The organism is Pseudomonas sp. BT76 TE3572 (assembly GCF_050435365.1).
Lineage (GTDB): Bacteria > Pseudomonadota > Gammaproteobacteria > Pseudomonadales > Pseudomonadaceae > Aquipseudomonas > Aquipseudomonas fluorescens_W.
Genome location: NZ_JBNDKE010000001.1, coordinates 4217293 through 4273587 on the forward strand (window position 1 = coordinate 4217293; position 56295 = coordinate 4273587).

Annotated in this window: 55 protein-coding genes, 1 tRNA gene and 2 pseudogenes (2 of these 58 cut by a window edge); 21 read left to right on the plus strand and 37 right to left on the minus strand. The window is 58.7% G+C overall.

The genetic code is table 11. The features are described 5' to 3' along the window. A protein-coding gene (gene tauD / locus ABH912_RS19105) for a taurine dioxygenase (RefSeq protein WP_429511383.1) crosses the window boundary here: on the plus strand, positions 1-74 show its final stretch. 769 nt of this gene lie to the left of the window's left edge; the window shows 74 of its 843 coding nt (coding positions 770-843); its start codon lies off the left edge, out of view; the stop codon is at positions 72-74. A 228-nt stretch (positions 75-302) separates the two neighbouring features. Here tauD and mgrA read toward each other — a convergent pair whose 3' ends face one another. The 4 genes from mgrA to ABH912_RS19125 all read right to left on the minus strand — a co-directional run bounded on the left by mgrA (position 303) and on the right by ABH912_RS19125 (position 3185). Then, on the minus strand, positions 303-1340 hold the full coding sequence (mgrA, locus tag ABH912_RS19110; RefSeq protein ID WP_033058461.1) for an L-glyceraldehyde 3-phosphate reductase: 1038 nt from the start codon (positions 1338-1340) through the stop codon (positions 303-305). 179 nt (positions 1341-1519) lie between these two features. Beyond that, positions 1520-1984, minus strand: coding sequence for a type II toxin-antitoxin system HicB family antitoxin (locus tag ABH912_RS19115; RefSeq protein WP_192409809.1), 465 nt, complete (start codon positions 1982-1984; stop codon positions 1520-1522). Beyond that, a complete protein-coding gene (locus tag ABH912_RS19120; protein ID WP_033058467.1) occupies positions 1981-2163 on the minus strand; it encodes a type II toxin-antitoxin system HicA family toxin in 183 nt (60 codons plus the stop codon). Before ABH912_RS19120 ends, ABH912_RS19115 begins: the two co-directional genes overlap by 4 nt. Positions 2164-2294: 131 nt before the next feature. Next, entirely contained in the window at positions 2295-3185 is an 891-nt protein-coding gene (locus ABH912_RS19125) for a LysR family transcriptional regulator (RefSeq protein WP_033058470.1), read from the minus strand. Between the two features lie 129 nt (positions 3186-3314). Here ABH912_RS19125 and ABH912_RS19130 point away from each other — a divergent pair, with 129 nt between their 5' ends. Together ABH912_RS19130 and ABH912_RS19135 are read left to right on the plus strand one after the other, a co-directional pair. Then, complete coding sequence (locus tag ABH912_RS19130) at positions 3315-4055, plus strand: SDR family oxidoreductase (protein ID WP_429511384.1); 741 nt, start codon at positions 3315-3317, stop codon at positions 4053-4055. A 166-nt stretch (positions 4056-4221) separates the two neighbouring features. Next, positions 4222-4482: a hypothetical protein gene (locus ABH912_RS19135; RefSeq protein WP_033058475.1), complete on the plus strand. Its 261-nt coding sequence runs from the start codon at positions 4222-4224 to the stop codon at positions 4480-4482. A 27-nt stretch (positions 4483-4509) separates the two neighbouring features. Here the strand turns inward: ABH912_RS19135 and betT are convergent, their stop codons facing one another. Both betT and epsC read right to left on the minus strand, forming a co-directional pair. Next, entirely contained in the window at positions 4510-6465 is a 1956-nt protein-coding gene (betT, locus tag ABH912_RS19140; RefSeq protein ID WP_429513130.1) for a choline transporter BetT, read from the minus strand. Positions 6466-6966: 501 nt separating this feature from the next. After that, complete coding sequence (gene epsC / locus ABH912_RS19145; protein ID WP_033058482.1) at positions 6967-7893, minus strand: serine O-acetyltransferase EpsC; 927 nt, start codon at positions 7891-7893, stop codon at positions 6967-6969. A 193-nt stretch (positions 7894-8086) separates the two neighbouring features. Between epsC and ABH912_RS19150 the strand changes: the two genes are divergently transcribed. From ABH912_RS19150 to ABH912_RS19205, 12 genes and pseudogenes are all read left to right on the plus strand, one after another. Beyond that, positions 8087-9079, plus strand: coding sequence for a D-cysteine desulfhydrase (locus ABH912_RS19150; RefSeq protein ID WP_429511385.1), 993 nt, complete (start codon positions 8087-8089; stop codon positions 9077-9079). Positions 9080-9396: 317 nt separating this feature from the next. Beyond that, a complete protein-coding gene (gene tcyJ, locus ABH912_RS19155; protein WP_429511386.1) occupies positions 9397-10191 on the plus strand; it encodes a cystine ABC transporter substrate-binding protein in 795 nt (264 codons plus the stop codon). Beyond that, complete coding sequence (tcyL, locus tag ABH912_RS19160; protein ID WP_033058489.1) at positions 10191-10856, plus strand: cystine ABC transporter permease; 666 nt, start codon at positions 10191-10193, stop codon at positions 10854-10856. Before tcyJ ends, tcyL begins: the two co-directional genes overlap by 1 nt. Before the next feature lie 4 nt (positions 10857-10860). Beyond that, the gene (gene tcyN / locus ABH912_RS19165; protein WP_033058492.1) at positions 10861-11616 is read left to right on the plus strand and encodes an L-cystine ABC transporter ATP-binding protein TcyN; all 756 of its coding nucleotides are present in this window, start codon (positions 10861-10863) and stop codon (positions 11614-11616) included. 500 nt (positions 11617-12116) lie between these two features. Continuing rightward, on the plus strand, positions 12117-12881 hold the full coding sequence (locus tag ABH912_RS19170) for a hypothetical protein (protein WP_033058495.1): 765 nt from the start codon (positions 12117-12119) through the stop codon (positions 12879-12881). 359 nt (positions 12882-13240) lie between these two features. Beyond that, positions 13241-14483, plus strand: a pseudogene (locus tag ABH912_RS19175) (SfnB family sulfur acquisition oxidoreductase). Positions 14484-14521: 38 nt separating this feature from the next. Then, a complete protein-coding gene (locus ABH912_RS19180; RefSeq protein WP_429511387.1) occupies positions 14522-15727 on the plus strand; it encodes an SfnB family sulfur acquisition oxidoreductase in 1206 nt (401 codons plus the stop codon). After that, a complete protein-coding gene (locus ABH912_RS19185; RefSeq protein WP_429511388.1) occupies positions 15727-17085 on the plus strand; it encodes an LLM class flavin-dependent oxidoreductase in 1359 nt (452 codons plus the stop codon). Before ABH912_RS19180 ends, ABH912_RS19185 begins: the two co-directional genes overlap by 1 nt. Positions 17086-17160: 75 nt before the next feature. After that, complete coding sequence (locus tag ABH912_RS19190; protein ID WP_415766139.1) at positions 17161-17970, plus strand: MetQ/NlpA family ABC transporter substrate-binding protein; 810 nt, start codon at positions 17161-17163, stop codon at positions 17968-17970. A gap of 2 nt (positions 17971-17972) precedes the next feature. After that, positions 17973-19094, plus strand: a complete 1122-nt coding sequence (locus ABH912_RS19195) for a methionine ABC transporter ATP-binding protein (RefSeq protein ID WP_429511389.1) — start codon at positions 17973-17975, stop codon at positions 19092-19094. Next, on the plus strand, positions 19084-19728 hold the full coding sequence (locus ABH912_RS19200; protein WP_429511391.1) for a methionine ABC transporter permease: 645 nt from the start codon (positions 19084-19086) through the stop codon (positions 19726-19728). Before ABH912_RS19195 ends, ABH912_RS19200 begins: the two co-directional genes overlap by 11 nt. A gap of 88 nt (positions 19729-19816) precedes the next feature. Beyond that, positions 19817-20443: a class I SAM-dependent methyltransferase gene (locus tag ABH912_RS19205; protein ID WP_429511392.1), complete on the plus strand. Its 627-nt coding sequence runs from the start codon at positions 19817-19819 to the stop codon at positions 20441-20443. Positions 20444-20632: 189 nt separating this feature from the next. Here ABH912_RS19205 and ABH912_RS19210 read toward each other — a convergent pair whose 3' ends face one another. From ABH912_RS19210 to ABH912_RS19220, 3 genes are read right to left on the minus strand one after another with little or no spacing between them, the layout of a single operon-like run. After that, positions 20633-23707: an efflux RND transporter permease subunit gene (locus ABH912_RS19210; protein WP_429511393.1), complete on the minus strand. Its 3075-nt coding sequence runs from the start codon at positions 23705-23707 to the stop codon at positions 20633-20635. After that, complete coding sequence (locus tag ABH912_RS19215) at positions 23704-24771, minus strand: efflux RND transporter periplasmic adaptor subunit (RefSeq protein ID WP_033058522.1); 1068 nt, start codon at positions 24769-24771, stop codon at positions 23704-23706. Before ABH912_RS19215 ends, ABH912_RS19210 begins: the two co-directional genes overlap by 4 nt. Then, positions 24768-25871, minus strand: a complete 1104-nt coding sequence (locus tag ABH912_RS19220; RefSeq protein ID WP_033058525.1) for an efflux RND transporter periplasmic adaptor subunit — start codon at positions 25869-25871, stop codon at positions 24768-24770. The genes ABH912_RS19215 and ABH912_RS19220 overlap by 4 nt, the downstream gene beginning before the upstream one ends. Positions 25872-26353: 482 nt before the next feature. Between ABH912_RS19220 and ABH912_RS19225 the strand changes: the two are divergent. Further along, positions 26354-27315: pseudogene (locus ABH912_RS19225) on the plus strand (IS110 family transposase). Between the two features lie 110 nt (positions 27316-27425). On the opposite strand, the gene ABH912_RS19230 reads toward ABH912_RS19225, so the two are convergent. The 8 genes from ABH912_RS19230 to ABH912_RS19265 form a co-directional block, all read right to left on the minus strand. Then, positions 27426-28292 (minus strand): transporter substrate-binding domain-containing protein, encoded by an 867-nt coding sequence (locus ABH912_RS19230; RefSeq protein ID WP_429511394.1) that lies wholly within the window; start codon positions 28290-28292, stop codon positions 27426-27428. Continuing rightward, positions 28289-29071 (minus strand): amino acid ABC transporter ATP-binding protein, encoded by a 783-nt coding sequence (locus tag ABH912_RS19235; RefSeq protein ID WP_429511395.1) that lies wholly within the window; start codon positions 29069-29071, stop codon positions 28289-28291. Before ABH912_RS19235 ends, ABH912_RS19230 begins: the two co-directional genes overlap by 4 nt. Then, positions 29068-29727 (minus strand): amino acid ABC transporter permease, encoded by a 660-nt coding sequence (locus ABH912_RS19240; RefSeq protein WP_033058534.1) that lies wholly within the window; start codon positions 29725-29727, stop codon positions 29068-29070. The genes ABH912_RS19235 and ABH912_RS19240 overlap by 4 nt, the downstream gene beginning before the upstream one ends. Beyond that, positions 29708-30373, minus strand: a complete 666-nt coding sequence (locus ABH912_RS19245) for an amino acid ABC transporter permease (protein WP_429511396.1) — start codon at positions 30371-30373, stop codon at positions 29708-29710. The genes ABH912_RS19240 and ABH912_RS19245 overlap by 20 nt, the downstream gene beginning before the upstream one ends. Positions 30374-31011: 638 nt before the next feature. After that, the gene (locus ABH912_RS19250; RefSeq protein WP_010464830.1) at positions 31012-31794 is read right to left on the minus strand and encodes a MetQ/NlpA family ABC transporter substrate-binding protein; all 783 of its coding nucleotides are present in this window, start codon (positions 31792-31794) and stop codon (positions 31012-31014) included. A 176-nt stretch (positions 31795-31970) separates the two neighbouring features. Then, a complete protein-coding gene (locus tag ABH912_RS19255) occupies positions 31971-32903 on the minus strand; it encodes a sigma 54-interacting transcriptional regulator (protein ID WP_429511397.1) in 933 nt (310 codons plus the stop codon). 58 nt (positions 32904-32961) lie between these two features. Further along, on the minus strand, positions 32962-33543 hold the full coding sequence (locus ABH912_RS19260; protein ID WP_033058541.1) for an alpha/beta hydrolase: 582 nt from the start codon (positions 33541-33543) through the stop codon (positions 32962-32964). A gap of 350 nt (positions 33544-33893) precedes the next feature. Then, positions 33894-34967: a fatty acid desaturase gene (locus ABH912_RS19265; RefSeq protein WP_429511398.1), complete on the minus strand. Its 1074-nt coding sequence runs from the start codon at positions 34965-34967 to the stop codon at positions 33894-33896. 100 nt (positions 34968-35067) lie between these two features. Between ABH912_RS19265 and ABH912_RS19270 the strand changes: the two genes are divergently transcribed. Further along, on the plus strand, positions 35068-36072 hold the full coding sequence (locus tag ABH912_RS19270) for an AraC family transcriptional regulator (RefSeq protein WP_033058545.1): 1005 nt from the start codon (positions 35068-35070) through the stop codon (positions 36070-36072). On the opposite strand, the gene ABH912_RS19275 is transcribed toward ABH912_RS19270, so the two are convergent. From ABH912_RS19275 to ABH912_RS19290, 4 genes are all read right to left on the minus strand, one after another. Continuing rightward, positions 36073-37305 (minus strand): type II toxin-antitoxin system HipA family toxin, encoded by a 1233-nt coding sequence (locus ABH912_RS19275; protein ID WP_033058547.1) that lies wholly within the window; start codon positions 37303-37305, stop codon positions 36073-36075. It abuts the gene before it with no gap. Beyond that, a complete protein-coding gene (locus ABH912_RS19280) occupies positions 37298-37546 on the minus strand; it encodes a helix-turn-helix domain-containing protein (protein ID WP_056745799.1) in 249 nt (82 codons plus the stop codon). Before ABH912_RS19280 ends, ABH912_RS19275 begins: the two co-directional genes overlap by 8 nt. Before the next feature lie 110 nt (positions 37547-37656). Continuing rightward, the gene (locus ABH912_RS19285) at positions 37657-38022 is read right to left on the minus strand and encodes a response regulator (protein WP_008148221.1); all 366 of its coding nucleotides are present in this window, start codon (positions 38020-38022) and stop codon (positions 37657-37659) included. A 70-nt stretch (positions 38023-38092) separates the two neighbouring features. Further along, a complete protein-coding gene (locus ABH912_RS19290) occupies positions 38093-38779 on the minus strand; it encodes a Crp/Fnr family transcriptional regulator (protein ID WP_429511399.1) in 687 nt (228 codons plus the stop codon). Between the two features lie 84 nt (positions 38780-38863). Here ABH912_RS19290 and ABH912_RS19295 point away from each other — a divergent pair, with 84 nt between their 5' ends. Next, complete coding sequence (locus tag ABH912_RS19295) at positions 38864-39382, plus strand: DUF962 domain-containing protein (protein WP_033058551.1); 519 nt, start codon at positions 38864-38866, stop codon at positions 39380-39382. A gap of 104 nt (positions 39383-39486) precedes the next feature. Here the strand turns inward: ABH912_RS19295 and ABH912_RS19300 are convergent, their stop codons facing one another. The 6 genes from ABH912_RS19300 to dibA all read right to left on the minus strand — a co-directional run bounded on the left by ABH912_RS19300 (position 39487) and on the right by dibA (position 45638). Next, complete coding sequence (locus ABH912_RS19300; protein WP_046047288.1) at positions 39487-40476, minus strand: sulfate/molybdate ABC transporter ATP-binding protein; 990 nt, start codon at positions 40474-40476, stop codon at positions 39487-39489. A 3-nt stretch (positions 40477-40479) separates the two neighbouring features. Further along, on the minus strand, positions 40480-41352 hold the full coding sequence (gene cysW / locus ABH912_RS19305; RefSeq protein ID WP_429511400.1) for a sulfate ABC transporter permease subunit CysW: 873 nt from the start codon (positions 41350-41352) through the stop codon (positions 40480-40482). A gap of 12 nt (positions 41353-41364) precedes the next feature. Continuing rightward, positions 41365-42183, minus strand: coding sequence for a sulfate ABC transporter permease subunit CysT (gene cysT, locus ABH912_RS19310; protein ID WP_033058556.1), 819 nt, complete (start codon positions 42181-42183; stop codon positions 41365-41367). 70 nt (positions 42184-42253) lie between these two features. Then, positions 42254-43267, minus strand: a complete 1014-nt coding sequence (locus ABH912_RS19315) for a sulfate ABC transporter substrate-binding protein (RefSeq protein WP_033058558.1) — start codon at positions 43265-43267, stop codon at positions 42254-42256. 70 nt (positions 43268-43337) lie between these two features. Continuing rightward, complete coding sequence (oscA, locus tag ABH912_RS19320; protein WP_007945260.1) at positions 43338-43520, minus strand: sulfur starvation response protein OscA; 183 nt, start codon at positions 43518-43520, stop codon at positions 43338-43340. 192 nt (positions 43521-43712) lie between these two features. Next, positions 43713-45638 carry a phosphodiesterase DibA gene (dibA, locus tag ABH912_RS19325; protein WP_429511401.1) on the minus strand — a complete coding sequence of 642 codons (1926 nt, stop codon included), beginning with the start codon at positions 45636-45638 and terminating at the stop codon, positions 43713-43715. A gap of 147 nt (positions 45639-45785) precedes the next feature. Here dibA and desA point away from each other — a divergent pair, with 147 nt between their 5' ends. Together desA and ABH912_RS19335 are read left to right on the plus strand one after the other, a co-directional pair. Then, positions 45786-46970: a delta-9 fatty acid desaturase DesA gene (gene desA / locus ABH912_RS19330; protein ID WP_056745676.1), complete on the plus strand. Its 1185-nt coding sequence runs from the start codon at positions 45786-45788 to the stop codon at positions 46968-46970. Positions 46971-47121: 151 nt separating this feature from the next. Continuing rightward, entirely contained in the window at positions 47122-48111 is a 990-nt protein-coding gene (locus ABH912_RS19335; RefSeq protein ID WP_429511402.1) for a GGDEF domain-containing protein, read from the plus strand. Between the two features lie 36 nt (positions 48112-48147). On the opposite strand, the gene ABH912_RS19340 is transcribed toward ABH912_RS19335, so the two are convergent. The 3 genes from ABH912_RS19340 to gabD all read right to left on the minus strand — a co-directional run bounded on the left by ABH912_RS19340 (position 48148) and on the right by gabD (position 52430). Further along, entirely contained in the window at positions 48148-49362 is a 1215-nt protein-coding gene (locus ABH912_RS19340; protein WP_033058566.1) for an HDOD domain-containing protein, read from the minus strand. A gap of 150 nt (positions 49363-49512) precedes the next feature. Then, on the minus strand, positions 49513-50790 hold the full coding sequence (gene gabT / locus ABH912_RS19345; protein ID WP_033058568.1) for a 4-aminobutyrate--2-oxoglutarate transaminase: 1278 nt from the start codon (positions 50788-50790) through the stop codon (positions 49513-49515). Positions 50791-50987: 197 nt separating this feature from the next. Beyond that, entirely contained in the window at positions 50988-52430 is a 1443-nt protein-coding gene (gene gabD, locus ABH912_RS19350; protein WP_033058570.1) for an NADP-dependent succinate-semialdehyde dehydrogenase, read from the minus strand. A gap of 350 nt (positions 52431-52780) precedes the next feature. Here gabD and ABH912_RS19355 point away from each other — a divergent pair. Beyond that, positions 52781-52857, plus strand: a tRNA-Arg gene (locus tag ABH912_RS19355). Positions 52858-52975: 118 nt separating this feature from the next. Here the strand turns inward: ABH912_RS19355 and ABH912_RS19360 are convergent. The 7 genes from ABH912_RS19360 to ABH912_RS19390 form a co-directional block, all read right to left on the minus strand. Then, on the minus strand, positions 52976-53308 hold the full coding sequence (locus ABH912_RS19360; protein WP_033058605.1) for a type II toxin-antitoxin system HicB family antitoxin: 333 nt from the start codon (positions 53306-53308) through the stop codon (positions 52976-52978). Then, positions 53305-53559 carry a type II toxin-antitoxin system HicA family toxin gene (locus ABH912_RS19365; protein WP_046047280.1) on the minus strand — a complete coding sequence of 85 codons (255 nt, stop codon included), beginning with the start codon at positions 53557-53559 and terminating at the stop codon, positions 53305-53307. Before ABH912_RS19365 ends, ABH912_RS19360 begins: the two co-directional genes overlap by 4 nt. Before the next feature lie 231 nt (positions 53560-53790). Beyond that, positions 53791-53973, minus strand: coding sequence for a hypothetical protein (locus ABH912_RS19370; RefSeq protein ID WP_050482829.1), 183 nt, complete (start codon positions 53971-53973; stop codon positions 53791-53793). After that, positions 53970-54236, minus strand: coding sequence for a hypothetical protein (locus ABH912_RS19375; RefSeq protein WP_231670549.1), 267 nt, complete (start codon positions 54234-54236; stop codon positions 53970-53972). The genes ABH912_RS19370 and ABH912_RS19375 overlap by 4 nt, the downstream gene beginning before the upstream one ends. A gap of 20 nt (positions 54237-54256) precedes the next feature. Beyond that, entirely contained in the window at positions 54257-54880 is a 624-nt protein-coding gene (locus tag ABH912_RS19380; protein WP_429511403.1) for a hypothetical protein, read from the minus strand. Beyond that, on the minus strand, positions 54877-55443 hold the full coding sequence (locus ABH912_RS19385; RefSeq protein ID WP_429511404.1) for an RNA polymerase sigma factor: 567 nt from the start codon (positions 55441-55443) through the stop codon (positions 54877-54879). The genes ABH912_RS19380 and ABH912_RS19385 overlap by 4 nt, the downstream gene beginning before the upstream one ends. A gap of 1 nt (position 55444) precedes the next feature. Further along, on the minus strand, positions 55445-56295 hold the end of the coding sequence (locus tag ABH912_RS19390) for a vWA domain-containing protein (protein ID WP_429511405.1). The gene runs 862 nt beyond the window's last position; 851 of the gene's 1713 nt are visible here — the last part of the coding sequence; its start codon lies off the right edge, out of view — the gene reads right to left on this strand; its stop codon occupies positions 55445-55447.

Here is a 56295-nt window from a genome sequence, read left to right on the forward strand (position 1 = left end):
TGGATGATTACCGGCCGGCTCGGCGCGTGATGCAGCGGGCGACGGTGTTGGGGGATGTGCCGTTTTTCAGGTGAGGCTTTTGTTCGTCTTGCCACCCACCCCTCACCCTAACCCTCCCGAAACGTCGGACCGCCCCAAGGGGTAGAGGGGACTGACCGCGGTATTCTTTCGAGCTACATCGACCTGAATGATCGAGTCGAACTCAGGTTTGAAAAGCATAAAGATCAGCCCCCTTTCCCCCTCTCCCCTCTGGGGAGAGGGCTGGGGTGAGGGGTGGATCTTGACCCACCCCTCGCCTGAGATCACTCCGCCGTCGAAGGCTTCTCCCAAAGATTAACCCCGCCCTCCTGGGCAAACCGGTCGATCTCCGCCAGCTCTTCAGCGCTAAAACTCAAATTCTTCAACGCCCCGACGTTCTCGATAATCTGCTCCGGCCGGCTCGCACCGATCAGCGCCGACGTCACGCGCGGATCGCGTAGCGTCCACGCCAAAGCCAACTGCGCCAGGCTCTGACCGCGACGCTTGGCGATCTCATTCAGCGCACGCACATGAGCGATGTTGGCTTCGGACAGGTGCGAGGACTGCAACGAACCACCGCCCGGACGATTAACCCGCGCATCCTTCGGAATGCCGTTGAGGTATTTGTCAGTCAACAGGCCCTGCGCCAGCGGCGTGAAAGCAATCACCCCAGTGCCGAGCTCGTCGGTGACATCCAGCAGGTCTTTTTCCACCCAACGATTGAGCAGGTTGTAAGCCGGTTGGTGAATCAGCAACGGGACTTTCCACTCTTTCAACAGCGCGGCCATTTCACGGGTTTTAACCCCCGAGTACGAGGAGATACCGATGTACAACGCCTTGCCCTGTTGCACCGCGGTGGCCAGTGCACTGGCGGTTTCTTCCAGCGGCGTGTCCGGGTCGAAGCGGTGGGAGTAGAAGATGTCCACGTAATCCAGGCCAAGGCGCTGCAGGCTCTGATCAAGGCTGGCCAGCACGTATTTGCGCGAACCGCCGCCCTGACCATAAGGTCCGGCCCACATGTCCCAACCGGCCTTACTGGAGATAATCAGCTCGTCGCGATACTGCTTGAAGTCTTCACGCAGCAAACGACCGAAATTGATCTCGGCGCTGCCATAAGGGGGGCCGTAGTTGTTGGCCAGGTCGAAATGATTGATGCCAAGATCAAACGCGGTACGCAGCAACGAACGCTGAGTGTCGATCGGCGTGCTGTCGCCGAAGTTGTGCCACAGGCCCAGAGACAGTGCCGGCAGCACCAACCCGCTGCGCCCAACGCGGCGGTAAGGGATAGAGTCGTAGCGGTTTTCGGCAGCGGTGTAGGTCATCGAATCCTCTCTTGTCTGTCTTGAAGTTGGTATCGACTGCTTCGCAAGTTGCCCAGCATACGCCCAGACAAACGCCGATAAACCTCGGACTCGAGGAAATGCTGAAACGTTTCACATATTTCATCTTTGCCGCCAGTTGATCGTTCCCACGCTCGACTCTGCGTAGGAGCGATCAACATTTACGCCGACAACTCACGCAGGGCAGCGGCAGCCAAAAAGCCAGACCTTGAGCTGTACCGCTGATCCCGCCTGACTGTTTGATCGATACGCTCAAGCAACTGCTCAGGCAGTGTGGCATTGAAGCGCACCGACTTGCCGAAGTAAGGCGTGATATCAAATTCGACCACCCCCCACACGCCGCCCGCGTAATCAGGGTTATCAAGATGAGCGTCGATCTCATGCACCTGCGGCAGTGGATCGCCATCGGCCACCAAGCCTTCGTAGTGCAACGACAGCGCTTCCTTCACGTTTTCAAATGCCTGCGCCACAGTACCGCCCGCGGAGAAACAACCCGGCACGTCCGGGATAATTACTCCGTATTCTGAGTCGGCATCCTTGTGCAGAACGACCGGGAATTTCATTTCGGTAAGTCCTTCCTGTGATGTGGCCCGCTCGGGGCTTTCATATCCGGTGTCGGGTCTCATTTCAGACCCGCCTGTTTCAATATGCTGTTGATCGTTCCTTTTGGAAGATCCGAGTCCGGGTGCTTTATCGTCACCCTCCCTAGTTTGCATGGATGTTTGTACTGATGATGGCTGCCTTTCACGGCCACCAGATACCAACCATCCTCCTCGATCATCCTGATCATTTCCCGACTTCGCATCACCTTCGTCCTTGTGGGCAGCATCTGCTGTGCACACTACGCGACGAAGCTTCACACCAATACACACCATACACACTCTGATAAATATTAGCCTATCGTGCAGAGGCCTGATTTGCCCTATGGACCAGCGGCTACCGCGCCCCCGCAAACACTTCCCCCAGCCAATCCACAAACACCCGAACCCGTGGCGACATGTGTCGGTTGTGCGGATACAACACCGAAACCGGCATCGGCGGTGGTGGCGTATCGATCAGGACTTCCTGCACCAAACCCTGGGAAATCTGCGTTTCCATTCGGTAATGCGGGCACTGGATCAGGCCCAACCCGGCAATCGCCGACGCCGCATAAATTTCTGCGCCGAACACTGAGAGCGCGCCATCGATAGCCACTTCCTTCAGCTCGCCATCAACCATGAATTCGAAGGGAAATAACTTGGCAGTCGTGCGCGAGACGTAGTTAACGGCACGATGATGTTTCAGGTCGTCGAGGCTTTTCGGTTCGCCATATTTGCGCAAGTACGCGGGGCTGGCGCAGGTGATTTGGCGCAGGTTGGCGACGCGGCGGCCGATCAGCGCGGAGTCGCCCAAGGTGCCTGCGCGCAGCACGCAGTCGACGCCTTCCGCGATCAGGTCGACAAAGCGGTCGGCCTCGCTGATGGACAGTTCGATGTCCGGGTAGCGCGCCATGAACTGCGGCAACGCCGGGATGACGAAGTGCTTGGCCAGCGTGCCGTGCAGATCCACGCGCAGCCGGCCCTTCGGCGCCACCCCGCGAAACGCCAGTTCAGCTTCTTCCAACTCTGCCAGCAACTGCACACAACGCAGGTAATACGCCTCGCCGTCCAGCGTAGGACGGACCTTACGAGTGCTTCGCTCCAGTAAACGCGTACCGAGCCAGGCTTCGAATTGATTCAGCGTGTGGGTCAGCGTCGCCCGCGGCAGGTTCAGGTCGTCGGCAGCCAGCGTGAAGCTGCTGCGCTCGTAGATCCGCACGAAAACCTTCATCGCTTTGACTTGATCCACGCGGGTCTCCTGGCGGTTGATTGTTGGCGATTATTGAACAGTCAAGGCAACTCTCGTGCATTTATCCGCCTGAGTAAACATGTGAATCTGGCTTCACCCCAAGCCATCCACTTCAAAGGAATCATCGCCATGACTAACCAAACTTCGAAAGTTGCCATCGTGACCGGCGCCTCCCGCGGCATCGGCGCGGTGATCGCCAAACAACTGGCCAACCAGGGTTTCTCCGTCGCCATCAACTACGCCAGCAGTGCCACCGAAGCTTCAAAACGGGTGGTCGAATTGCGTCAGGCCGGCCACCAGGCCATAGCGATCAAGGCGGATGTAGCGAACGCCGACGACGTACGCCGGATGTTCGACGAAACCGAAACGCAACTGGGCAAGGTCGATGTGCTGGTGAACAACGCCGGCATTCTCAACGTGATGCCGCTGGCGCAGCACACGGATGAGCTGTTCGACCAGACCTTCAACATCCACGCTCGCGGCACGTTCAACACCCTGCGTGAAGCCGCCACCCGCCTGAACACTGGCGGGCGGATCATCAACTTCTCCAGCAGCACTGTCGGCATGAACCTGCCGGGCTACGCGGTGTACATCGCCAGCAAAGCGGCGGTGGAATCCCTGACCCAGGTGTTCGCCAAGGAAATGCGCGGGCGCAACATCACCGTCAACGCCGTGGCCCCCGGCCCGGTGGCTACCGACCTGTTCCTGCACGGCAAAAGTGAAGAGCAGATTCAGACCTTCGCCAAGATGGCACCGCTGGAGCGTTTAGGTCAGCCGGAGGATATTGCCCGCGTGGTGTCGTTTCTGGTGGGACCGGATTCGGCTTGGGTCAACGGACAGATTCTGCGGGTCAATGGTGGGCTGGTTTAACTATGCTCAAACTGATACCGCAGTGACCCCAATCGCGAGCAAGCTCGCTCCCACAGGGGATCTCCTTTGAACAAATATTTTGTGAACAACCGAGAACCCTGTGGGAGCGGGCTTGCTCGCGAAGGCGGCTTTACAGGCAGCACACATCTAAAGGGCGGAACGCACCATGCACACCACCATCATCATCACCTTCGGCCTGATCCTGCTGGCGTTGATGTTGTTCATCGGCGACAAAATCGGCTTTAGCCAACAGACGCTGACCTACAGCTTCGTGGTCCTGTGGCTGGCGCTGACGTTGATCAACGGTGCAGTTGGCATGGTCACTGCCGGTCAGTCACTGAGTTCGGAATTGATGATCGGCACGGTGGTGTTCAGTGTGCCGGTGGCGGCGCTGGTGCTGTACATGGTGTTGAGCGCCGAGACCTGAAAAAGGCCCGGCGCCACCGGTTCTCGATCAGCGCACCAAATGCAAAAACTGCAGGTGCCGTTCGTACTGATCAAGGATGTCGTTGATGATCTGGTCCTTGGTGTAACCCACCAGATCGTAATCCTGACTGCCCTCGCTCAAATGCACTTCGGCCCGGTAATAACGACGGTTATTGAGTTCCTTGGAACCCATGCCGCCACGGGCGAAGGACGGCGTGAAGTAGCCGCGCATCTGCACCTGATAAATGAACGGAGACTCCTCGCCATGACCGATTTCCAGGCTGACGTTGTCGTTGGCCGGGTCCGGCTGAGTGACCACGTTCAAGCCCTTCTCGACGAACACCGCCGAGACTTCTTCAATCGCCGGGCGCACCGTCGTATCGAGGAAGCGATAGACCTCATCCCGTGACGGGAAATGCACGGCCTGACTCAGGCGTTGACGCCAGCCGCCACGCCGCGATCCGGACACCGGCGCCAGGGAATGCAGTTGCGCGATCTGCTTCTGCGACTCCAGGTAGAACGCCTTGTGCAGCCCCCACATCATCAGCAGCAAGATCATCGAGAACGGCAACGAGGTCAGCACCACCGCGGACTTCAGCGCATCGATACTGCCGGAGAACAGCAGCGCACTGGTCACCAAAGCAGTCATTGCGCCCCAGAACACTCGCAGCCATTTCGGCCCGTCTTCATCGGGATTGCCGCCCTTGGCGGACAGTGTCGACAGCACCACCGTGCCGGAGTCGGCAGACGTCACGAAGAACACGAAGCTGATGAACACCGTAACCGCGATGACGGTTTTGCTCCACGGGTAGGTTTCCAGCAGCAAGTAGAGGGTCATCGACGGGTTGTCGATGGCCGACATGCCGAGCGCGCTCATGCCGTGATTGAGGACTTGATCGATGGCGCTGTTGCCGAAGATCGACATCCACGCCAGGGTGAAGCCGAGCGGAATCAACAGCACGCCGAAGACGAATTCGCGGATGGTCCGGCCACGGGAGATCCGTGCGATGAACAGGCCCACGAACGGCGACCATGCGATCCACCAGGCCCAGTAGAACACCGTCCAGCCGCCCAGCCAGTCGCTCGGTTTGTCGTAGGCGTACAGGTCGAAACTCTTCATCGGCAAGGCGCCGAGGTAGTCGCCGATGTTCTGGATCAGGGTGTTGAGCAAGTGCTGAGTCGGGCCGGCGAACAGCACGAACAGCAACAACGCACAGGCCAGCAGCATGTTGATGTCGGACATCACGCGCACGCCTTTATCGACGCCAGACACCGCGACGATGATCGCCGCGCCCATCATCAACGTGATCAGGCCGACCTGAATCCACTGGGTGTGGGCGATGCCGAACAGGTAGTCCAGACCCGAGTTGAGGTGCAACACGCCAAAGCCCATGTCGGCACCGAGGCCAAACACCGTGGCGATGATGCCGAAGCCGTCCACCGCGTAACCGATGGGGCCGTTGATGCGCTTGCCGATCAGCGGATAGAGCGCCGAACGCAGGGCCAATGGCAGGTTATGTCGATAAGCGAAGTAAGCCAGCGCCATGCCGACAAAGGCGAACACGCCCCAGCCGTGCAGGCCCCAGTGCAGAAACAGAATCTGCATCGCCTGACGCGCGGCATCCGCCGTACCGGCCTCGCCTTGCGGCGGTTGCGCCAAATGGGTCAGCGGTTCGGACACGCAAAAGAAGAACAGCGTGATGCTGATCCCGGCGGCGAATAGCATGCCGGCCCAGGACAGGTAACTGAATTCGGGTTCGTCGTGGTCGGCACCGAGCTTGATCTTGCCGTAGCCGGACAAGGCGGTGACCACCACGAAGACCAGATACAGGGTCATCGCGAGCATGTAGTACCAGCCGACCGTGTTGGCCGCCCAGTTTTGCGCTTGCAGAAGCCAGGCGCCGGCCTTTTCAGGCATGGCGATGACGATGATGCCGAACAGCAAAATGAACGTCGCCGAGAAGTAAAACACCGGCGGATTCATGCGGACCTGACCGCTGGCGGGGGTGGGCGATGCACTCATGAAAGGTGCACCTCGAGGGGGTAAAACAGGGCAATCAATAACGGACTCGGCAAAGGCAAGCCTCCTGTTGTGAGCGGGCAGCAAACCGACGGTTTAACTTGAATGAGCGTTCAAGTTAAACATGAATAGGGTGCTAAGGACTAATCGCAAGGCTCGGCGGTACTGTTCGTACGCTAGCTCAAGGATGGGTATGACGCGGGGTTGGGGGAATTCGTTCAGTGAAAATTGGCGGAATGCCATTATCTCCGTACAGATCTGAGATCCACCCCTCACCCTAACCCTCTCCCCAAAGGGGCGAGGGGACTGACCGAGGTGTTTGGTAGACATTCTGCGACCTGAAATCCCGAGTCGAACTCAGGATTAGAAAAGCATGGAGATCGACCCCCTTTCCCCCTCTCCCCTATGGGGAGAGGGCTGGGGTGAGGGGTGACTCTTAGATCAGACAAAAATCCATCGACCGCCCTACTTCTGCGTCCCATCATCATGCTGCAGATTCGCCTGAGTCAGGTTGCTCCCCGCCGGCACGCTGCGGGTCAGCCAGACATTACCGCCAATGGTCGAGCCCTTGCCGATGGTGATCCGCCCCAGAATCGTCGCACCGGCATAGATCACCACGTCATCCTCGACAATCGGATGTCGCGGTTGCCCCTTCTGCAACTGACCGTCTTCATCCGCCGGGAAGCGCTTGGCGCCCAACGTCACGGCCTGATAAATCCGCACACGCTCGCCGATGATGGCGGTCTCGCCGATCACCACACCCGTCCCGTGATCGATGAAGAAGCTGCGGCCAATCTGCGCGCCAGGGTGAATGTCGATGCCGGTAGCCGAGTGAGCGATTTCCGCGCTGATCCGTGCCAGCAGCGGCAAGCCGGCCCTGTACAAATGATGGGCCAGGCGATGGTGAATCACCGCCAGAATCCCCGGATAGCACAGCAACACTTCATCGACACTGCGAGCCGCCGGATCGCCGTGATAGGCCGCCAGCACGTCGGTGTCGAGCAGACTGCGCAGCCCCGGCAATGCGAGGGCGAAGTCCTGAATGATCTGAATCGTCTTGGCTTCGACTTCAGTGTCGGCCTGGGCACTGTGGCGAGCGGCGTAGCGCAATTCGAGTCGCGCCTGTGCCAGCAACGCGTTCAACGCAACGTCCAGCGTGTGGCCGACGTAGAAGTCTTCACTCTCCTCGCGCAAATCCACCGGACCGAGGCGCATCGGGAACAACGCACCACAGAGGGCTTCGAGAATCTCTGCCATGGCCGCTCGGGAAGGCAACTCGCGACCGCCCTGTTCGGTGCTGGCGCGGCCATTTTGTAGCCGCCACTGATCACGCGCCGTGCGCAGTTGGCTGACGATGGTCTGCAGTTGCCAATGACTGGAACGCTCGCTCACGGTAAAAACTCCTCACGGGCGGCCGGACTGTCTGGCCGCGTTAACCGCGATTACTTTACGGCATGGTCTGGAAGCCGAATTAAGAACCGATTGTGCTGTGCTCAGCACTTTTTGGCATAAGGCCGATTGGCAGTTGCCCCGCTAAATGGGCGTGCCTATAGTCCTGTCATCTCCCTCCGCCAGTACGGACCCCATGATCAAACAACAGCTTGCCCGCTTTAACCGCCTCGACCTGCTCGGTCATCCTACCGCCCTGGAAAAACTCGAACGCCTGTCGACCTGGTTGGGCCGCGATGTGTACGTCAAGCGTGATGACCTGACGCCGCTGGCGATGGGCGGCAACAAGCTGCGCAAACTCGAATACCTGGCGGCCGATGCGCTGGCACAAGGCGCCGACACCTTGATTACCGCTGGCGCGCTTCAGTCCAACCACGTGCGCCAGACTGCCGCCATTGCGGCCAGGCTTGGCCTGGGCTGCGTAGCCCTGCTGGAAAATCCCCTGGGCACCGACGACGCCAACTATGTCGGTAACGGCAATCGACTGTTGCTGGACCTGTTCGACGCCAAGGTCGAGTTGGTGGAGAACCTCGACAATGCCGACGAGCAATTGCAGGCGCTGGCCGACCGTCTACGTAACAACGGCAAGAAGCCATATCTGGTGCCGATTGGGGGCTCCAATGCGTTGGGCGCTTTGGGTTATGTGCGTGCCGGGCTGGAATTGGCCGAGCAGATCAAGGACACCGGGCTGACATTCGCGGCCGTGGTTCTGGCTTCGGGCAGTGCCGGGACCCATAGCGGTCTGGCGTTGGCGTTGAGTGAAGCACTGCCGGATTTGCCAGTGATTGGTGTCACGGTTTCTCGCAGCGATGAAGACCAACGCCCGAAAGTCCAAGGCCTGGCTGAGCGCACTGCCGAGCTGCTGGGCGTGAGCCTGCCAGCGAGTTTCAAGGTCGAGTTGTGGGACGAGTATTTCGGCCCGCGCTACGGTGAACCGAATGCCGGGACGTTGGCCGCCGTGAAGCTGGTGGCGAGTCAGGAAGGTTTGTTGCTGGACCCGGTCTACACTGGCAAGGCCATGGCCGGGTTGCTCGATGGCATCGGTCGTCAGCGTTTCAACGACGGCCCGATCATCTTCCTGCATACCGGCGGGGCGCCGGCGTTGTTTGCCTATACAAGTTTTTTGTAAGGATCGAAGATCAAAAGATCGCAGCCTGCGGCAGCTCCTACATTGATCGGCGTTAACCCGGAATTTGCGCCGGGCATGATCCATGTAGGAGCTGCCGCAGGCTGCGATCTTTTCGAAGGCAACTTATATTCTAAAAAAGAATAACAAAGTTTATATTTATTATTTTCCAATCTAAAAGCGCCATCATATAGTCACGCCGCAGGCGAATTTGCAGCGAGACGCATACGATGCTTTAGGGCAGGATATTGCAGTCGTTCAAATCCCGAATTTGCCAACATTCCTAAAAGCGTCTTCATAAGAAAACACAGGGGCTTGTCATGAATTTTTCCGCACTACGACGAAATCTGCTGGTAGGTTCGCTGGGCCTGGCGCTGAGCGCCGGCCTGTTGGGGCAAGCGGTTGCCGGTGAGCAGCTGCAAAAAATCAAAGACGCTGGCGTGATCAACGTTGGCCTGGAAGGTACTTACCCACCGTTCAGTTTCGTCGACGCCGACGGCAAACTGGCCGGCTTCGAAGTCGAGTTCTCCGAAGCCCTGGCCAAAGAGCTGGGCGTGAAGGTCAAACTGCAACCGACCAAATGGGACGGCATCCTCGCGGCGCTGGAATCCAAACGTCTGGACGCCGTGATCAACCAGGTGACCATCTCCGACGAGCGCAAAAAGAAGTATGACTTCTCCGAGCCGTACACCGTTTCCGGGATTCAGGCGCTGACCCTGACCAAGAACAAAGACACCATCAAGACCGCCGCCGATCTGGCCGGCAAGAAAGTAGGCGTAGGTCTGGGCACCAACTACGAGCAGTGGGTGAAAGAGAATGTGCCTAAGGCTGACATTCGCACCTACGAAGATGATCCGACCAAGTTCCAGGATCTGCGCGTCGGCCGCATCGACGCCATTCTGATCGACCGCCTCGCCGCGCTGGAATACGCCAAGAAGGCCAAGGACACTGCCGCCGCCGGCGAAGCGTTCTCCCGCCAGGAAGCCGGTATCGCCCTGCGCAAAGGCGAGCCTGAGTTGCTGGCAGCAGTGAACAAGGCCATCGACAAGCTGCGTGCCGACGGTACGCTGAAAAAGCTTTCGGAAAAATACTTCAGCGCTGACGTCACTCAATAATGGAAGAAGCTTTCCAACTCGCGCTGGATTCCGCGCCCTTCCTGCTGAAGGGCGCGTACTACACGGTGATCTTGAGCCTGGGCGGGATGTTCTTCGGCCTGGTGATGGGCTTCGGCCTGGCATTGATGCGCCTGTCGCGCTTCAAACTGGTGAGCTGGATTGCCCGCATCTACGTGTCGTTCTTTCGCGGCACGCCGTTGCTGGTGCAACTGTTCGTGATCTATTACGGCTTGCCGCAATTGGGCATCGAACTTGATCCGCTGCCGGCGGCCCTGATCGGCTTCTCGCTGAACATGGCGGCCTATGCCTGCGAAATCCTCCGCGCCGCGATCAGCTCCATCGAGCGCGGTCAGTGGGAAGCCGCCGCGAGTATCGGCATGACCCGCGCGCAGACCCTGCGCCGGGCCATCCTGCCGCAAGCGATGCGCACGGCTCTGCCACCGCTGGGCAACAGCTTCATTTCGCTGGTGAAGGACACCGCGCTGGCAGCCACTATTCAGGTGCCGGAACTGTTCCGTCAGGCGCAGCTGATTACCGCCCGTACCTTTGAAATTTTCACCATGTACCTTGCCGCCGCGCTGATCTACTGGATTTTGGCCACGGTGCTTTCGCACCTGCAGAACCAGTTGGAAGCACGGGTCAATCGGCACGACCTGGAGTCCTGACCCAATGATTGTCGTGGAAAAACTGACAAAGCAGTTCAAGGGTCAAGTGGTGCTCAACGGCATTGATCTGCAAGTGAAGGAAGGCGAGGTGGTGGCGATCATCGGGCCTAGCGGCTCGGGTAAAACCACGTTCCTGCGTTGCCTGAATTTTCTGGAAGAACCCACCAGCGGCCGGATCAAGGTCGGTGACATCGAGATCGATGGCAGTCGTCCATTGAACCAGCAGCAAGGCCTGGTGCGACGTTTACGCCAACACGTGGGCTTCGTGTTCCAGAACTTCAACCTGTTCCCTCATCGCACCGCTCTGGAAAACGTTATCGAAGGCCCGATCATCGTAAAGAAGATCCCGCACGCCGAAGCCGTTGCCCTGGGTAAAAAGTTGTTGGCCCGGGTGGGTCTGGCGGGCAAGGAAGACGCTTACCCGCGACGCCTGTCCGGTGGTCAGCAACAGCGTGTGGCGATTGCCCGCGCGCTGGCGATGGAGCCGGAAGTGATTTTGTTCGACGAACCCACCTCAGCCCTCGACCCGGAGCTGGTGGGTGAAGTGCTGGCGACCATCCGCAGCCTCGCCGAAGAGCGACGCACCATGGTCATCGTCACCCACGAAATGGGCTTTGCCCGGGACGTGGCGAACCGCGTGGTGTTTTTCGACAAAGGTGTGATCGTCGAACAAGGCGAAGCCAAGGCGCTGTTTGCCAATCCGAAAGAAGAGCGGACGAAACAGTTTCTCAGCAAGTTTCTTAATAACGCCCACAACTGAAACATTGCCTCACTACTTGTTAACTTCCATGGATGGAAGTGACAACCATCCCTGCTAACAAAACCTCTCGATATATTCTCTTCTCTTATTTATCTATCCGAACAATAGATAATTTTTTATTGCTGCGTGCGGTACATATATATGTCCTGCAACAGAATAACCTCGCCTAAAATCCGCCAAACCCAGCGCCCTCATCGACCCGGCCTTCGCCGTCAGCAACGCGCTGAAAGCCCGTAAAACAACGCCAAGTTCGACAGAGCGGTGCAGCTTATTAACTTCAACTCGTAGGATTTTTCTGAATAACACTAGATACCCTACTTAACTAGCCAACTCTATTGACACCTATTGAAGCGCACTCTTATCTAGTCTCAACAGGCGTTTAACCTTGCACTCGTTCATTATTTAATTTCGCAAATAGTGCACAGTTTTGTTGCTCGATAATTCACGCCTTTAGAACTTTCAGAAACGGACTTTCGCTGCAAGGCTTCAAGGAGATCCCCATGACAAGCACTTCGAACAAACCCGAACTTGCGGCCCCGACCCTGGCGCAATCCCACAAGACCTGCATCAACATCACCTCGGCGACGCACCTGCTGATCGATGTGGCGCCCTACTCCGGCATGGACGAAGGCGACCTGATCGAACTGTTCTGGGACAACTGCTACGTGGCCTCCAGAGTGCTGACGGCCGACGATGTCGGTCAACCGGTCCAACTGCGTGTGCCCGAGAGCTTCATTGCCAATGGCACCTCACGCATTCACTACCGGATCATGCAGATCGGGCAAGGGCCAACCCTTTCAGCCGCCAGACGGGTGCAGATCAAACTCGACTGCCCCGGCGGCCAACCGTCTGCGCTGTGCGGCGATGAAAACCAGGGGCTGGAGCCCGTAAACATCCCCGAAACCATTCGCCGTCAGGGGGTCAATCCGAACCAGATCAAGCGCGGCGTTCCGTTGACCATCGAGCCTTACCTGAACATGGCCGCCGACGACGAAATCACCCTGCGCTGGGGCGATGTGCGCATGGATCTGCCACGACTCAAGGCCGGCGATGTCGGCCAGCCGATCCAGGTCTGGGTGCCCCCGGCGATCATTCTCGAAGCCGGCGAAGACCTGCGGCTGGAAGTGACTTACTGCATCCTCGACCGGGTGGGTAACAACTCCCGCTGGGCACCACCGCGCAGGCTGAAGATCGGTTGCGCCAATCCGTATTTGAAGGCCCGGCCAAAAGAGATACTCATGGCCGCCGAACCCCGCCTGGACTGAGGGTTTTCTGTGGCGAGGGAGCTTGCTCCCGCTGGGGTGCGAAGCGCCCCCCAAACCCGTGATCGTGTGCTTTCAGTCAAAGCATGGTGACAAATTGGCGACTGCTGCGCAGTCGAGCGGGAGCAAGCTCCCTCGCCACAGGGTCTGCGCTAACCAACCTTCTATGCATATTCCTAAAAGTTAGTTTATTTATTTTTTATACATGCTTAGGGTATATGCACCGGACCACCGGACATTCTTTTTTTCGTTCGTCGCAACCATCGCGACGTTTCCATGAGATGTGAGGTAGGTATGGTCCGGAACACAATCACCCCAGTGCAGATCGCCAGGGCATTGCGTGCAGCCAAGGAGCGGCACTGATGTCCAGTCTGGCAGATGCAATCGTCCAGAGTGATCTGGACATCGCCCCCCTGTTGTTGCCCGCGCAGGTTTTGCGCAACGACGCACAAGCCATCAAGGCCGCCCATGAGCTGGCGCAAGTCGCCCGCCTGCAAGCGGCCAAACGCGACCAGCAGCGCAAGCTGCCGTGGTCGGAAATCGAACAGTTCACCCGCAGCGGCCTGGGCAGCATTGCCATCCCGCGCGAGTACGGTGGCCCGCAGGTTTCATTCGTCACCGTTGCCGAAGTCTTCGCGATCATTTCCGCGGCCGACCCGGCACTGGGACAGATCCCGCAGAACCAGTTCGGCATTCTCAACCTGGTGCTCGGCAGCGCCACTGAATCGCAAAAAAAAGCAGCTGTTCAAAAGCGTGCTCGACGGCTGGCGAATCGGTAACGCGGGACCTGAGCGCGGCACCAAAAACACCCTTGAACTCAAGGCGCGAATCACCGCCAGCGGCGACGGCTTCGTCCTCAGCGGGCAGAAGTTCTATTCCACCGGCGCCCTGTTCGCCCACTGGGTCGCGGTCAAGGCGCTGAACGACGATGGCAAGCAGGTGCTGGCCTTCGTCCGCCGCGGTACACCGGGTCTGCGCATCGTGGATGACTGGTCAGGCTTCGGCCAACGCACCACTGCCAGCGGCACCATTTTGCTCAACAACGTGCAGGTCGATGCCGAGCTGGTGGTGGATAACTGGAAGATCAATGACAACCCGAACATTCAGGGTGCCGTGTCGCAGCTGATTCAAGCCGCCATTGACGCCGGCATCGCCCGGGGCGCCATCGACGACGCCATCGCGTTCGTGAAAACCCGTGCACGGCCGTGGATCGACGCCAAGGTCGAGCGGGCCAGCGACGACCTCTATGTGATCGCCGACATTGGCAAGCTGAAGATCGAACTGCACGCCGCCGAAGCGCTGCTGCGCAAGGCCGGGCAAGTACTCGATCAGGTCAACGCCGCGCCGCTCACCGCCGAGTCCGCCGCCCGCGCCTCGATTGCCGTGGCCGAAGCCAAAGTCCTGACCACCGAGATCTCGCTGCTGGCCAGCGAAAAGCTTTTCGAACTGGCCGGCAGCCGCGCCACCCTCGCCGAATTCAACCTCGACCGCCACTGGCGCAACGCCCGCGTGCACACGCTGCACGACCCGGTGCGCTGGAAATATCACGCCGTCGGCACCTATCACCTGAACGGCACGCTGCCCGCCCGGCATTCCTGGATTTAACGACCAGAACGCTTTTGACCAGATCTCTGGAGAAACACATGACTCTTTCTCACCACGTCGCGGTCATAACCAGCGATGAGCAAGCCCTGATCGTCGCCAGTGACCTGGCCGAAGATTTCAAACGCGACAGCGCCCTGCGCGACCGTGAACGCCGTTTGCCACACCCGGAACTGGAAGTGTTTTCCCGCTCGGGTCTTTGGGGCATCAGCGTGCCAAAAGAATACGGCGGCGCTGGCGTTTCCAACGTCACGCTGGTCAAGGTGATCGCGCTGATCGCCCAGGCTGACGGCTCCCTCGGCCAGATCCCGCAGAATCATTTCTACGCGCTCGAACTGTTGCGGGTGAACGGCAGCGAAGAGCAGAAAAAACGCCTCTACGCGGAAGTACTGGCCGGTCAGCGCTTCGGCAATGCCCTCGCGGAACTGGGTACCAAAACCGCCCACGACCGCGTCACCAGCCTGACCCCTGATCTGCATGGAGAACGCGACGGCTATCGCATCAACGGCCGCAAGTTCTACGCCACGGGCGCGATTTATGCCCAGCGCATTCCGACGTCGGTCGTGGATGAACACGGCGTTCAGCAACTCGCTTTCGTCCCTCGTAACGCCAAGGGTCTGACGGTGATCGACGACTGGAGCGGCTTCGGCCAGCGCACCACCGGCAGCGGTTCGGTGGTGTTTGAAGATGTCTACGTCGCCGCCGAAGACGTGATCCCGTTTCAGAGCGCGTTCGAGCGCCCGACCACCGTCGGCCCGCTAGCGCAGATTCTTCATGCAGCTATCGACACCGGTATCGCCCGCGCCGCCTATGAAGATGCGCTGCATTTCGTGCGCACCAAGACCCGGCCGTGGATCGATTCCGGCAACAACAAAGCCACCGAAGACCCGCTGACCATCAAGAGCTTCGGCCACTTGAGCATTCGTTTGCACGCCGCCGAAGCCTTGCTGGAACGCTCCGGCGAATTCCTCGACAAGGCTCAGGCCGACACCAACGCCGAGACCGTCGCCGCCGCGTCGATTGCCGTCGCCGAAGCCCGCGCCATCAGCACCGAGATTTCCCTCGCCGCTGGCAGCACGCTGTTTGAACTGGCCGGCAGCCAGGCAACCCTGATCGAACATGGCTTGGACCGTCACTGGCGCAACGCCCGGGTACACACGCTGCACGACCCGGTGCGCTGGAAATATCACGCGGTCGGCAATTACTACCTCAACGATGAAAACCCGCCACTGCGGGGGACCATCTGATGGCCGATGCCAAAAAGAAGATCCTGCTCAACGCGTTCAACATGAACTGCGTCGGGCACATCAACCATGGTCTGTGGACGCATCCACGGGATAACTCCACTCAGTACAAAACCATCGAATACTGGACCGAACTGGCGCAATTGCTGGAGCGTGGGCTGTTCGACGGCCTGTTCATCGCTGACATCGTCGGCGTGTACGACGTCTATCAAAACTCGGTAGACGTGCCGCTCAAAGAGTCGATCCAACTTCCGGTCAACGACCCGCTGCTGCTGGTTTCGGCCATGGCCGCAGTGACAAAAAACCTTGGCTTCGGCCTCACCGCCAACCTGACTTACGAACCGCCGTATCTGTTCGCCCGACGCATGTCCACGCTCGATCACCTGAGTCGCGGCCGGGTCGGCTGGAACATCGTCACCGGCTACCTCGACAGCGCCGCCAAGGCCATGGGTTTGAGCGAGCAGGTGGAACACGACCGTCGTTACGACCAGGCAGATGAATACCTGCAAGTGCTCTACAAACTCTGGGAAGGCAGTTGGGAAAACGGCGCGGTGCTTAACGATCCGCAGCAGCGGATCTACGCGCAGCCCGAGAAAGTGCACAAGGTCGAGCACAAGGGCGAGTTCTATCAGGTCGAGGGTTATCACCTCTGCGAACCCTCGCCGCAGCGCACGCCGGTGCTGTTCCAGGCCGGCAGTTCGGATCGCGGTTTGCTGTTCGCCGGGCGACATGCCGAGTGCGTGTTCATCAGCGGCCAGAACAAACCGTCGACCAAGGTTCAAGTGGACAAGGTGCGCGCCAGTTCCGTCGAGGCCGGGCGCAACCCCGAGGACATCAAGGTGTTCATGGGGCTGAACGTGATTGTCGGCGCCACCGAAGAGCTGGCCTGGGCCAAGCACGCCGAGTACTTGAGCTACGCCAGCGCCGAGGCCGGCGTGGCGCACTTCTCGGCGTCCACCGGGATCGATTTCTCCGAATACGAAATCGACGAGCCTATCCAGTACGTGAAGAGCAACGCGATCCAGTCCGCTACCAAGAATCTGCAAAACAACGACTGGACCCGCCGCAAATTACTCGAGCAACACGCCCTCGGAGGTCGCTACATCACCGTGGTGGGCTCGCCTGAGCAGGTCGCTGACGAGCTGGAATCGTGGATCGCGGAAACGGGGCTGGATGGCTTCAATCTGACGCGGATTGTTACGCCGGAAAGCTATGTGGATTTCATCGACCTAGTGATTCCGGAACTGCAACGCCGAGGGTCGTACAAGACCGCTTACGACAGCGGCAGCCTGCGGGAAAAACTGTTTCACGCAGAGGCGCATTTGCCTGAGCAACACACTGGCTCGACGTATCGACGCTGATCCCTGTGGCGAGGGAGCTTGCTCCCTCGCCACAAAATGCGCGCACACATTTAATAATTGACTGGAAAATCCAACATGAAAAAGACCTACCTCTCTCACCCAGTCAAAGCACTGGCCCTGGCCCTTGGCCTTTTCAGCTCCATCACCTTCGCCGCCGACGCGCCGCTGAAGGTCGGCACCACCGCCGCTTTCGCCATTCCCCTGGAAGCCGCCGTCGAAGAAGCCAAGAAACAAGGCTTGCAAGTCGACCTGGTGGAGTTCAGCGACTGGATCGCACCCAATGTCAGCCTCGCCGCCGGTGACATCGACGTGAACTACTTCCAGCACGTCCCGTTCCTGGAAAACGCCAAGGCCGCCGCCGGTTTTGACCTGGTGCCGTTCGCGCCGGGGATCATCAACAACGTCGGTCTCTACTCGAAGAAATACAAAAGCTTCGACGAGCTGCCGGAAGGCGCCAGCGTGGCGATCGCCAACGACCCGATCAACAGCGGTCGTGGTCTGCAACTGCTGGCCAAGGCCGGGCTGATCACGCTTAAACCAGGTGTTGGCTACAAGGCCACCGAAGAAGACATCATCGCCAACCCGAAGAAAATCAAAATCCTGCAGGTCGAAGCCGTGCAACTGGTACGCGCGTATGACGACGCCGATCTGGTCCAGGGTTACCCGGCCTACATCCGCCTGTCGAAGACCTTCGATGCCGGCTCCGCCCTGCTGTTCGACGGCCTCGATCACAAGGAATACGTGATCCAGTTCGTGATCCAGCCGAAAAGTAAAACCGACCCGCGCCTGATCAAATTCGTCGACATTTACCAGCATTCGCCGGCCGTTCGCGCAGCGCTGGATAAAGCCCACGGCAAGCTCTACCAAGCCGGCTGGGAAAGCTGAATATGACGGCAGCCACCCAACTGCGACTGGAAATTCCAGAGCCTCATAACGCCATACAAACCGAACTGCACCCGGACCTGAATCGCGCCCACGTGCGCTTCATCGGTCTGGGAAAAACCTACAACGGCCAGCAAGGTCCGGTAGCGGCACTGCACGGCATCGACCTGGCGATCCAGCGCGGTGAAGTGTTCGGCATCATCGGCCGCAGCGGCGCCGGCAAGTCGTCACTGATCCGCACCATCAACCGCCTGGAACAACCGAGCACGGGGCGCGTGCTGATCGATCAGGTCGACATCGGCGAGTTCGATGAAGACCGCCTGGTGGCGCTGCGTCGGCGCATCGGCATGATCTTCCAGCACTTCAACCTGATGTCGGCCAAGACGGTTTGGCAGAACGTCGAGTTGCCGCTGAAAGTTGCCGGTGTGCCCAAGGAAAAACGCGAGCAGAAAGTCCGCGAATTGCTGGAACTGGTGGGCCTTCAAGAGAAGCACAAGGCCTACCCGGCGCAGCTTTCCGGCGGACAGAAACAACGTGTCGGCATCGCCCGCGCCTTGGTGCATGACCCGGCGATTCTTCTGTGCGACGAAGCCACTTCGGCGCTGGACCCGGAAACCACGCAATCGATCCTCGGCCTGCTACGCGAGATCAATCAGCGCCTGGGCCTGACCATCGTGCTGATCACCCACGAGATGGCGGTGATCCGCGATATCTGTGATCGGGTCGTCGTGCTGGAACACGGAAGAATCGTCGAACAAGGGCCGGTCTGGGAAGTCTTTGGCAACCCCCAGCACGAGGTCAGCAAAACCTTGCTGGCGCCGTTACAACACGGTTTGCCGGAAGAACTGCAAAGCCGCTTGCTGGCACATCCCCAGTCTTCGGACGCCGCTGTTGTGCTGCGTTTGCAGTTCACCGGCAGCGCGAGCGATGAACCAGATCTGGCCGCGTTGTTCAGTGCCCTCGGCGGTCGCGTGCGTTTGCTGCAAGGTGGCGTGGAACGGATTCAGGGCCATGCCCTCGGGCAATTGCTGCTGGCGGTGACCGGTTCGTCCCTCGGCGCAGAGGAATTGCGTCAACGCGCCGGCCACTGGGCGCAACAGGTGGAGGTGCTGGGTTATGTGGTTTGATCGCTTGCTGCAAGGCTTCATCGACACCTTCCTGATGGTCGGCGTGTCGTCATTGATCGCGCTGCTGGCGGGCATTCCGCTGGCGGTAATTCTGGTCACCAGCTCCAGGGGCGGCATCTACGAAGCACCAGCGCTGAACCGCGCATTGGGTGCGTTCGTGAACCTGTTCCGCTCGATTCCGTTTCTGATTCTGATGGTGGCGCTGATTCCGTTTACCCGGCTGATCGTCGGCACCACGTATGGCGTTTGGGCGGCCGTGGTGCCGCTGACCATCGCCGCTACTCCGTTCTTTGCGCGCATTGCCGAAGTCAGTCTGCGTGAGGTCGATCACGGGTTGATCGAAGCGGCGCAGGCGATGGGTTGCCGGCGCTGGCATATCGTTTGGCATGTGTTGTTGCCCGAGTCGCTGCCGGGAATTGTCGGCGGTTTCACCATCACCCTGGTGACCATGATCAACTCATCGGCCATGGCCGGGGCGATTGGTGCCGGCGGGTTGGGCGACATCGCTTATCGGTACGGGTATCAGCGATTTGATAGCCAGATCATGTTGACGGTGATTGTGTTGCTGGTGGTGTTGGTGGCGGCGATTCAATTGGGCGGGGATCGGCTGGCGCGGGGGCTCAACAAGCGCTGAGTCTGGCTCAAGTCATTGGTCGTCAGTGATATCGCTATCTGCCTCATGGCGTATATTCGGCAAATCCCAATTGCCTGCGCAGCCGACCATGAAACAGACCCCCACCGACCTCGAGCAGATCACCTCCACCACCCTGGGCCATTACAACTCGGTGGCTGAAAGTTTTCGCGAAGGGACTCGCGATCATGATGTCAGCCAGAACATTGATGCGCTTCTGCGGCATATTCAGGGGGAGGCACCGTTCGACATTCTCGACTTTGGCTGTGGGCCGGGTCGTGATTTGCAAACCTTCACGCGCATGGGCCACACCGCTGTCGGGCTTGATGGCTCGGAGAAGTTTGCGCAGATGGCACGCGAAGACAGTGGTTGTGAGGTCTGGCAGCAAGATTTTCTGAAGCTGGATTTGCCGGCTGAGCGCTTTGACGGGATCTTCGCCAATGCGGTGCTGTTTCATATTCCGCGTCAGGAACTGCCTCGGGTGTTGAAGGAATTGCGCGGGGCTTTGAAGCAGGGTGGCGTGTTGTTCAGTTCCAATCCGCGTGGCGAGAATCAGGAAGGATGGAATGGGCCGCGTTATGGGGCGTACCACGATCTTGAGACGTGGCAGCAATTGCTGACGGCCGCGGGGTTTGTGGAGCTGGAGCATTACTACCGGCCGGCGGGGCTGCCGCGGGAGCAGCAGCCTTGGTTGGCGAGTGTTTGGCGTCGGGTTTGATTTTAAGGGTGTGTCATTAAGATCCACCCCTCACCCCAGCCCTCCCGAAACGTCGGACCGCCCCAGGGGGGAGAGGGGAAAGGGAGCAGATCTTCAAGCTTTTCAAAACCGGAGTTCGACTCTATTTCCCCGGTCGCAAAATTTCTCAGGAACACCTCGGTCAGTCCCCTCTACCCCCTGGGGAGAGGGTTAGGGTGAGGGGTGGGTCTCAAGCCGATCACCTTTCTTCGGTTCGCGGATTTTGTACCAGGCCACATAAAGCGCCGGCAAAAACAGCAGCGTCAGCAACGTCGCAATAATAATCCCGCCAATCATCGCGTAGGCCATCGGCCCCCAGAACACTTCCCGGGCGATAGGAATCATCCCCAGGCTCGCCGCCGCAGCCGTCAGCAGAATCGGCCGGCGACGATGCTCCGTGGCTTGCACCACCGCATCCCACGGTGCATGACCGTCCTTCTCCAGGGCATCGATCTGCGTCACCAGAATCACCGAGTTGCGGATGATGATGCCGATCAGCGCCAGAATCCCCAGGATCGCCACAAAGCCCATCGGCGTGCCCGTCGGGATCAGCGCTATCACCACGCCAATCAGCCCGAGCGGCGCGACGCTGGCCACCAGGAACAGCTTCTGCACGCTGTGCAACTGGATCATCAGGAAGGTCGCCATCAAAAACAGCATCAACGGCACAACCTTGGCAATCGGCCCCTGGGCCTTGCCGCTTTCTTCGACGGTGCCGCCGGTGGCGACCTTGTAGCCCACCGGCAAACTGGCGGCGAATTTGTCGATGTCGGGTTGGAGTTGTTTCACCAGATCGGTCGGCTGAATTTCGTCGCGCACCGCAGCCTTGATGGTGATGGTCGGTTTGCGGTCGCGGCGCCAGACCAGCGGTTGCTCAAGTTCATAGCGCACAGAGGCGAACGCCAGCAGCGGAATCGACGTGCCGCCCGGCGTGACGATCTGCAAATTCTGCAGGGTTTCCGGGGTGCCGCGTTCGGCGTCTTCCGCACGCCCCACCACGTTGATCAGGTAGATATCGTCATCGACCTGAGTCACTGGCGCACCGACCACGATGCTGTTCATCAGGTTGGCCACGTCTTCCGACGACAGTCCCAATTGCCGTGCCTTGTCCTGTGCGATGTCGATGCGCAGGACTTTGCCCGGTTCGTTCCAGTCGTAAATGATCTCGCCGATGTGGGTGTTTTTATCCAGTTCGGTGGCCAGGGCGATGGCGTGCTTGCGCACCTGATCGATGTCCTTGCCGCTGACCCGGTACTGAATCGGCCGCCCCACCGGCGGGCCCATTTCCAGCGCCTGGACGTAGCTGCCGATACCGACAAAATCCTTGCGCAGCCGCTCGCGCAAGCGCTGGCTTAGCGCGTTACGCGATTCCAGACCTTTGCTGACGATCACCAGTTGCGCGTAGTACGGGTTCTGCAATTGCTGGTCGAGGGGCAGGTAGAAACGGATCGCACCTTCGCCGATGTAGGTGCTCCAGCGCACGATGTCCGGGTCGCCCTTGAGCGTCGCCTCGAGCTTGTCCACCGCCTTGCGGGTTTCGGCGATCGAGGCGTTTTGCGGCAGGTTCAGGTCGACGAGAATTTCCGGGCGGTCCGAGGACGGGAAGAACTGGTTCTGCACAAACTGCATGGAAAACACCGACGCCACAAACAGCGCGACGGTGATGCCGATCGCCCACCAGCGATTGCGCATGGCCCAAAGCAAGCCGTAATTGAACGCCCGACCGATGCGCCCCGGTTCTGCGTCATGAGGTTTCACGTTGGCGCTGAGGATGTGCACGCCGATCACCGGGGCGAACAGCACCGCGACAATCCACGACACGATCATGGCCACCGCGATCACCGCGAACAGCGTGAAGGTGTACTCGCCGGCCGAGCTCGCGTTCAAGCCGATGGGCACGAAACCGGCCACCGTCACCAACGTACCGGTCAACATCGGGAACGCGGTCGAGGTGTAGGCGAACGTGGCCGCTTGCTCCTTGGTTTCGCCCATTTCCAGGCGCGTGACCATCATTTCGACGGTGATCATCGCGTCATCCACCAGCAGCCCGAGCGCGATGATCAGCGCGCCGAGGGAAATCCGCTGCATGGTGATGCCGCTGTATTCCATGAAGACAAAGACCATCGCCAGCACCAGCGGAATCGAGCACGCCACCACCAGACCGGCACGTACGCCGAGGCTGATGAAGCTGACGATCAGCACGATCACCACCGCTTCGAACAGTGCACTGGTAAAGCCACCGACGGCTTTTTCCACCACTTCGGCCTGGTCGGAAACGTTGTGCACACCGACGCCCACCGGCAGATCGGCAGTCAGGTCGGTCATGCGCTGGTGCAGCGCTTTACCGAACGCCTGAATGTTGCCGCCCTTCTTCATCGCAATGGCGAGGCCGATGGCTGGATGGCCGTTAAAGCGGAATTCCGGTGTCGCCGGGTCAACGTAGCCACGGCTGATGTCGGCGACATCGGCGAGGCGGTAGAAGCGGTCGTTGAGTCGCAGGTTGACGTTTTCCAGGTCTTTCTCAGAGGCAAACTGCCCCGTCGTACGCACGGAAATCCGCTCGGGGCCTGCCTCGATCACCCCGGCCGGGGTCACCGCGTTTTGCGATTGCAGGCTCTGCACCACCTGACGCTGATCGATGCCCAGCGCCGCCAGTTTGCGGGTGGAGAAGTTCAGGTAGAGGACTTCGTCCTGCTCGCCGACCATCTCGACTTTGCCCAGCCCCGGCACTTCGCGGATCTCGGCGCGGACCTGCTCGACGTAATCGCGCAATTGGCGCATCGACAAGCCGTCGGCGGTAAAGGCGTACACCGAACCAAACACATCACCGAACTCATCGTTGAACCCCGGTCCTTGCAGGCCTTGGGGGAAGTCGCCGCGAATGTCGTTGATCTTCTTGCGCACCTGGTACCAGATTTCCGGAATGTCCTTGGCGCTGGTGGTGTCACGCAAGTTAACGAAGACCGTCGACTCACCGGGGCGGGTGTAGCTTTTCACGTAGTCGAGAGAATCGAGTTCTTCGAGTTTTTTCTCGATCCGGTCAGTGACCTGCTTGAGGGTTTCTTCCTGGGTCGCGCCCGGCCAGCGGGTCTGGATCACCATGGTTTTGATGGTGAACGACGGGTCTTCCTCGCGGCCAAGGTTCAGGTACGAGAACACGCCCATCAGCAGCGCGACGAACATCAAATACCAGACAAACGACTGATGCTTGAGGGCCCATTCGGATAAGTTGAAACTCCCTTTCATTGCGGGCTGTCCTCATCGATTTTTACTTTCTGCCCCGGTTTCAGGCTATTCACGCCGGCACTGACCACTCGCTCGCCAGACTTCACACCGTTGGCCAGGACCATCGTTGAATCCGTGCGGCTGATCAGGCTGACGTCTCGCGGGGAAACGGTTTGGGTCTGCGGATCGACGACCCAGATCCGCGACTTGCCATCGACTTCCTGAAGCGCGGTCAGGGGCAGCTCGATACGCGGTTTGATCGTGGAGCTGAGGGTCACGCTGATCGCCGTGCCCAGGCGAAACCCCGGCGGCGTGTCGGCCAGTGTCAGGCGGGCGCGACGGGTGCGGGTGGCGCTTTGGGCTTGAGGTTCGATTTCGCGAATGATGGCAGTGGTGGTGACGCTCGGCTCGAGCTGGACGGCCACCTGAAACACCACGTCTTCCGGCAACTGGTCGACCAGGGTGTCTGGCAGGTCGATCACCGCTTCCTTGATGTCCGGCTGCGCCAGGGTCACCACTTGCTGGCCGGCGCTGACGACTTGCCCGGCTTCGGCATTCCACGCGGTGACGATGGCCTTGTGATCGGCGCGCAGTTCGACGTAGTTGAGCTGGTCCTTGGCCTGATCGACCGCAGCCTTCGCTTGATCGAGGGAGGCCTGGGTGGTTTTGAGATCGGTCTGTGCGATGTCGAGTTGCGCCTGGGCACCCACGCCACGATCGAACAACTCTTGCTGACGCCGGGCGTTGGCCTGGGCGTTGATGAGTTGCGCCTGGACGTTGGCCAGATCGCCCTGAGCGGAACGCAACTGGTTCTGCTGATCGGTGGGGTCGAGCGTGGCGAGCAGCGCGCCCTTATCGACTTCGGCACCGACATCGACATTACGGCTGGCAATCCGTCCTGGCACCCGGAAGCCGACATTGGTTTCATACCGGGCCTGGATGCTGCCAGCGAAGCGGCCCAGGCTTTCTTCGTCCAGGGACTGGACCTTGATGGACAACACCGGGCGCACTGGCTCCGGTGGCGGTTCTTTTTTCGAGCAGGCCACCAGCATCACACCGGCACAAACCAGTAACAGACGCTTCATGGCTGGGCTCCCTCGGCTAAATCCTTATAGGTGTTTTCGGCGATTTCCACCTTCACGCCGGGGTGCAGTAACTGGCCGCCGGCGATGACGACTTTTTCGCCCCCCTTCAGACCGGCGCTGATAATCACTTTGCCGGTCAGGTAGCGACCGACCGTGACGGTGTGCAGCTGTGCCTTGCCCTCATCGTCCACCAGCCACACAGCCGGGTCGCTGAGATTTTTCGTCAGCGCCGACCAGGGCAGTTCGACCGCCGACTTGCCCGGCGTCTTGGCCGTGGCACTCACCACCGAACCGAGCTGCATGCCTTCCGGCAGTCCGTTGAGAGTGACTTTGACCTGCACCGTGCCGGTCTGCGCAGAGACGGCCGGGGTGATTTCCCGAACGGTGCCGGTGGTTTTGATCTCAGGTTTGTCGAGCAGGCTGACGACCACCGTTTTACCCTCCGGCGGCTCTGTCAGCAGCGATTCGTAGACGTTGAACACCGCATCGCGCTCACCGTCCCGGGCCAGGCTGAAAATCGGCACGGTGGCCTGCACCACCTGGCCGACCTCGGCCTGGCGTGCGGTAATCACCCCCGGCGCGTCGGCGACCAACGCGGTGTAGCTCAGTTGCTCACGGGCGTTGGCCAGTTGCGCCTGGGCCGCTGTCAGGGCGCTTTGGCTGCTGCGCAAGGCGGCTTGGGCGGAATCGTATTCGCTTTGGCTGGTGTAGCCCTTGGGCAGGAGTTTTTGCTGGCGAACAAACGCGGCGGCGGTCTGTTTGACCCGGGCCTGTTCGGCAACAACCTGCGCCTGAGCCGAGTCGACGCTGGTTTGCAGGTCCTTGGGATCGAGCTTGGCCAGCACTTGTTTAGCCGAAACCCGATCACCGACATCGACTGTACGCTGGATGATCTTGCCGGCAACGCGGAACGACAGGTCGGTCTGGACCCGCGCCTGAACATCACCGGTCAGGGTCACCGTCGCCGCGTAATCTGCAGGTTTTACTTCCTGCACGAATACCCGCGGACGGTCCTTTTCGACCGGCTTTTTATCGCCACAGGCGCTCAGCAGGACAAGGAGGCTCAAGCCAACCACTGTTTTCAATCCGGGACCCACTATGCAGACTCCTTTGCGTAGCACGAACGTGCCAATGGCGATACGACTGTGAGCTTAGAACAGGGTTCCAAGGGTGCACCTCACGGGTTGAAATAAAGCCTGGCGCACGATGACGTCGACAATAAAGCAGAATTGCGCGCCACGCAGCAGGAGAATCCCGAGTGCAATTGCATTGTGCTGGAGAAGATTCTGGGCCAAACCGGGCCAGCGGATACTGGATGATCCAGTGTGGTATTGGCCGGACTAATCAGCGCCTGTTTAACCGAATCGCGAGCAAGCTCGCTTGTATGTTTAGACTTGAAGGGGTGGGCGTGACTAAAAGCTCGATTCCGACTCTAGCCAGTACGGACCGTGGGAGACTTCTCGTCCCGCCCTTTCTACCCAAAGCGCCGATAAGGAATTCATCGGTAAAACCGACGATAGAGGCAAGCCAGCGCAACGGTAGACCCCGACAAGCTCTTAAACCCTAGCTCCGAGGATTCGTCATGACAATCCTTACTTCGCAGACGGTTGTTGGCATCGATATCGCCAAGGCTGAAATAGTTGTCTATCGCTCCGACCTGCAATCCACTGACGCCATCAAGAACGATCGAACAGCCCTTAAACGCTGGCTTAAAACATTGCCCGCCCAAAGCGCTATCGCCGTTGAAGCCACCAACATCTACCACCTGGACACTGTCGAGCTGGCCCATGCGATGGGTCACCAGGTCTATGTCGTGGATGCTTATCGGGTAAGCAACTATCGCCGCGGCATCGGCCAGCGCGCCAAGAACGATCCCTGCGATGCCCGTCTGCTGGCGCGCTATTTGACGAACGAACAAGACGGACTACGGATCTGGAGCCCGCCACCCAAGGCCTACACCTCGCTGAAAAGCCTGCTCCACAGACGTGCAACGCTGATCCAGAACCATGCTGGCCTGATGCTGAGCTGGGCCAATGAACCCTTGTTGAAGAAAGTGCAGGCCGCCCAGCAAAAGGCCTTCAAGCAAGCGGATCAGGCCATTCAGAAACTGCTGCGCAAGGTCAGCAAAGAGGCGGGAATTGAAGAGAATATCGACCGCTGCAAAGCCATCGAAGGTGTTGGCGAACTGACTGCAACCGGGTTGGCGACGACCTTTATGCGCGGTGATTTTGCCAATAGTGATGCGTTCATCGCGTTTCTAGGGATGGACCTTACGGTCGATGACTCCGGGAAGAAGAACGGCCCCCGGCACCTGAGCAAAAAAGGGGATCCGGAAGTACGCCGGTTGGCTTACAACGCCGCAATGGCAGCCTGTCGCTCAGCTAAATGGAAACCGTTTTACGAGTCGTATTTGGCAAGAGGCTTCTCGAAAACCCAGGCATTGGTGGCCCTTGCCCGGAAACTCTGTCGGGTGGCATTTGCCCTGATGAAAAATCAGAGCGAATACCAGCCGGCCTGAAGTTGCAGGGTTGCCCTGCAACATAGAATCTCCCACAATGATCTTCAGTGGACACAAAATCTGCGTCTACTCCGAAACCTGTGGGAGCGGGCTTGCCCGCGATGGCGGCTGAAAGATCACTGCAAAGGTTGAAGTATTACCCCTGCCACTTCCAACCCTCGACAATTACGCTCTCAGGCTTGGTGTCATCGCTCAGTTCTTTGCGCACATATTGGTCATACAGTTTGAGCAGAAACTTCTCTTCACCCAGTTTCGCCAACTCGACATTCACCCAATCACGCAGTTCGATGTTGCCCTTCTTCACTGCCGGCGCAATCGGTGCTTCAGCGCCCAACGTCTGGGTCAGCACGCGATAGCCAGGGTTCTGTTTCGCCCAGCTGAACAGCACCAGATTGTCCTGCGCATACGCATCGCCGCGCCCATTGGCCAACGCTTGCAGGGATTCGGAGTTTTTCTCGAACTTCAGAAGCTTCCAGTCCGGATGATTCTTGGTCAGCCAGATGTCGGCCGTAGTGCCAGTGGTGACGATGGTGGTGCGGGTCGCCAGGTCATCAAGGTTTTTCACCGAACTGGCCTGCGGCACCAACGCCTGCACCGCCACCTTGAGGTTCGGATTGGTGAATTCCACCGCTTCCTTACGCTCCGGGGTAACGGTCATGTTGGCCAGAATCAAATCGACCTTGTCGCTTTGCAGGAACGGAATCCGGCTTGCCGGTTCTACCGCGACGAACTCGACCTTGTTCTCATCGCCCAGCAGATCTTTGGCGAATTGACGGCCGATGTCGGTATCGAAACCGACATAACGCCCGGCTTCATTGACGAACCCAAACGGCGGTTTATCGGTGAAGACACCGACGATCAACTTGTCCCGGGCTTTGATTTTTTCCAGATAACTGGCACTGGTGGCCGCCGGTTTAGTGGGTTCTTCGGTTTTGTTGCAACCGGCCAGCAACGCGAGGCCGAGCAGCGGGAGTAGCAGCAGAGAAGCCTTGGCAGTTTTCATAGCAGTTCCAGTTCCTTTGTTTGAGTCGTTTTGGGTAGTGCGGCGACGTAGGAGAACTTCTCCAGGAACTGCTGCGCTCGTGCGGTTTGCGGGTTCGTAAAGAAAATCTCGGGAGGGTTTTGCTCAAGGATTCGCCCGGCATCCATGAACACAATGCGATCAGCCACGGCGCGGGCGAAGGCCATTTCGTGGGTGACGATCAACAGGGTCATGCCCTCGCGGGCCAGGCCCTGGATGACTTCCAGCACTTCCTTGACCATTTCCGGGTCAAGGGCGGCGGTGACTTCATCGAACAACATGACTGTCGGGTTCATGCACAGCGAACGGACGATGGCGATGCGTTGCTGCTGGCCACCCGAGAGCTGACGCGGGAAGGCATCTCGCTTATCCGAAAGGCCCACGCGCTCAAGCAACGCTTCGGCCTGGGCACGGGCCTCGCGGAGGTCGCGTTTCTGCACTTTGACCGGGCCGAGCAGCAGGTTGTCGAGCACGCTCATGTGCGGAAAAAGGTGGTAACTCTGGAACACCATGCCGATCTGCTGCCGAACTTCGCGCCAGTCGGTGCCCTTGTCCAGCAACTCGCGACCGGCAAAATTCAAGCTGCCGCTGTGGGCGACTTCAAGACCATTCAGGCAACGCAGCAAGGTGCTTTTGCCGCAGCCGCTGGGGCCGAGGATGACGATCACTTCGCCCGACTTCACTTGCAGGTCGATGCCGTCAAGCACCTGCTGCTCGCCGAAAAACTTGTTGAAACCCTTGAACTCGATCAATGCGCTCATGCTTGCGTCCAGCGCCGCTCCAGCACGCGCGAGGCGGCCGAGAGCGGGTAGCAGATGAAAAAGAAAAACAGGAACAGTGCGCCGTAGATCAGCACCGATTCGTAAGTGCGTTCGATAATCTGCTGGCCGACCTTGATCACGTCGACCACGCCGATCAGCACCGCCAGCGAGCTGGTTTTGATGATGCGCGTGTAGACATTGATGGTCGGCGGCGTCATGCGCTTCAGCGCTTGTGGCAGCAGCACGTAGCCGTAGAGTTGCGGGCCGTCCAGGCCAATCGACAACCCCGCTTCACGCTGCCCGCGCGGCAGCGAATGCAGCGCGCCGCGCACCACTTCGCCGACTTCACTGGCGCCCCACAACGACAGCACCAGCACCGCGCACCAGAAGCTCGGAATGCTCAGACCGAAGAAAATCGGCAGGCCAAAGAACAGCAAGTACAGCCAGACCAGCACCGGAATTGCGCGGAACAATTCCAGATAAACCCGCAGGATTGCGTTCAGCCATGTCGAATTCAGCGTGCGCAGCACACCGTAAAGCACGCCGCCAACAGTGCTGATGGCGATGCTCAGGAAAGAGATCGACAAGGTTTGCGCGGCGCCCTTGCCCAGTTGCGGCAACGACACCCACAGTAACTCAAGACCCGAACTGGCCATGCTGGAGCCTCCTTTCCAGACGACTGAGCAGCAGCGACAGCGGTAGAAACAGCAGCACGCAAATCAGCGTCAGCACGGCGAGCATTTCGTAGGTTTTGTAGTAGAGCGCGATGTAGCTCTTGGTGGTGTAGAGAATCTCCGGCACCGCCACCGCCGAGACCACGGTGGTTTCCTTGAGCAGGAAAATGAAATTGGCGAACAGCGACGGCAGGCTGACGATGCCGGCTTGCGGCAGGATCACGTAGCGCAGCAATTGCCCGTGGGACAGGCCGATGGAGCGCCCGGACTCGAGCTGCGCCTGAGGCACCGCGTCGACGCCGGCACGCAGCACTTCAGTGAGGTAGGCGCCGCCGAGGAAGGTCATGGTGATGATCGCCGCCGCAAAGCCCGAGACCTTGATGCCCAGCGCCGGCAAGGCGAAGTAGACGAAGAACAGTTGAATCAACAGCGGGGTGTTGCGCGCCAGTTCCACATACAGCCCGACCAGGCGCTGCAAGTAAGGCGTGCGGAACACCAGAATCGTCGCGTTGATCAGCGCCACCAGCAGCGATGTGCCGATGGCGATAAAGCCGACCTGCAACGTCACGCCCACGGCTTTAAGAAACGCCGGCAAGGTGCTGAGGATAAATGCGTAATCGAAGTTCATTGAACATCCTGGACGCCGCAGGGTAAGCGACGGTGGTGCAGTCCATGGGCAGTGGATAACTACCCGGCAGGCACCGACTTTAAAGGTATAAAAAGAAGAATTTAAATACCGTTAAAGCATATTGATATCACGCAAAAAACTATCTTCCGCATTTGCCGCGGCAGCGGAAGACGACTATTTTTCTTTGCGCTGTAGGAAGGATCTTTTTTTCAAAATACCCCTCCAAGGACGGACCGCTTTTGGCCAGACTCCCCCGGCCGAACCATCACAAGGAAGAGAAAATGGCTGACGTAAAAGTGCCACAGCGGCTGGATCCGCAGGACATCGTGAAGTTGTTGATGGCGTTGCGCAGGGCTTTGAATACGCGGGGGTAGTTAGAACCTACCCTCACCCTAGCCCTCTCCCAAGGGGAGAGGGGACTGACCGATGTGTTTGTTCGAAATTCTGCGACCTGCAAGTTCAAGTCGAACTCAGGACTTGAAAGGCATGAAGATCTGCTCCCTCTCCCCCGTAGGGAGAGGGCTGGGGTGGCTCTCAAGCCAACTCATTTCCCAAATGCCCTCCAGCACCCAACAAAAAAACGCCGACGCTATATCAGCCGTCGGCGTTTGAAACCTTGAAGGGGTTTACCTCGCGAATCAGAACGCCGGCAATACCGCGCCGCTGTACTTCTTCTCGATAAATGCTTTCACTTCAGGACTGGTCAAGGCCTTGGCCAGTTTCTGGATGGCAACGCTGTCCTTGTTGTCCGGACGGGCCACCAGGAAGTTCACGTAAGGCGAATCGGCACCTTCGATTACCAGCGCGTCTTTAGCCGGGTTCAGACCGGCTTCCAGCGCGTAGTTGGTGTTGATCATGTCCAGGTCGACCTGGTCCAGAACACGCGGCAGCATGGCCGATTCCAGTTCCTTGAACTTGAAGTTGTGCGGGTTCTTGGCGATGTCTTTCGGGGTGGCCAGAGCGTTTTTCGGGTCTTTCAACTCGATCAGGCCAGCCTTCTGCAGCAGGATCAGGGCACGACCGCTGTTGCTGCCTTCGTTCGGGATAGCGATGGTTGCGCCGTCTTTCAGTTCAGCCAGGGTTTTGACTTTCTTCGAGTAGCCGCCGAACGGTTCGACGTGCACGCCGATCACGGTCACCAGGTTAGTACCTTTGCCTTCATTGAAGCTCTTCAGGTACGGCAGGGTCTGGAAGTAGTTGGCGTCCAGACGCTTCTGGTCGACCTGCACGTTCGGCTGAACGTAGTCGGTGAAGACTTTGATTTCCAGGTCCACGCCTTCTTTGGCGAGGGTTGGTTTGATCAGTTCAAGAATCTCGGCGTGTGGAACCGGGGTCGCCGCAACCACCAGTTTCTCGCCAGCCTGAGCCAGGCCCGCGGTCAGGGCAGCCGCCAATGCGGTGAACAACAGAACCTTTTTCATGCAGTGTCCTTATCGAAAATCGCGGTCGTGATCGACGACGGCTTGTTTATTACGAGTGGTTTTTGTAAGTGCTAATGAAGTGCTATCGCTGGCGTGACGCGGACAATACCGGGATTTTTTATTCCCGAACAATATCTTTTATTCACTTTCATATTCCATTTTGTTCATACAGATCGCTACAGCGTCTGCGTCAGGCTTTCGAGCAATTGCTTGAGTGCAGATCGCTCGGCAGCCGTGCCGTTTTTAATCAGCCGAGCCGCTTGTTGCTCGATCTGCACCAAAGACGGCGGCGCCTCGGGCAGGTTCAAATGCTCCGGCAAAATCTCATCGCCGGTGCTGACCAACAACGCAAAGTGAATGACGTTTTCCAGCTCCCGGGTGTTGCCCGGCCAACTGTGTTGCTCTAACAAATGCTGCGCGGCTTCGCTGATCAGCGGCACCGGCAGGTCCAGGCGTTGGCTATAGATGCCGAGGAAATATTCGGACAGCGACAGAATATCGCCCACCCGTTCACGCAAGGCTGGCAGTTCGAGCTGGCCTTCGCTGAGGTAGTGGTAGAGCCGCTCATTGAATTTTCCGGCGGCCACCGCTTGGGCCAGATCGATGCTGGTAGCGGCGACCAAGCGCACGTCCACCGGACTTGGCTGGTGAGCGCCGACACGAGTGACTTCGTGGTTTTCCAGCGCCGCGAGCAATTTGATCTGGATCGGCAGCGGCAGGTCGCCGATCTCATCCAGGTAGAGCGTCCCGCCGTTGGCAGAACCGAACCAACCCGCGCGACTGCTGGCCGAACCGCTGTAACTGCCAGCGGCATAACCGAACAATTCAGCATCAGCGTAGGTCGGACTGATCGCGCCGCAGTTGACCGAGACGAACAACCCGCCGCGATCACTCGCACGATGGATGTGCCGCGCGAGCAACTCCTTGCCGCTGCCGGTTTCGCCACGGATCAACACCGAGATCGAACGCGGCGCCAATAGCTCCAGCTCCTGGCGTAGCTGACGGGAACGCGGATCGACAAACACCAGCGCCTTGGCGCGAATGCTCAGGGGACTTTTTTCTGCGTCGGGGAAGGTCAGCAGCGGCTGACCGAAGGCTTCAAAACTCATGGCAGACTCCCGCCCTGAACCGCCGGGAGACGGGGGCGATTTTAAAAGAAGAAAAGGTTCAAGCACGTCGCAGGGCGTGGTGTTCCATTCGGTTTTGCAGGCGATAGAGATAGGCAAAACCCTGCTCCCAGCGCTGGTGACCGGACTTCACGTTGATGTGTCCGGCACCCGACAAAATCCCCGCCTCGGCGCCCCACTGACGAGCCAGTTCCAATGCACGCGGTGCGCTCACGGCGCTGTCGTTGTCGGAGCTGACAACCTGACTCGGGAACGGCAGCAGGTGGGTCGGAATCGGTGCGAAATTGCGCAGGGCCGGTGCGCAGGCCGCACGCTCGACGTCCGCGGGGGCGACCAGCAAGGCGCCGCGAACCTGACGTAAAAACTGCACGGGCGCGGTGGCCGCCCAATGCGCGACAGTGATGCAACCCAGGCTATGGGCGATCAGGATCACCGGCGTGCTGTCGGCGGCAATCGCCTCAGCCAGTGCCGCGACCCAGTCTTCACGACGCGGCGTCAGCCAGTCGGCCTGCTCCACCCGCGCGCTGTTCGGCAGGCTGTTCTGCCAATGGCTTTGCCAATGATCTTCTGGCGATCCTTGCCAGCCCGGCACAATCAGATAGCGAATTGATTCGTTGCGCATGGGGGAACTCTCCTGCTGCGTGTCTGTTCCTGAGCAAGTATAGGGAGGAGAGTTATATTCGTTAAGGAATAAGAAGCTATTTATTAAGATCCATAAGGAATATACGGCGGTTTTGAATAGACAAAAAAAGGGGCCGCACCCTGCCAAGGAGACGGCCCCGGAAACTCAAAATCTGCTAGCGCGAACAACATCACTGGATGGGATGATTGACTGAAACGGTTAGCCAATAAAGGAATATTTAATTACTTTATTAGGCCTAAATCGCATATATCGATCACTCCTTGCGTCACAACTTAGCGCCCCTTTGGGTCAAATTGATGACCAACGTTTTGAGTTTCCGAGTGCATCGATCAAGCCTGAGCGGCACGAACCTCCTGCGCCTCTGCTGTTTCCTTGCGCACAAACCGGTTCGCCCGCCCAAACGTCCCGAAATCATTGAACCGCACGCCCATCTCGCGCATCACTTTATGCGCCACCGGCACGGTCATCTGACGGATGTAAAACGGTTCCTTGACCACAAAGTGATGGATGCCGTGACTGCTGCCGAAGTTGAAGCAGAACGCCTGCAACGGCCACATCCACCAAGGGTTCAGCACTTGGGTCTGCTGGATCACATTGCCCGGCTCCACGTCACCGTAGTAGTGCATGTTCGAGCTGACGAAATGCAGGCAAAAGGTACGCAACACGTTCGGGCCGATGATCACCACGGCAGCGATATCGATGACTTGCATCACCGACAACGTAGTCGCCGACCATTCAATTGACGTTCCCATCAGATAGGCGATGCCATTGGCACCATGGAAGCCCAGGAACATGTACCACGCGCCCCAATGCACCAGCGCCAGCGGCGCGTAGACCTTCAGCGCGCGCTTGATGATGCTGATCTTGTGAACCCAGGTCTTGGCCCGCAGCATACGAATGAACGCTGACATCACGTTGTCACCGACCATCAACAGCCGCGCAAATCCCCAGGGTTCGCCGTTGGTGATGGCGCGCTCTTCCATGTCGGATTCTGTGCCGGAGACTTTGTGGTGATTGAGGTGCAGATGTCGACGAATCCACGGATTGATCGTGCTCGGCCGCGCCAGCCACACCAGTCCCATCATCAGGTTGTGCGGCACACGCTGTTTGCGGAAGTACATGCTATGTATCAGGTCGTGTTCCAGCTCGTGGGTCAGCGAGGCAAAAAACGCGTTGAGCAACAGGCATGCCCACCAGGCCATGTCCCCGGTCATGTAGAGCGTCGCCGAGCCAATCATGCCGACCAGCGCGAAGGCCAGAATGCCTGCGCCCAGGGCGTCCTGATGGTTGAGAATCGGGTAGCGCTGACGCAGTTCGACCCCCTTGGCCAGCACCACTTCACGAATATGCGCTGATCGTTGTGCTGCATTCAGTCGCTGGGGACTTGCAGAAGTACCGTGCATGCTTCCATCCTCTGGTTATTGATGTTCGCATCCTGCCTTGTGAACCCTCGCAAAGCGGTAGCCGTGAACGCCAACCTGTTGACCGGAAGCGCCAATCAGCATGACTGAACCGACCTCCCTCGCCAGCTGGACCCGCGCCCTGCGCAAGCAACTCGATGCCCTGGGCCTCGACAGCACCGCCCTGTGCCAACAGGCGGGGCTCGACCCGCAACTGATGGACGACCCGAACGCCCGTTACCCGTTGTCCGGCACCACGCGCCTGTGGGAAATCGCAGTGCAGGTCAGCGGCGATCCGGCGATTGGTTTGCGCGTATCGCGCTTCGTCAGCCCCACCACGTTTCACGCACTCGGTTATGCGCTGGTCGCCAGCGGCAGCCTGCGAGAAGTGTTCGAGCGTATCGTGCGTTATCACCAGGTGGTCAGCGATGCACTGGATCTGGAACTGACCCGCGCCGAGGACCGCTACCGCTTCCGCCTGAAGATCCCGCCTGGCAATCCGGCCCCGGCATTCGAAGCCATCGACGCCTTCACGGCAATTTACGTACGCACCTGCCGCAATCGCCTGGGCCGCGATTACGCCCCGCTGGCGGTGTACCTGCGCCGCCCGGAACCGGCGGACCCGCATCAATGGCACAAAGTCTTCCGCTCACCGGTGTACTTCGCCGCCGATGAAGACCGACTGGAATTCGCCGTCGTGGACTTCGACAGCCACCTGGACGACGCCAACCCGGAACTGGCCGAACACAACGAAGCCGTGCTCAAGCGCACCCTCGCCCAACTCAAACCCCTGACCTGGGAACGCAAGGTTCGCGACGCCATTGAGGAGCAATTGCCGGAAGGCGAGCCCAGCGCCGAACACATCGCCCAGGCCCTGCACCTGAGTTTGCGCAGCCTGCAACGGCATCTGGCGGACGAGGGTTGCCGGTTCGATACGCTGCTCAACGAAAGCCGCGAGAATCTGGCGCTGCTGCACCTGCGCGATCCGCAATGCTCATTGAGCGAGATCAGCTACCTGCTGGGATTTGCGGACACGAGCAGCTTCAGCCGCGCATTCAAGCGCTGGACCGGGATGACACCGGGGCAGTTTCGGGATGGGTTGCGGTAATCAGCTTTTGAGCAAGCTGCGCGCTATGCCTGATTTCCACTGTTCGATCATCGCTTCGCCAACCATGGCAAAGGCGCCATTACCCCTGATGTAATCAACCATTTCTGCCATCGCTACATCCATTCCATGAACGACTTGCTGCAGCAATTCATTGCACCGTCCCTCGGTCAGGTTGCAAGCCGACCGACCAAAACGCATCAACATTTTGTGTTTGGGCCACGCCTTTGATCCGCCTAGCAGCAACGCCATGCTGTCTGCCTTGATGTAGACCGAAGTCGTGACGATGTCATAGGCCGGAGCCAGTCTGATTTGCGCATCAGCCCCGCAATGTTCGTACAGCACACCGAAGTTCTTGAGGTGAGCATCGCCATTCTTCAGAGCAGATGACAACGCCACTATTTTGAAAAAAGACTCAAGGGCGTTATTGAGCAATGGCGGGGAGACAAATTCCTTGATCTGCCTCGCGGCGCCTTCGTACGAACCATCGTATTTGGCCTTCGAAGGCCAGGCATTGAGCACGCAAAAATCCTCAAAGCCCAAATAGCCTCTTTCACTCAGATCGAAACGTTCGACGACCAGAAATTTACCGTGATCGCTCAGTTCGAAAACCGGCACTTCAAGGTCCGAATGCAACGCAGCCCTCATGCAGAAGTATTCGTTGGCAGCGAGTTCCGGGTATTCCTCTGGCCGGAACGATTTGACCAGATGCGTTGCCCCGCGATGGGTCAATCGATCGACAGTTGTCGCACTGTCACGGATAAGCACCTTCGGCTGCACACCGGAAACGCCCGAATATTGGCCATAGGTGTGCAGCAAATCTTCGAACAAACCTTGCGCACCGTCATGAACCAGCAGATCCGCAAGGCTGGTTTCAGGGAGCCGGTCGTTCGCCTCTTGCGCGTTTTTAATTCCCACTCGCCCAAGCTGGTGCGGGCCGACGATCGCCAGCATCGCGAAGTCGTCAAACCCTCGAATCGCTTTGCTGAAGCGACGAGTCAATTCATCGCGCAGAGAACCTTCCGGCAGATTCATTTCAAAAACCGGCGGGACACCTCGCTCCCACGTGTAGCTCTCGAGGCGAGCGGGCATGGTCAATGAGACGGCATTTTCTTCTAGCGCGTCTTCGGCGTAGGCAAACACTGAATCAATGCGAGACTGACCACGGCCGAGGGTTCCGACCGTTGTGCCGGAAACACTGATGTGCAGCCGGTCCTTTTCCTGCTGCTCACCCATGGAAGTTCACCTTTTTGAGGGTGTCCAATGTAGGACGCGTCGACCGCCGCGGCACGGCCGTCAGTTCGTACCCGAAGCCATTGAGGATCGCTTCAACCTTGCGCAGGCCAATTTCGGAAATGGTGTTGTTCTCAATACCCGAAATCGTGGAACGGCTCATGCCGTACTGCTTTGCCAGGTCCTGTTGAGACATTTTTCGTTCTTTGCGCAGCAACCTGATCAGTTCGCCGAGGTTTTCCATTCCACTCACCCGCATCATATACAGTGCATATTTACTGAAATGTTTTATTTGCATTGTATTTAATGCATAACCAAGTCGAAGTCTAGCTCATTGATTGATCGGACCCGGTTTCAGCGCCCCCGATCCCGCCGCAACAACTTGCGCACTCGCTTCACCAACTCGCTCACGGCAAACGGCTTGAGCAGGTAATCATCCTCATGCAACTCCAGGTCGCGCAGGCGATCCTCGATACCGTCCTTGGTGGTCAGGAACAGCACCGGCGTATCACCGAGCTTGCGGATCTGCTGCAGCAACTGCCAGCCATTGAGCCCGGGCAGCATCACGTCGAGGATGATCAGCTCGTATTCGCCAGACTCGATGAAACGACGGCCATCCATACCGTTGACCGCCACATCGACTGAGTAACTTGCCTCGTTCAGACCTTTAGCCAGGAGTTTGGCGGTCTCAGGTTCGTCTTCCACTAACAGCACACGCATGGCACACCTCGATTGTCGTCATCACAGGCTAGGCGCCTTCGCGCCCAAAGCCCACCCCTAACGCCGGGTTTCAGATAATCGCCAACTTCCGCAATCGTTGCGCATCCAGAATCTCGATCTCGCCGTACTTGAGATTCACAATCCCCTGCCCCTGCAAGTCCTGGAGAATCTGGTTGGTGGTCTGGCGCGACAGCGACAGCATCGACGCCAATTGTTCCTGGGGCAGTTGCAACACCCGTCGCGGCGGGTCGATTTCGCCGTAACCCTCGGCGATCATCAGCAAGCGATGCGCCAGTCGAGCGGCGGTTGGCATGAGGCTCAGTTGTTCGAGATTGATGAAGGTCAGGCGCAGTTTCTGGCTCATCAGCAATGCCAGTTGCCGCCAGTACGCCGGTTGTTCATCAAGCAACGTCAGCAGCACGGTTTGCGGAATGTGCAACAGGACGCATTGACCCAGACCGAACGCATCATGAGTGCGCGGCTGGCCATCAAACAGGCAGATTTCGCCGAACCAGTGGGGCGACTCCACCAGGCTCAACAGCGCCTCCTTGCCCTGCTCGCTCACGGCGCCGATGCGCACCGAACCTTCGAGCACCGCGTACAGCCCGCACGGTGGATCGCCGCGCTTGAACAGCCGCTGGCCTGGCGACAACCGCCGCACCCTGGCGGCGGCCAGCAGACTATCCTGTAAAGAAACAGGTAAATGGCTGAACCACTGCCCTTTATCCAGCCGCGAACGCAAATCCTGCATGTCCATGAAAACTCCTGGAGATTGTCGCCTGCCTGACAGAGCGAAATGTGGACCCGGGGCATGATCCATCACCCAACAGGAGGAACAACAATGAAAAGCCTCGTCGACCATCTCAGTCAATACGCCGCCTACCACCGTGACCCGCGCAATATTGCCAGCCACTTTATCGGTATTCCGCTGATCGTTGTCGCCGTTGCGGTGTTGCTGTCGCGGCCGCAATGGGCCGGGGGCTGGGTTTCGCCGGCGGTGCTGGTCGCGCTGGCGTCGGCGTGGTTTTACCTGCGCCTGGAGTTGCGCCTCGGGGTGTTGATGACCGTGTTGCTCGGCCTGTGCATTTGGGCGGGTCAGGTTCTTGCGCAGCAAAGCACGCTGGTCTGGCTGGCGAGCGGCATCGGGATGTTTGTGGTGGGTTGGGCGATTCAGTTTGTCGGTCATCACTACGAAGGACGCAAACCGGCGTTTGTCGATGATGTGACGGGGTTGATTGTCGGGCCGTTGTTCGTGGTGGTTGAGTTGGCGTTTTTGCTGGGGTTGCGGCATGACCTCAAAGAGCAGATCGAGGCGCGGGTGGGTGGCGTGCGAATCAATCCGAATCGCGCTGCTATCTAGAATGCAATCGCGGGCAAGCCCGCTCCCACAGGGGATTTGTGAACGACACAGATCACTGTGGGAGCGGGCTTGCTCCGGGCGGCGCTCCGACGATGCTTTTGATCTTAGATGTTGGCGAGTTTCTGCCAGACCTTCGGCTTGAAGAATAGCGTCTCGCCCTTCGCCAATCCGATCAGGCTGTCGTGATCTTTCACCACTTCAGCCTCGATCAATTCGCTCTGGCCTTCGACCTTCAGCGTCACCCGTGTCGTCGCGCCCAACGGACGAATATCCCGCACCTCGGCCGCATGGTGATCCTCCAGCTCATGACGCGACAGCGACACTTCGTGAGGACGGAACAGCACATGGTTGTCTTCACCCAGATGCAGCCGGTTCGAGTCACCCAGGAAGTGATAAACGAAATCGCTGGCCGGGTTTTCGTAGACGTCGCCCGGTGAGCCGATCTGCTCGATCACGCCCTTGTTCATCACCACGATGCGGTCGGCGACTTCCATCGCTTCTTCCTGGTCGTGAGTCACGAACACCGAGGTCAGGTTGATGTCTTCGTGCAGCCGCGCCAACCAGCGACGCAGCTCTTTACGTACCTTGGCGTCGAGGGCGCCGAAGGGCTCGTCGAGCAGCAGGACTTTCGGTTCCACCGCCAACGCGCGAGCCAGGGCGATACGCTGACGCTGGCCACCGGAGAGTTGCTCCGGGTAGCGATCCGACAGCCAATCCAGTTGCACCATGTTCAGCAGTTCGTGGACCTTTACCGCGATCTGGCTTTCGCTCGGGCGCTGGTTTTTCGGCTTCATGCGCAGGCCGAACGCGACGTTATCGAACACGGTCATGTGGCGGAACAGCGCGTAGTGCTGGAACACGAAACCGACGTTGCGATCACGCACATCATGGCCGGAGACGTCTTCACCGTGGAACACGATGTTGCCCTTATCCGGGGTTTCCAGACCGGCGATGATCCGCAGCAGGGTGGTCTTGCCGCAGCCGGACGGGCCAAGCAGCGCCACGAGTTCGCCGCTTTGAATGTCCAGGCTGATGTTGTCCAGCGCCTTGAACGCGTGAAAATTCTTGCTGACGTTACGCACTTCGATCGACATGACTTATTCCTCCGCGGCGCTGGCGCGCAGGCGGTTAATACGGTTTTCGCTCCACTGCTTGAGCAGCAGGATGAAGAGCGCCAGGATCAGCAACAGGCTCGCCACGGCGAACGCGGCCACGTGGTTGTATTCGTTGTAGAGGATCTCGACGTGCAGCGGCAGGGTGTTGGTCACCCCGCGAATGTGCCCGGAAACCACCGACACCGCACCGAACTCACCCATGGCCCGTGCCGTACACAGCACCACGCCGTAGATCAGGCCCCATTTGATGTTGGGAACGGTGACGTGCCAGAACATCTGCCAGCCATTGGCCCCGAGCAGGCGCGCGGCCTCTTCTTCCTGCGTGCCTTGTTCCTGCATCAGCGGGATCAGTTCGCGTGCCACGAACGGCACGGTGACGAAGATCGTCGCCAGCACGATGCCCGGCAACGCGAAGACGATCTGGATGTCATGGTCCTGCAACCACGGACCAAACAGGCCCTGAGCACCGAACATGAGCACGTAGACCAGACCGGCGATTACCGGCGACACCGAAAAAGGCAGGTCGATCAGCGTGACCAGCATGCTCTTGCCGCGGAACGAGTACTTGCTCACGCACCATGCGGCGCTGACACCGAACACCAGGTTCAGTGGCACCGAAATCAGCACGGCGATCAGCGTGAGTTTCAGGGCCGACAAAGCGTCGGGTTCGAAGATCGCGGTGAAGAACGCACCGAGGCCATTTTTCAGCCCCTGGGACACCACGATGAACAGTGGCAGCAACAGGAACAGTGCAAAAACCAGCCAGCCAAGACTGATCAGGATTCGCCGCGAAGTGGCACTGCCACGGCGGGCGGCGTTGGCCGAGGAAGCGGCGCTAATAGACGATTGGGACATTTTCGCGCCTCCTTATGGGGTTTCGATACGCCGCTGCAGCAAGTTGATCAGCAGCAACAGGACGAAGGAAACCACCAGCATCAGTACACCAATGGACGTGGCGCCGGTGTAATCGTACTGGTCGAGTTTGACCATGATCAGCAGCGGCAGGATCTCGGTTTTCATCGGCATGTTGCCGGCGATGAAAATCACCGAACCGTACTCGCCGACCCCGCGGGCAAAGGCCAACGCGAAACCTGTCAGCCACGCGGGCAACAACGCGGGCACCAGAATATGGCGGAAAACCTGCAACGGTTTTGCACCCAGGCACGCCGCTGCTTCTTCCACTTCACGAGGGATATCAGCCAATACTGGCTGTACGGTACGTACTACGAATGGAAGTGTCACAAAAGTGAGGGCAAGGGTGATGCCGAGGGGGGTGTACGCGATCTTGAAACCCAGGTCCGCTGCAAACTGACCCACCAAACCGGTGGGGGTGTACAACGCAGTGAGCGCGATACCGGCCACCGCAGTGGGCAACGCGAAGGGCAAGTCGATCATCGCGTCGATGACTTTGCGTCCCGGGAAGGTATAGCGCACCAGCACCCAGGCCAGCAGCGTGCCGATGATGCCGTTGATGATCGCGGCATAGAGCGCGGTGCCGAAACTGAGCTTCAACGCCGCCAGCACCCGTGGCGCCGAGATAATTGCCCAGAACTGGTCCCAGGTGAGTTGAGCGGCATGCACGAACATCGCTGCCAGTGGAATGAGCACAATCAGGCTGAGGTACACCAAGGTGTAGCCCAGCGTCAGCCCGAAGCCGGGTATGACGGGGGAGATACGACGCGACATAAAAGTCCTTGGTTGAGAACGCGCAAAGCCTCGAATCGGAATTCGAGGCTCGTTGATGGCTTATTTCAGGTTATTGCGCCTGATAAATCTGGTCGAACACGCCACCGTCGTTGAAGAATTTCGGTTGAGCGGTTTTCCAGCCGCCGAAATCCTTGTCGATGGTCACCAGGTCCAGTGTCGGGAACTGTTTGGCATACTTGGCGGCAATATCCTTGTCACGTGGACGATAGAAGTTTTTCGCCGCGATTTCCTGGCCGGCCGGGCTGTACAGGTGCTTGAGGTACGCTTCGGCGATCTCGGTGTTGCCCTTTTTCTCGGCGTTTTTGTCGACCACGGCCACCGGCGGTTCGGCGAGGATCGACAGCGATGGCACGACAATGTCGAACTTGTCAGCGCCGCCGTCTTCTTTCAAGGCCAGGAAGGCTTCGTTTTCCCAGGCCAGCAACACGTCGCCCTGACCGTTGTTGACGAAGGTAATGGTCGAACCGCGAGCACCGGTGTCCAGCACAGGAACGTGCTTGAACAGGGTTTGCACGTATTCCTTGGCTTTCGCTTCGTTACCGCCATTGGCTTTCAGGCCATAGGCCCACGCCGCGAGGAAGTTCCAACGTGCGCCGCCGGAGGTTTTCGGGTTCGGGGTGATGACTTCCACACCGTTCTTGGTCAGGTCGCCCCAGTCCTTGATGCCTTTAGGGTTGCCCTTGCGCACCAGGAACACGATGGTCGAGGTGTAAGGCGTGCTCGCTTCCGGCAGACGCGTCTGCCAATCCGCTGGCAGGGTCTTGCCGAGCTTGGCGATTTCGTCGATGTCACCGGCCAGGGCCAGGGTCACCACGTCGGCACGCAGACCGTCGATCACTGCCCGACCCTGCTTGCCCGAACCACCGTGGGATTGCTGGATTTTCACACTGTCGCCAGCGTGGTCTTTCTGCCAGAACTTAACGAATTCAGCGTTGTAGTCCTGATACAGCTCGCGAGTCGGGTCGTACGACACGTTAAGCAGTTCGTAATCCTTGGCAACCGCGGAACCAGCAAAAAGGGCACTGGCCAAGGCGGCCAAAGCGAAATGACGAATCGACGACATGGTGAAAGCTCCTGGAATTCTGATTGTGTTGGCTTTTTCTTATGGTGTGCTGGTATCGGGTTGCCGGTTTTTAACTCGGTTTGTTGCTTGGGTTCTGCAACCGGAATTTTTCTTTGCGTTCGATCTGGACCACCTGGGCGTTGTGCACGGTGATTTCCACTGCGCCAAAACGCAGATCGCGCAAGGCGCTCTGGATCTCACGCAAAATGGTTGCTTCGTCCTGGCCGTCAACGCTACGTAGGGATGCGCTCATGGTGCTGCTCCTTCAACTAGAGGTTGCCTGGCAGTGGCGGGACTGCTTGCGGCGTGAAACCAATAGTAGATAAGCGCAGATATTCTTAAAAAGACTATTTAAGAATTTTAATATAACCAAAAACTGATAAAGGACCGGGGACAGGGACGCGGAGCGTCCCGGGCGGCATTCCCACTCAGAGGGGGGGAACGATCAGTGCTGAAGAATCAATGGAGCACCCTTCCAATCCACTTGCCCAGCCGGCACTGGCCGTCCAAACCAGTACCCCTGCCCCAGATCGCAGCCGTGTTCGAGCAGAAAGGCCGCCTGCTCGACCTGCTCGATCCCCTCGGCATGAACCTGCATCCCCATGCTCCGGGCCAGCGCGATGATCACCCGCACAATCGCCGCGTCATCTTCATCCCACGGCAACCCGGCAACGAAGCCCTGATCGATCTTGAGTTTCTGTACCGGCATTCGCTTGAGGCGCAGCAACGACGAATAGCCTGTACCGAAGTCATCGATGGCCAGCCGCACACCTAATTCGCGCAACCTGTGCATCTGCTCCAGCGCGACTTCCGGGTCATCCATCACGGCGCTCTCGGTGACTTCCAGCTCCAGACAGGCAGGATCCAGCCCGGTTTCGTGCAGCACCTTCGCCACCTGCCCAAACAGCTCACGGCGGGCGAACAAACGAGAAGAAACATTCACCGCGACAAACGACAACACCACCCCGGCCTGCTGCCATTGGCACATCTGCTCACACGCCTGGCGCATCACCCAGGCATCAATTTCGGCGATCAGACCGGTGCGCTCGGCAATGGGAATGAATTCTGCCGGCGACACCAACCCTCGCTGCGGATGCTCCCAGCGCACCAATGCCTCGACGCCGATCAGGCGGCTGGTCTTGAGGTCGTGAACCGGTTGGTAATAAACCCGCAACTCCTGCTGCTCCAGTGCACGGCGCAATTCGAATGCAGTCTCGACCCGTTGCTGGGCATGGGCGGTCAATTCTTCGGTATAGAGGGCGTAGCCGTTGCGGCCGGCCCCCTTGGCCTTGAACAGCGCCGAGTCGGAGTTGCGCAACAGCTGCTCGGCGCTCAAGGCGTCGCCGGGGAACAGGCTGATGCCCACGCTGATATTGACGAACAACTGATGCCCGTCGATCTGGAACGGTTCTTTTAGGCCATCGATGATCCGCTGAGCCAGCGCCGCCGCGTGCACCATTTGCGGACAGCTTTCAGCCAGCACGGCGAACTCGTCACCGCCAAGGCGCGCCAGCGTGATGCCCGGACCGACCATCGCTTTCAAACGCTCGGCCACGCCCTTGAGCAACTGGTCCCCAATGCTATGCCCGAGGCTGTCGTTGATCATCTTGAAGTGATCAAGATCGATCATCAGCAACGCGCAGCCGCGCTTGTGGATCTGCGCCGAAGCCAGGGCCTGCTCGGTGCGGTCGGTGAACAGCAAGCGGTTGGGCAGATCGGTCAGCGGATCGTAGTGAGCCAGGTGCGTCAGCTCATGTTCGGAGTTCTTGATTGCGCTAATGTCGGAAAACACCGCCACGTAATGGCTGCGCCGCCCGTTCTCGTCGTCAATGATGCGGATGGTTTGCCATTGCGGGTAGATCTCGCCGCTTTTGCGGCGGTTCCAGATTTCCCCGCTCCACTCGCCGGTGCTGTTGAGTGTCGCGAACATCGCCTGGTAGAAGCCCGGCGGGTGATGACCGGACTTGAACAAATTGGGTTGCTGACCCAGCACCTCCTCACGCTGATAACCGGTGATTTCCATAAACGCCCGGTTCACATGAACGATCAGGCCTTCGCTATCAGTGACCAGCACCCCTTCACGCGTGCAATCGAACACCGCGGCCGCCTGACGCAAACGCTCGCGCTCTTCAGTGCGCTCACGCAATTTGGCGCCGATCCCCAGGCAACGAAACAATCGCGCCCGCGCGAGAAAAATCAAACCGGCACTGAATGCCGCCCAGGCATAACCGTTGATCAGTTGCCATCGCATTAGCTCAGCAGAGCTATCGAAGAAACTGTTCAATAAATGACCGCTGAACAGCAGCCAACCTATAGAAACCAGAAGGTAAAGCAGGGCTGCACGCAAAGCATCGCGATAGGTGGCAGACATTCGGCTATCCATGTCCCTTCAAAATGGATGGAATTATAGTTTAAAGAAACATCCAGCCACTCTTATCTGAAAGGGCGACTGGTTTTATCTGTGGGCTAAGTGATAATGCAACGGCTGTTTTTTTCTTTATCGAGGGCGCAATAGCCTATGTGGTACGAAGGTTTTCTCGGCTTGTCGCCCTGGTCACTGGTGGCAGTCACCCTGCTGATGACCCACGTGACGATCATCGGCGTCACGGTCTATCTGCATCGTTATTCAGCCCATCGCTCGCTTGAGCTCAATGCTGGCCTGAAACATTTCTTCCGCTTCTGGCTGTGGCTGACCACGGCACAGAACACCCGTGAGTGGACCGCAATCCACCGCAAGCACCACGCCAAATGCGAAACCGTCGATGACCCGCACAGCCCGGTCATCAAGGGCCTGTCCACCGTTCTGCGCAAAGGTGCCGAGCTGTACCGCGCCGAGGCGGAGAATCCGGAGACCCTGCGCATCTACGGCAAGAACTGCCCCGAAGACTGGATCGAGCGCAACCTGTACAGCCGTTTTCCGCTGCTGGGCGTGGCGATCATGGGCGTCATCGACCTGCTGCTGTTCGGCACCATCGGCATCACCATCTGGGCGATCCAGATGATGTGGATCCCGGTCTGGGCCGCTGGCGTGGTCAATGGCCTGGGCCATGCCATCGGCTACCGCAACTTCGAATGCCGCGATGCGGCGACCAATCTGGTGCCTTGGGGCATCCTGATCGGCGGCGAAGAACTGCATAACAACCATCACACCTACCCTAATTCGGCAAAACTGTCGGTGAAGAAGTGGGAATTCGATCTCGGCTGGGCCTGGATCCAGGTCTTCAGCTTCCTGCGTCTGGCCAAGGTTCAGCGGGTCGCGCCCATCGCCCATCGGGTCGAAGGCAAAGGCAACCTGGACATGGACACCGCCATGGCGATCCTCAACAACCGCTTCCAGATCATGGCCCAGTACCGCAAATTGGTGATCGCACCGCTGGTCAAACAAGAGCTGGAAAAGGTCGATCACTCGGTCCGTCACCAGTTCCACCGCGCCAAGCGCCTGCTCTCGCGGGAAACCAGCCTGCTGGATGACAAACACCACATTCGCATCCAGACCATGCTCGAGCACAGTCAGGCGCTGAAGGTAATTTACGAGAAACGCCTGGCCTTGCAGCAGATCTGGGTCAAGACCAGCTCAAATGGTCACGACATGCTGGCCGCCATCAAGGATTGGGTACACGAAGCCGAAGCCAGCGGAATTCAATCCCTGCGCGACTTCGCCGATCAGTTGAAAACCTACTCCCTGCGCCCCGCCGCTGTCTGACGCCGTTGATCGGTGCGCCCCGCTCATGGGCGCACCCTTCGGAACTAAGCTCCAAATCCCCTATCTCAAAAGACACTTCGCCATCCAGGCGGGCTCTGGTATTGGCCGCTTTCGAACCTCGAGCGGCACACGCCCTTTGAGATTTGTGTCGATGCTCAATAAAAGCCTACAAGACTCATCCCTCCCGCAGTGGCCCGAAGCCGCACAAACCCTGCTGGCGCTGATGCATGCACAAGGCGAAGTGGCGCGCTTGAGCGAACGCGAACAACTGTTCAGCGCGCTGCTGGTGAGCGTCAACGCGGTGCTTTGGGCTTTCGACTGGGAATCCCGTCGGGTGCTCTATGTCAGCCCTGCGTATGAACGGATTTTCGGCCGCTCCGCTGGCTTGTTGCTGTCCGACTACAACCAATGGCGCGACAGCATTTACCCCGACGATCTGGACTATGCCGAACGCAGCCTGGCCGAAGTACTGGTGAAAGGTTCCGTTGAAGACCGCGAATACCGAATCATTGCCGCCGACGGCCAGGTCCGCTGGCTCAGTGACAAGTGCTTCATCAACCGTCAGGCGGAGCCGGGGCAACCAGTGATCATCGTCGGCATTGCCGAAGACATTACTGACAAGAAGCAGATGGAAACCGAGCTGCAACGCCTGGCCACCACCGACGTGCTGACCCAGAGCAGCAACCGTCGACACTTCTTCGACTGCGCCCACCGTGAATTCGAACAGGCACGGCACCAAGGCACGCCGCTGGCCTTCCTGCTTCTGGACATCGATGACTTCAAAGTAATCAACGATACCTACGGCCACCAGGAAGGCGACAACGTGCTGCAACGAATCGCCGAGAGCGGTCGCGCGGTGTTGCGTCGCGGTGATGTGTTCGGGCGAGTTGGCGGTGAGGAATTCGCAGCCGTGTTTCCCGGCTGTGCGACAGACATGGCCATGCAAGTGGCCGAGCGCCTGCAACGGGAGATTCAGCGCTTAAGCTTCAGCCATGGCGACCAGACATTCGGCATCACCGTCAGCCAGGGCCTGACCAGCCTCACCGACGAGGACGAAAGCGTCGATAGCCTGTTTGCCCGCGCGGATGCGGCAATGTACAAAGCCAAACACCAGGGCAAGAACCGCATCGTTTCCGGCTAGGTTTTTGGATCGTTCCCACGCTATGCGTGGAACGATCTACTTCTTGCGCAAGCGCATCAATTCCGGCAACCCAATCTTGAGCAACCGCGCCGTCCGGCTTTTCGCCAGTTCCTCAATGCCCTCATGCTCGGTCAGTCGCGCCAGTTGCGCAGCCATGTTCATCACCAGCGCTTCGCGGGAGTAAACCCCGCCACCGAGCTGGTAGACCGCCGCAATCAGCTCTCGCAGCTCCAGCGGCAGGCGCCAGCGAGTGCGAAGCGCCGAACCATAGCCCGCGCCGAATTCGGCCAGCGCCTCGCCGACCTCCTCCCACTCATCCAGCTCACCACCGGCCTGCTTCCACTCCTGCAAACACCGCAACAGCGCAAGGTCGCCGAGGCGATGCAGCATGCCGGCGCAATAACAGCGCTCCTGATCCAGATCCAGCAAGCGCGCCAGGGTCCGGCCATACTCGGCGGTGCGCAGCGACAGCTCCCAATAACGCTCGGCATAGTCGGCCAGAAACGGATCGCTGAGACGGGCGCTGCGTTTGAGGGCCAGCCCCAGAATCAGGTTCATGCTTTGCCCGGTGCCGAGGCGGTGCAGTGCCTGGGACAGGGTCTGCGCCGCGGCTCCCAAGTGATGGGCAGCACTGTTGGCGGCGGCGATCAGCACAGCGGTGATTTGCGGATCGGTACGGATCTCGTCATGCAGCACGGTCAAATCGAGGCCATTGGGATTGAGGCTGCGTTTGACCGCCAACTGCACGTCAGTCATCAACGGCGCACCGTCCGCAGACTCTCGACGACGCTCCAGGTACACCGACAAGGTCATGCCCGTCGCCAATGACGGCGTCTCGCAAGACAGCTCTTCACCGGCGTTCAGCAGCAAGTCCTGCAGACGGTGGGTCAGGCTTTCCATGTTCAGGGGTTTGGTCAGGTACGCCGCAGGCGCCAGGGGCAAGACTTCGCGCACACTGGCGCTGTCGTTGCGGCTGCTCATCAGAATGAACGGCAGGGGTGGATTGCGCTTGCGTTGGCGAACATTGCGCAAGACATTCAAACCATCGACGCCGGGCAGCTCCCAGTCGACGATCACCAGGTCGTAAGGATTTTCCGCCAACAGGTGCAGCGCTTCCTGACCATCGGCACACAGATCCAGCCGTGCGTCGCAGCGCACATTCAACAAAACCTGCTGGAGCAGGTCGCGGGACCAGGGGTCGGCCTCGGCAATCAGCACACGCGGTGCAGCGGGTAACACCACAACAGTCATTTACACACTCCAAAGGTAGTGCCTGCACCTTAGTCAATGCTGGCCATTCGATACAGCGCATTCGCCATCGATGTGTTCCTGGGACACAAAAAAACCCGCCGAAGCGGGTTTTTTTGTCGATCAGTTCACAAATCGATCAGAGCTTGGAGATCACAGCTCGGAGAAGCACTCTTCGATGATCGCCAGACCTTTGTCCAGTTGCTCGTCCGGCGAAGTCAGCGGTACCAGGACGCGCAGAACGTTGCCGTAAGTGCCGCAGGACAGCAGGATCAGACCCTTGTCGCGAGCCTTGGCCACAACAGCGGCTACCGCTGGAGCATTCGGCTTGTGGCTGTCGCCGTCAACGAACAGCTCGACCGCGATCATTGCGCCCAGGGCACGGACTTCGCCGATCACCGGGTACTTGGCCTGGATGGCTTTGAGGCCAGTGACCAGACGCTCGCCGACAGCCTTGCAGCGGTCCAGCAGGTGCTCTTCTTCGAACACTTCCATCACGGCCAGGGCCGCGGCGCAAGCGATCGGGCTACCCGCGTAGGTGCCGCCCAAGCCGCCTGGAGCAATGGCGTCCATGTATTCGGCCTTGCCGCAAACACCGGCCAACGGGAAGCCGCCAGCGATGGATTTGGCGAAGGTGGTCAGGTCGGCAGCAACGCCCATCTGTTCCATGGCGAAGAAGGTGCCGGTACGACCAGCGCCAGTTTGTACTTCGTCAGCGATCAGCAGGATGCCGTGCTGGTCGCACAGAGCGCGCAGACGCTTCATGAACTCTTTTGGCGCGACGTAGAAACCACCTTCGCCCTGAACCGGCTCGATGATGATTGCAGCGATGTCACGCGGCTCGGCGTCGTTCTTGAAGATGCGTTCGATGCTGGCGATCGAATCGTCGATGCTCACACCGTGCAGTTCGTTCGGGTACAGCGCGCGGAAGATGCCGCCTGGCATCAGGCCCATGCCGGCCGAGTAAGGCACGACTTTACCGGTCAGGCCCAGGGTCATCATGGTGCGGCCGTGGTAAGCACCGGTGAACGCGATCACGCCAGCACGGCCAGTGGCGGCACGTGCGATCTTGATGGAGTTTTCCACGGCTTCGGAGCCGGTGGTCACCAGCAGGGTTTTCTTGGCGAAATCACCTGGCACCTTGGCGTTGATTTTCTCGCACACTTCTACGTACGGTTCGTAAGCCAGTACCTGGAAGCACGTGTGGGTCAGCTTGTTCAACTGCTCGGTCACGGCGGCGATGATTTTCGGGTGCACGTGGCCGGTGTTCAGTACGGCGATACCGCCGGCGAAGTCGATGAACTCGCGACCTTCAACGTCGGTCACGGTGGCGTTCTTCGCGGACTCGGCGAAGATCGGGTGAATCTGGCCAACACCGCGTGGTACAGCGGCTTCGCGGCGTTTCATCAGGGATGCGTTAGTCTTGCTCATAAAGTCCTCATTCACCGCTCATCGGGCGGCGTGGTTCAAGGAAAATGCGGCGGGGAGGCAACTACGGCAGCATGCGATGATCGACTGCCACAGCTTTCCCGGCCACAGAGAAAATTCCGTTTGAAGCACGCAAAGGGACAGCGCTCTCGTGCCCTTTGCGTTTGAAGCAATGCCTTGCCGGGCTTATCCCTTGGAGCTTAGATGCCCAGGCAGAGGTATTTGATTTCCAGGTAATCTTCGATGCCGTACTTGGAGCCTTCACGGCCCAGGCCCGACGCCTTGATGCCGCCGAACGGCGCGACTTCGTTGGAGATCAACCCGGTGTTGACGCCGACCATGCCGTATTCCAGGGCTTCAGCCACACGGAACACACGACCCAGGTCGCGAGCATAGAAGTACGAAGCCAGACCGAACTCGGTGTCGTTGGACATCGCGATCACTTCGGCTTCGTCTTTGAAGCGGAACAGCGGAGCCAATGGACCGAAGGTTTCTTCCTTGGCCACGGCAGCGTTCTTCGGCACGTTGGTCAGGATGGTCGGCTCGAAGAAGTTGCCTTCCATGACCTTGCCACCCGCCAGAACGGTTGCGCCTTTGCTGATCGCGTCAGCAATGTGTTCTTGAACCTTGGCCACGGCTTTTCCGTCGATCAGCGGGCCAGTGGTGGTGCCTTCTTCCAGACCGTTACCGATCTTGAGTTTGGCCACCGCCACTTTCAGCTTCTCGGCGAACGCGTCGTAGACCGAATCCTGAATGTACAGACGGTTGGCGCAGACGCAGGTCTGGCCGTTGTTGCGGTACTTGGAAATGATCGCGCCTTCGACGGCCTTATCCAGGTCCGCGTCGTCGAACACGATGAACGGCGCGTTGCCGCCCAGTTCCAGGGACACTTTCTTGATGTCCTTGGCGCATTCAGCCATCAGCTGACGACCGATTTCGGTCGAGCCGGTGAAGGACAGTTTGCGTACGATCGGGTTGCTGGTCAGCTCGCTGCCGATGTCGCCGGCGCTGCCGGAAACAACGCTGAACACACCGGCAGGAATGCCGGCACGCTGGGCCAGTTCAGCCAAAGCAAATGCGGAAAACGGAGTTTGCGAAGCAGGCTTGAGCACCATGGTGCAACCGGCGGCCAGGGCCGGGCCGGCTTTACGGGTGATCATCGCGGCCGGGAAGTTCCACGGAGTGATTGCAGCGGTCACGCCGATTGGCTGCTTGATCACGATCAGGCGCTTGTCTGGCTGGTGACCCGGAATCACGTCACCGTAGACGCGCTTGGCTTCTTCAGCGAACCACTCGATAAAGGAAGCGGCGTAAACGATTTCGCCCTTGGCTTCAGCCAATGGCTTGCCTTGTTCGAGGGTCATCAGGCGAGCCAGGTCGTCCTGGTTCTCGATGATCAGTTCGAACCAGCGACGCAGCTTGTTTGCGCGGTCCTTGGCGGTCAGTGCACGCCAGGCCGGCAGCGCTTTGTCAGCGGCTTCGATTGCACGGCGGGTTTCGGCAGCGCCCATTTTCGGCACGGTGCCCAGAATGTCGCCCGTTGCCGGGTTGGTGACATTGATCGTCTGACCATTGTCCGCATCAACCCAAGCGCCATCGATGAAGGCTTGTTGGCGGAACAACTGGGTGTCTTTAAGCTGCATGTCGGCTTTCCTTAACAGCACCGCGGCAAGCGCGGAGCGAATTATGATTGTAGAAAGGCGCCTTATAGGCTGCCGTCAGGGAAATCATTCACCGGGCTGAAGCACATAAATAGCGCACTGATTGAAACTCGTGCGGTTCAGCACCCAGACAAGAGCGTTTGAAATCTCAAACGAATCCTAGGATCAAAGGGGGTAAAGGACAATAGCCTGTTCGAAAAAAAGAACGAAAACGCCGCATTTGCCTAATTTTTCTGATCAACGTAGCAATCGCAGGTTACGCTTTGGAAAAACGCAGGCGATTCAGCAGCATGGACGCCCGCAGTGCATATGAGTATCATGGCGCCCGCATTGCACCAGTAGCTCAGCTGGATAGAGTACTGCCCTCCGAAGGCAGTGGTCGTGGGTTCGAATCCCGCCTGGTGCACCAAACGTAGAAACGAGAAAGCCTCAGATCTTAGGGTCTGGGGCTTTTTTGTGGGTGTTGCTTCGTCCTGAGTAAGGTTTACACCTTCTGGCTTCTTTTCAGGAAGGTGCAATGGCAGTGGTCAGGCATGCACCTCACGATCAAGAACCTCAGCTACCCACTGATTGATACTCTTGTGGGCTAGCTGTGCTTTTACGGCGACAGTTGCGTGGAGTGCCGGCGCTAAACGCAGACTGAGGTGGCCAGAATAGGGCTTCTGCGGCGTGCGCCCGAGCTTGGCGCAAGTCTCCAGATAATCAGTGACGGCCTCTTCAAATGCATCTCGAAGCTCCCGTACTGACTCGCCATGAAATCCAACAATATCTCTGATACCAGCAATATGGCCGACAAACAGGCCATCTTCCTCGCTGTATTCAATTCGGGCGGCATAGCCTTTGTAATTCATTACGCTCATGGGGTGACTCCTGCTTGTTCAAGGAAAGCCCGAGCATCACGAACCTGGTAGGGCTTTGCTTCTTTGTCCGGGTGTGGTCGGTGAAAGGTGGCAACCACACCGTTCAGCTCAAAGCGCACCCGGGACCCATTGCCTTCAATGGTCTTGGCGCCAGCGGCACCGAATAAAGATTCGATACGGGCCCACTCCAGCGCGGCTGGGGTCGGCCTTGAGAATACTGCTTTCAGGGTGCTGAGCTGTTTGTTATTCATGGTATGAAATTATGATACCGCGCAAAAGAAAGCAACCGTGAATCCTGACTCATCGGCCCTGTCCACACCCCAAGCGCATGGCGACCAATTGATGCTCCCAGCTGGAAAGTGGCTTCGTCCTTAAAATACAAACGCCCGATGCGATGCATCGAGCGTTAGGGTGAAACAGGTGTAAACCTATTTCAGGACTAGACAATCGTCGGGATCTGCAATCTGAAAGAGTAGCGCTTCCTACGAGCCGCTTTGCTCTGCATCAATGAGCGCATCAATCTCTGCAAACACTGTTTCGGCAGCAATATTAGGACGTGGATCGATACGGCTAGCTGCAATGGCTTCAATAATTGCGGAAGCTTGTAACCGATCAAACTGTGAGCCCGTGTCATCGTCGGAAACGGGCTTAATGCGGTTATTCATTCAGTCGTCCAATCGAACTCGTCGTATTCATCATCCTCTTCGTCCTCAACCTCTTCATCATCAAGGACATCTTCCTCAAACGCTTCTTCTGCCTGCTTCGCCAGCAGAAACTCCTTACGACTCTCAGTAACAGCTCGCCGTAATTCCTCGCCCTTCTGCGGGCAGTTGAGCATTTGGGCGATGCGGTCGATTTTTTTCGCCATGGCTACCTCCAACGCATCGGCTATGGGTCGATAGTGCGCGCTTTCGGGTGTCGATGCCAAATGACTGACCGCTCTGCCTCTCAGTTTTTCTGCAAATCCTTGAGTCTGGCCGTGAGATTTTCCTTGGGAAAGCGTTTGTGCAATGTCGCCATCAGGTCAGCGGCCGCTTGAGCCTGACCAGCCTTTTGCAGGCGGATCACTTCCCTTAATTGATCGTCGATAAACTTTGCCGGCGCTATCGCCGGGCGTTTGCTGACTTTCGCTTCGTCAGCCATTTCAACGCTGATCGATTCGCTCTGTGCTGGGGCGGCAAGATCGGCCATTGGGGCCGCAAGCTCTGGCGCGGACATGGCGCCGGCCGGGGCAGCCAGAGAACGCGCAACCGATGACGGTGCTTCTTTTTTGGCGACCGGAGCAGACGCCTTAGGTGCAGGGGTGAAGTCGTAACTCGGCGGTTGCTCCTCCGTGCGTTGCACCAGTGCAAGCATCAGGGCGACACCGACGAGGCTGGCAAATGCGACTTGCCAACGGGGTTTCTGGCAGGCCTGGACCCAGCGTTTCCACAGACCCGGCTTCTGCACAGGGACTTCACGGTGTGCGGCCGCCAGGAGGTACGCGTCGAGATGGGCCGGCGGTTCGCTGGTCGCGTGTTCACGATAGTGCTTCAACACTTCGTCTTCTGGCGTAGGACGGGCGTCAGTCATGTCAGTACCTCCTCGGCCAGCAGCCGACGCAGTTTTTGCTGGGCGTAGCGCAAGCGGCTTTTGACGGTTTCCAGCGGTGTTTCGGTGAGGGTGGCGATCTGCGGCAGGTCGAGATCGCCATGGGCGCGCAGCAGGAACACTTCGCGCTGGTCAGCAGGCAGGTTTTGCAGGGCTGCTTCGAGGCGCTGGTTGTCGCGGCTAAGGCTCAGCAGTTGTTCGGGATCGGCGGTGTCATCGCTCAGCGCGTGGATCTGTTCGTCATAGCTGTCGTGCAAGGGGTTGTGGATTCCGTGTTTGCGCCAGTGATCGATCAGGCGATTGCGGGCAATCTGGTAGAGCCAGGTACGAAAATTCGCCCGGCCTTGTGGCTGACTGGTGCTGCGGATCAGGCTCAACCAGGTGTCCTGGTAAACCTCTTCGGCCAGTTCGGACTTGCCGCTCAGGCCGAGCAGGAATCGGTAGAGCCCTTGGCGATGACGGGCGTACAGAATCTCGAACGCCGGCCCGTCGCCTGTGCGATAACGGGCCAGCAGCGATTCGTCGCTCGGTTCAGGTGCAGACATGTCAGTTGTAGCCTCCTTTAAGCGGCTCACTGTTCGATGCAGTCGTGGTTCGCAGACTTTGCGCCAACTCCACCAATTGCACGAACTCTGCACGCAGACCAAATCGATCCTCGCCCCGCGCTCCGCGAGCCAAAGCCTCGGTGTCCTTCAGGCTGAAATCGCCGGTATAGCGCCCGTCCTTGAGCTGCTGGGAAAATGCCGCCACGGCCGCCGCAAATCGCAGGTCGTCGCTGGCTTTGACTTCCAAAGCACCCGCAATGGGTCGTTCGATCAAGCGACTATTCCCACCTTCCGGCAGCTGATAACGCACACGCAGCACCGCCAATTCCCCGCTTGTACCGGATGCCACCGACTCCGACTTTCCATACCGCAACGGCTCCAACCAGCCCTTTTCACCCTTGGGCACAATTTCGTACAACGCCGTCACCGTATGCCCTGCGCCGATTTCACCGGCATCGACCTTGTCATTACTGAAATCCTCACGCTTCAACGCACGATTTTCATACCCCAACAGCCGATATTCGCTGACCTGCGCCGGGTTGAACTCCACTTGCAGCTTCACGTTCTTCGCCACGACCGCAAGGGTCGAACCGAGCTGATCCACCAGCACCTTGCGCGCCTCGCGCAGGTTGTCGATGTAGGCATAGTTGCCGTCGCCCGCATCGGCCAACTGTTCCATCAGGTGTTCATTGTAGTTATCCACACCAAAACCCAATGTGGTCAGGGAAACGCCGGTCTTGCGTTTATCCACAGCCATTTGCTTGAGGCTGTCGAAGTCGCTGATGCCGACGTTGAAGTCACCGTCGGTGGCCAGCAGGATGCGGTTGATGCCCTTGGGAATAAACGCCTGCT

Excerpts from the sequence above, each read along its gene's own strand:
- ABH912_RS19135 (WP_033058475.1), top strand. The coding sequence starts at position 4,222 with ATGCACACCACCATCATCATCACCTTCGGCCTGATCCTGCTGGCGTTG.
- ABH912_RS19300 (WP_046047288.1), bottom strand. The coding sequence starts at position 40,476 with ATGTCGATCGAAGTGCGTAACGTCAGCAAGAATTTTCACGCGTTCAAG.
- ABH912_RS19380 (WP_429511403.1), bottom strand. The coding sequence starts at position 54,880 with ATGACTGACGCCCGTCCTACGCCAGAAGACGAAGTGTTGAAGCACTAT.
- ABH912_RS19285 (WP_008148221.1), bottom strand. The coding sequence starts at position 38,022 with ATGCGTGTGCTGTTAGTGGAAGACGAACCTGAGACCGCCAAACTCCTG.
- ABH912_RS19180 (WP_429511387.1), top strand. The coding sequence starts at position 14,522 with ATGACTCTTTCTCACCACGTCGCGGTCATAACCAGCGATGAGCAAGCC.
- cysW (WP_429511400.1), bottom strand. The coding sequence starts at position 41,352 with ATGTCCCAATCGTCTATTAGCGCCGCTTCCTCGGCCAACGCCGCCCGC.
- ABH912_RS19190 (WP_415766139.1), top strand. The coding sequence starts at position 17,161 with ATGAAAAAGACCTACCTCTCTCACCCAGTCAAAGCACTGGCCCTGGCC.
- ABH912_RS19150 (WP_429511385.1), top strand. The coding sequence starts at position 8,087 with ATGATCAAACAACAGCTTGCCCGCTTTAACCGCCTCGACCTGCTCGGT.
- tcyN (WP_033058492.1), top strand. The coding sequence starts at position 10,861 with ATGATTGTCGTGGAAAAACTGACAAAGCAGTTCAAGGGTCAAGTGGTG.
- tcyL (WP_033058489.1), top strand. The coding sequence starts at position 10,191 with ATGGAAGAAGCTTTCCAACTCGCGCTGGATTCCGCGCCCTTCCTGCTG.
- ABH912_RS19205 (WP_429511392.1), top strand. The coding sequence starts at position 19,817 with ATGAAACAGACCCCCACCGACCTCGAGCAGATCACCTCCACCACCCTG.
- dibA (WP_429511401.1), bottom strand. The coding sequence starts at position 45,638 with ATGTCTGCCACCTATCGCGATGCTTTGCGTGCAGCCCTGCTTTACCTT.
- ABH912_RS19215 (WP_033058522.1), bottom strand. The coding sequence starts at position 24,771 with ATGAAGCGTCTGTTACTGGTTTGTGCCGGTGTGATGCTGGTGGCCTGC.
- ABH912_RS19210 (WP_429511393.1), bottom strand. The coding sequence starts at position 23,707 with ATGAAAGGGAGTTTCAACTTATCCGAATGGGCCCTCAAGCATCAGTCG.
- oscA (WP_007945260.1), bottom strand. The coding sequence starts at position 43,520 with ATGAGCGCATCCCTACGTAGCGTTGACGGCCAGGACGAAGCAACCATT.
- gabT (WP_033058568.1), bottom strand. The coding sequence starts at position 50,790 with ATGAGCAAGACTAACGCATCCCTGATGAAACGCCGCGAAGCCGCTGTA.
- ABH912_RS19270 (WP_033058545.1), top strand. The coding sequence starts at position 35,068 with ATGACTGAACCGACCTCCCTCGCCAGCTGGACCCGCGCCCTGCGCAAG.
- ABH912_RS19365 (WP_046047280.1), bottom strand. The coding sequence starts at position 53,559 with ATGAATAACAAACAGCTCAGCACCCTGAAAGCAGTATTCTCAAGGCCG.
- ABH912_RS19230 (WP_429511394.1), bottom strand. The coding sequence starts at position 28,292 with ATGAAAACTGCCAAGGCTTCTCTGCTGCTACTCCCGCTGCTCGGCCTC.
- ABH912_RS19260 (WP_033058541.1), bottom strand. The coding sequence starts at position 33,543 with ATGCGCAACGAATCAATTCGCTATCTGATTGTGCCGGGCTGGCAAGGA.
- ABH912_RS19385 (WP_429511404.1), bottom strand. The coding sequence starts at position 55,443 with ATGTCTGCACCTGAACCGAGCGACGAATCGCTGCTGGCCCGTTATCGC.
- ABH912_RS19340 (WP_033058566.1), bottom strand. The coding sequence starts at position 49,362 with ATGACTGTTGTGGTGTTACCCGCTGCACCGCGTGTGCTGATTGCCGAG.
- ABH912_RS19295 (WP_033058551.1), top strand. The coding sequence starts at position 38,864 with ATGAAAAGCCTCGTCGACCATCTCAGTCAATACGCCGCCTACCACCGT.
- ABH912_RS19360 (WP_033058605.1), bottom strand. The coding sequence starts at position 53,308 with ATGAGCGTAATGAATTACAAAGGCTATGCCGCCCGAATTGAATACAGC.
- ABH912_RS19170 (WP_033058495.1), top strand. The coding sequence starts at position 12,117 with ATGACAAGCACTTCGAACAAACCCGAACTTGCGGCCCCGACCCTGGCG.
- ABH912_RS19315 (WP_033058558.1), bottom strand. The coding sequence starts at position 43,267 with ATGTCGTCGATTCGTCATTTCGCTTTGGCCGCCTTGGCCAGTGCCCTT.
- ABH912_RS19130 (WP_429511384.1), top strand. The coding sequence starts at position 3,315 with ATGACTAACCAAACTTCGAAAGTTGCCATCGTGACCGGCGCCTCCCGC.
- ABH912_RS19370 (WP_050482829.1), bottom strand. The coding sequence starts at position 53,973 with ATGAATAACCGCATTAAGCCCGTTTCCGACGATGACACGGGCTCACAG.
- ABH912_RS19195 (WP_429511389.1), top strand. The coding sequence starts at position 17,973 with ATGACGGCAGCCACCCAACTGCGACTGGAAATTCCAGAGCCTCATAAC.
- ABH912_RS19240 (WP_033058534.1), bottom strand. The coding sequence starts at position 29,727 with ATGGCCAGTTCGGGTCTTGAGTTACTGTGGGTGTCGTTGCCGCAACTG.
- desA (WP_056745676.1), top strand. The coding sequence starts at position 45,786 with ATGTGGTACGAAGGTTTTCTCGGCTTGTCGCCCTGGTCACTGGTGGCA.
- ABH912_RS19120 (WP_033058467.1), bottom strand. The coding sequence starts at position 2,163 with ATGCGAAGTCGGGAAATGATCAGGATGATCGAGGAGGATGGTTGGTAT.
- ABH912_RS19335 (WP_429511402.1), top strand. The coding sequence starts at position 47,122 with ATGCTCAATAAAAGCCTACAAGACTCATCCCTCCCGCAGTGGCCCGAA.
- ABH912_RS19280 (WP_056745799.1), bottom strand. The coding sequence starts at position 37,546 with ATGGAAAACCTCGGCGAACTGATCAGGTTGCTGCGCAAAGAACGAAAA.
- ABH912_RS19185 (WP_429511388.1), top strand. The coding sequence starts at position 15,727 with ATGGCCGATGCCAAAAAGAAGATCCTGCTCAACGCGTTCAACATGAAC.
- ABH912_RS19250 (WP_010464830.1), bottom strand. The coding sequence starts at position 31,794 with ATGAAAAAGGTTCTGTTGTTCACCGCATTGGCGGCTGCCCTGACCGCG.
- ABH912_RS19200 (WP_429511391.1), top strand. The coding sequence starts at position 19,084 with ATGTGGTTTGATCGCTTGCTGCAAGGCTTCATCGACACCTTCCTGATG.
- gabD (WP_033058570.1), bottom strand. The coding sequence starts at position 52,430 with ATGCAGCTTAAAGACACCCAGTTGTTCCGCCAACAAGCCTTCATCGAT.
- ABH912_RS19290 (WP_429511399.1), bottom strand. The coding sequence starts at position 38,779 with ATGGACATGCAGGATTTGCGTTCGCGGCTGGATAAAGGGCAGTGGTTC.
- ABH912_RS19265 (WP_429511398.1), bottom strand. The coding sequence starts at position 34,967 with ATGCACGGTACTTCTGCAAGTCCCCAGCGACTGAATGCAGCACAACGA.
- ABH912_RS19275 (WP_033058547.1), bottom strand. The coding sequence starts at position 37,305 with ATGGGTGAGCAGCAGGAAAAGGACCGGCTGCACATCAGTGTTTCCGGC.
- ABH912_RS19235 (WP_429511395.1), bottom strand. The coding sequence starts at position 29,071 with ATGAGCGCATTGATCGAGTTCAAGGGTTTCAACAAGTTTTTCGGCGAG.
- betT (WP_429513130.1), bottom strand. The coding sequence starts at position 6,465 with ATGAATCCGCCGGTGTTTTACTTCTCGGCGACGTTCATTTTGCTGTTC.
- ABH912_RS19115 (WP_192409809.1), bottom strand. The coding sequence starts at position 1,984 with ATGAGACCCGACACCGGATATGAAAGCCCCGAGCGGGCCACATCACAG.
- cysT (WP_033058556.1), bottom strand. The coding sequence starts at position 42,183 with ATGTCGCGTCGTATCTCCCCCGTCATACCCGGCTTCGGGCTGACGCTG.
- mgrA (WP_033058461.1), bottom strand. The coding sequence starts at position 1,340 with ATGACCTACACCGCTGCCGAAAACCGCTACGACTCTATCCCTTACCGC.
- ABH912_RS19245 (WP_429511396.1), bottom strand. The coding sequence starts at position 30,373 with ATGAACTTCGATTACGCATTTATCCTCAGCACCTTGCCGGCGTTTCTT.
- tcyJ (WP_429511386.1), top strand. The coding sequence starts at position 9,397 with ATGAATTTTTCCGCACTACGACGAAATCTGCTGGTAGGTTCGCTGGGC.
- ABH912_RS19255 (WP_429511397.1), bottom strand. The coding sequence starts at position 32,903 with ATGAGTTTTGAAGCCTTCGGTCAGCCGCTGCTGACCTTCCCCGACGCA.